At 65.1% G+C, this 53,558-nt stretch carries 59 protein-coding genes and 1 tRNA gene (1 of these 60 running past the window's edge); 28 read left to right on the forward strand and 32 right to left on the reverse strand.

All coding sequences use genetic code 11. From position 1 onward, the window contains the following. A partial coding sequence (locus tag CB0205_RS0105670) for a GTP-binding protein (protein ID WP_050778436.1) occupies positions 1 to 1,184 on the reverse strand: 1,184 nt, incomplete at its 3' end. Positions 1,185 to 1,210: 26 nt separating this feature from the next. On the opposite strand from CB0205_RS0105670, the gene CB0205_RS0105675 reads away from it, so the two are divergent. Continuing rightward, positions 1,211 to 2,533 carry an aminopeptidase P N-terminal domain-containing protein gene (locus CB0205_RS0105675; RefSeq protein WP_010315338.1) on the forward strand — a complete coding sequence of 441 codons (1,323 nt, stop codon included), beginning with the start codon at positions 1,211 to 1,213 and terminating at the stop codon, positions 2,531 to 2,533. Here the strand turns inward: CB0205_RS0105675 and CB0205_RS0105680 are convergent. Continuing rightward, complete coding sequence (locus tag CB0205_RS0105680) at positions 2,530 to 3,243, reverse strand: TIGR01548 family HAD-type hydrolase (protein WP_010315340.1); 714 nt, start codon at positions 3,241 to 3,243, stop codon at positions 2,530 to 2,532. The two genes, CB0205_RS0105675 and CB0205_RS0105680, sit on opposite strands and share 4 nt — an antisense overlap. 101 nt (positions 3,244 to 3,344) lie before the next feature. Between CB0205_RS0105680 and CB0205_RS0105685 the strand changes: the two genes are divergently transcribed. After that, the gene (locus CB0205_RS0105685) at positions 3,345 to 3,821 is read left to right on the forward strand and encodes a 30S ribosomal protein PSRP-3 (RefSeq protein ID WP_010315342.1); all 477 of its coding nucleotides are present in this window, start codon (positions 3,345 to 3,347) and stop codon (positions 3,819 to 3,821) included. 56 nt (positions 3,822 to 3,877) lie between these two features. Here CB0205_RS0105685 and CB0205_RS0105690 read toward each other — a convergent pair whose 3' ends face one another. Genes CB0205_RS0105690 through CB0205_RS0105715 form a run of 6 tightly spaced genes read right to left on the reverse strand, consistent with a single transcriptional unit; the run spans position 3,878 to position 8,943 of the window. Beyond that, positions 3,878 to 4,792, reverse strand: a complete 915-nt coding sequence (locus CB0205_RS0105690; protein ID WP_010315344.1) for a hypothetical protein — start codon at positions 4,790 to 4,792, stop codon at positions 3,878 to 3,880. Then, entirely contained in the window at positions 4,789 to 5,943 is a 1,155-nt protein-coding gene (locus CB0205_RS0105695; RefSeq protein ID WP_198001905.1) for a PP2C family serine/threonine-protein phosphatase, read from the reverse strand. The genes CB0205_RS0105690 and CB0205_RS0105695 overlap by 4 nt, the downstream gene beginning before the upstream one ends. After that, positions 5,940 to 6,671, reverse strand: a complete 732-nt coding sequence (locus CB0205_RS0105700) for a VWA domain-containing protein (RefSeq protein ID WP_010315348.1) — start codon at positions 6,669 to 6,671, stop codon at positions 5,940 to 5,942. Before CB0205_RS0105700 ends, CB0205_RS0105695 begins: the two co-directional genes overlap by 4 nt. A gap of 3 nt (positions 6,672 to 6,674) precedes the next feature. Beyond that, positions 6,675 to 7,997 carry a hypothetical protein gene (locus CB0205_RS0105705; protein WP_010315350.1) on the reverse strand — a complete coding sequence of 441 codons (1,323 nt, stop codon included), beginning with the start codon at positions 7,995 to 7,997 and terminating at the stop codon, positions 6,675 to 6,677. After that, complete coding sequence (locus CB0205_RS0105710; RefSeq protein ID WP_010315352.1) at positions 7,994 to 8,671, reverse strand: FHA domain-containing protein; 678 nt, start codon at positions 8,669 to 8,671, stop codon at positions 7,994 to 7,996. Before CB0205_RS0105710 ends, CB0205_RS0105705 begins: the two co-directional genes overlap by 4 nt. Next, entirely contained in the window at positions 8,668 to 8,943 is a 276-nt protein-coding gene (locus CB0205_RS0105715; protein WP_010315354.1) for a hypothetical protein, read from the reverse strand. Before CB0205_RS0105715 ends, CB0205_RS0105710 begins: the two co-directional genes overlap by 4 nt. A 73-nt stretch (positions 8,944 to 9,016) precedes the next feature. Between CB0205_RS0105715 and CB0205_RS0105720 the strand changes: the two genes are divergently transcribed. After that, positions 9,017 to 11,266: a transglycosylase domain-containing protein gene (locus CB0205_RS0105720; protein WP_010315356.1), complete on the forward strand. Its 2,250-nt coding sequence runs from the start codon at positions 9,017 to 9,019 to the stop codon at positions 11,264 to 11,266. Here the strand turns inward: CB0205_RS0105720 and CB0205_RS0105725 are convergent. The 3 genes from CB0205_RS0105725 to atpD form a co-directional block, all read right to left on the reverse strand. After that, complete coding sequence (locus tag CB0205_RS0105725; RefSeq protein WP_010315358.1) at positions 11,241 to 12,302, reverse strand: rhomboid family intramembrane serine protease; 1,062 nt, start codon at positions 12,300 to 12,302, stop codon at positions 11,241 to 11,243. The genes CB0205_RS0105720 and CB0205_RS0105725 overlap by 26 nt on opposite strands. 74 nt (positions 12,303 to 12,376) lie before the next feature. Beyond that, positions 12,377 to 12,787, reverse strand: a complete 411-nt coding sequence (gene atpC, locus CB0205_RS0105730; RefSeq protein WP_010315359.1) for an ATP synthase F1 subunit epsilon — start codon at positions 12,785 to 12,787, stop codon at positions 12,377 to 12,379. A gap of 16 nt (positions 12,788 to 12,803) precedes the next feature. Beyond that, on the reverse strand, positions 12,804 to 14,264 hold the full coding sequence (gene atpD / locus CB0205_RS0105735) for a F0F1 ATP synthase subunit beta (protein ID WP_010315360.1): 1,461 nt from the start codon (positions 14,262 to 14,264) through the stop codon (positions 12,804 to 12,806). Positions 14,265 to 14,534: 270 nt separating this feature from the next. On the opposite strand from atpD, the gene groES reads away from it, so the two are divergent. The 5 genes from groES (at position 14,535) to CB0205_RS0105760 (ending at position 19,047) form a co-directional block, all read left to right on the forward strand. Next, on the forward strand, positions 14,535 to 14,846 hold the full coding sequence (gene groES, locus CB0205_RS0105740) for a co-chaperone GroES (protein ID WP_010315361.1): 312 nt from the start codon (positions 14,535 to 14,537) through the stop codon (positions 14,844 to 14,846). 47 nt (positions 14,847 to 14,893) lie between these two features. Next, a complete protein-coding gene (groL, locus tag CB0205_RS0105745; protein ID WP_010315362.1) occupies positions 14,894 to 16,528 on the forward strand; it encodes a chaperonin GroEL in 1,635 nt (544 codons plus the stop codon). Between the two features lie 284 nt (positions 16,529 to 16,812). Then, positions 16,813 to 17,172 (forward strand): hypothetical protein, encoded by a 360-nt coding sequence (locus CB0205_RS0105750; RefSeq protein WP_156797829.1) that lies wholly within the window; start codon positions 16,813 to 16,815, stop codon positions 17,170 to 17,172. Between the two features lie 59 nt (positions 17,173 to 17,231). Further along, entirely contained in the window at positions 17,232 to 17,513 is a 282-nt protein-coding gene (locus CB0205_RS14310) for an MscL family protein (RefSeq protein ID WP_232197249.1), read from the forward strand. A 208-nt stretch (positions 17,514 to 17,721) separates the two neighbouring features. Continuing rightward, positions 17,722 to 19,047, forward strand: coding sequence for an ammonium transporter (locus CB0205_RS0105760; RefSeq protein ID WP_010315365.1), 1,326 nt, complete (start codon positions 17,722 to 17,724; stop codon positions 19,045 to 19,047). Between the two features lie 32 nt (positions 19,048 to 19,079). Here CB0205_RS0105760 and msrB read toward each other — a convergent pair whose 3' ends face one another. From msrB to gpmI, 3 genes are read right to left on the reverse strand one after another with little or no spacing between them, the layout of a single operon-like run. Then, entirely contained in the window at positions 19,080 to 19,550 is a 471-nt protein-coding gene (msrB, locus tag CB0205_RS0105765) for a peptide-methionine (R)-S-oxide reductase MsrB (protein ID WP_010315366.1), read from the reverse strand. A gap of 4 nt (positions 19,551 to 19,554) precedes the next feature. Beyond that, the gene (gene secG / locus CB0205_RS0105770; RefSeq protein WP_010315367.1) at positions 19,555 to 19,791 is read right to left on the reverse strand and encodes a preprotein translocase subunit SecG; all 237 of its coding nucleotides are present in this window, start codon (positions 19,789 to 19,791) and stop codon (positions 19,555 to 19,557) included. 20 nt (positions 19,792 to 19,811) lie between these two features. Next, positions 19,812 to 21,383: a 2,3-bisphosphoglycerate-independent phosphoglycerate mutase gene (gene gpmI, locus CB0205_RS0105775; protein WP_010315368.1), complete on the reverse strand. Its 1,572-nt coding sequence runs from the start codon at positions 21,381 to 21,383 to the stop codon at positions 19,812 to 19,814. A 239-nt stretch (positions 21,384 to 21,622) separates the two neighbouring features. Between gpmI and pyrR the strand changes: the two genes are divergently transcribed. Then, a complete protein-coding gene (pyrR, locus tag CB0205_RS0105780; protein ID WP_010315369.1) occupies positions 21,623 to 22,165 on the forward strand; it encodes a bifunctional pyr operon transcriptional regulator/uracil phosphoribosyltransferase PyrR in 543 nt (180 codons plus the stop codon). Positions 22,166 to 22,174: 9 nt separating this feature from the next. Here the strand turns inward: pyrR and CB0205_RS0105785 are convergent, their stop codons facing one another. The 3 genes from CB0205_RS0105785 to CB0205_RS0105795 form a co-directional block, all read right to left on the reverse strand. Further along, positions 22,175 to 22,396 (reverse strand): ferredoxin-thioredoxin reductase variable chain, encoded by a 222-nt coding sequence (locus CB0205_RS0105785; RefSeq protein WP_010315371.1) that lies wholly within the window; start codon positions 22,394 to 22,396, stop codon positions 22,175 to 22,177. A 41-nt stretch (positions 22,397 to 22,437) separates the two neighbouring features. After that, positions 22,438 to 23,268, reverse strand: coding sequence for a hypothetical protein (locus CB0205_RS0105790; protein WP_010315373.1), 831 nt, complete (start codon positions 23,266 to 23,268; stop codon positions 22,438 to 22,440). A gap of 80 nt (positions 23,269 to 23,348) precedes the next feature. After that, complete coding sequence (locus tag CB0205_RS0105795; RefSeq protein ID WP_010315374.1) at positions 23,349 to 24,902, reverse strand: Hsp70 family protein; 1,554 nt, start codon at positions 24,900 to 24,902, stop codon at positions 23,349 to 23,351. A gap of 85 nt (positions 24,903 to 24,987) precedes the next feature. Between CB0205_RS0105795 and CB0205_RS0105800 the strand changes: the two genes are divergently transcribed. The 3 genes from CB0205_RS0105800 to CB0205_RS0105810 all read left to right on the forward strand — a co-directional run bounded on the left by CB0205_RS0105800 (position 24,988) and on the right by CB0205_RS0105810 (position 25,932). Continuing rightward, on the forward strand, positions 24,988 to 25,293 hold the full coding sequence (locus CB0205_RS0105800) for a hypothetical protein (RefSeq protein WP_010315376.1): 306 nt from the start codon (positions 24,988 to 24,990) through the stop codon (positions 25,291 to 25,293). A gap of 3 nt (positions 25,294 to 25,296) precedes the next feature. Beyond that, a complete protein-coding gene (locus CB0205_RS0105805; protein ID WP_010315379.1) occupies positions 25,297 to 25,527 on the forward strand; it encodes a DNA-directed RNA polymerase subunit omega in 231 nt (76 codons plus the stop codon). A 96-nt stretch (positions 25,528 to 25,623) separates the two neighbouring features. Further along, positions 25,624 to 25,932, forward strand: a complete 309-nt coding sequence (locus CB0205_RS0105810; RefSeq protein WP_232197250.1) for a DUF1818 family protein — start codon at positions 25,624 to 25,626, stop codon at positions 25,930 to 25,932. Here the strand turns inward: CB0205_RS0105810 and CB0205_RS0105815 are convergent. Next, positions 25,895 to 26,773 (reverse strand): NAD(P)-dependent oxidoreductase, encoded by an 879-nt coding sequence (locus CB0205_RS0105815; protein ID WP_029626150.1) that lies wholly within the window; start codon positions 26,771 to 26,773, stop codon positions 25,895 to 25,897. The two genes, CB0205_RS0105810 and CB0205_RS0105815, sit on opposite strands and share 38 nt — an antisense overlap. A 358-nt stretch (positions 26,774 to 27,131) precedes the next feature. Here CB0205_RS0105815 and CB0205_RS0105820 point away from each other — a divergent pair, with 358 nt between their 5' ends. Continuing rightward, positions 27,132 to 27,359, forward strand: coding sequence for a DUF2811 domain-containing protein (locus CB0205_RS0105820; RefSeq protein ID WP_010315385.1), 228 nt, complete (start codon positions 27,132 to 27,134; stop codon positions 27,357 to 27,359). On the opposite strand, the gene CB0205_RS0105825 is transcribed toward CB0205_RS0105820, so the two are convergent. The 6 genes from CB0205_RS0105825 to CB0205_RS0105850 form a co-directional block, all read right to left on the reverse strand. Further along, positions 27,340 to 28,101 (reverse strand): hypothetical protein, encoded by a 762-nt coding sequence (locus tag CB0205_RS0105825; protein WP_010315386.1) that lies wholly within the window; start codon positions 28,099 to 28,101, stop codon positions 27,340 to 27,342. The genes CB0205_RS0105820 and CB0205_RS0105825 overlap by 20 nt on opposite strands. Next, positions 28,098 to 28,556 (reverse strand): EVE domain-containing protein, encoded by a 459-nt coding sequence (locus tag CB0205_RS0105830; protein ID WP_010315388.1) that lies wholly within the window; start codon positions 28,554 to 28,556, stop codon positions 28,098 to 28,100. The genes CB0205_RS0105825 and CB0205_RS0105830 overlap by 4 nt, the downstream gene beginning before the upstream one ends. Before the next feature lie 47 nt (positions 28,557 to 28,603). Next, on the reverse strand, positions 28,604 to 29,983 hold the full coding sequence (gene murD, locus CB0205_RS0105835) for a UDP-N-acetylmuramoyl-L-alanine--D-glutamate ligase (protein WP_010315390.1): 1,380 nt from the start codon (positions 29,981 to 29,983) through the stop codon (positions 28,604 to 28,606). Between the two features lie 30 nt (positions 29,984 to 30,013). After that, positions 30,014 to 30,085, reverse strand: a tRNA-Val gene (locus tag CB0205_RS0105840). Positions 30,086 to 30,125: 40 nt separating this feature from the next. Then, positions 30,126 to 30,908, reverse strand: coding sequence for a photosystem II S4 domain protein (locus CB0205_RS0105845; protein WP_010315392.1), 783 nt, complete (start codon positions 30,906 to 30,908; stop codon positions 30,126 to 30,128). A gap of 10 nt (positions 30,909 to 30,918) precedes the next feature. After that, positions 30,919 to 31,422 (reverse strand): hypothetical protein, encoded by a 504-nt coding sequence (locus tag CB0205_RS0105850; protein ID WP_010315393.1) that lies wholly within the window; start codon positions 31,420 to 31,422, stop codon positions 30,919 to 30,921. Positions 31,423 to 31,529: 107 nt separating this feature from the next. On the opposite strand from CB0205_RS0105850, the gene serA reads away from it, so the two are divergent. From serA to CB0205_RS0105870, 4 genes are all read left to right on the forward strand, one after another. Continuing rightward, entirely contained in the window at positions 31,530 to 33,116 is a 1,587-nt protein-coding gene (gene serA / locus CB0205_RS0105855) for a phosphoglycerate dehydrogenase (protein WP_010315395.1), read from the forward strand. Positions 33,117 to 33,121: 5 nt separating this feature from the next. After that, complete coding sequence (gene prmA, locus CB0205_RS0105860) at positions 33,122 to 34,033, forward strand: 50S ribosomal protein L11 methyltransferase (protein WP_010315397.1); 912 nt, start codon at positions 33,122 to 33,124, stop codon at positions 34,031 to 34,033. Between the two features lie 179 nt (positions 34,034 to 34,212). Next, complete coding sequence (locus tag CB0205_RS0105865) at positions 34,213 to 34,512, forward strand: ferredoxin (RefSeq protein ID WP_010310832.1); 300 nt, start codon at positions 34,213 to 34,215, stop codon at positions 34,510 to 34,512. Positions 34,513 to 34,609: 97 nt separating this feature from the next. Beyond that, on the forward strand, positions 34,610 to 35,008 hold the full coding sequence (locus CB0205_RS0105870; protein ID WP_043705530.1) for a hypothetical protein: 399 nt from the start codon (positions 34,610 to 34,612) through the stop codon (positions 35,006 to 35,008). A gap of 65 nt (positions 35,009 to 35,073) precedes the next feature. On the opposite strand, the gene psbV is transcribed toward CB0205_RS0105870, so the two are convergent. Together psbV and rnz are read right to left on the reverse strand one after the other, a co-directional pair. Then, complete coding sequence (gene psbV / locus CB0205_RS0105875; RefSeq protein WP_010315401.1) at positions 35,074 to 35,583, reverse strand: photosystem II cytochrome c-550; 510 nt, start codon at positions 35,581 to 35,583, stop codon at positions 35,074 to 35,076. Between the two features lie 106 nt (positions 35,584 to 35,689). Next, positions 35,690 to 36,640 carry a ribonuclease Z gene (rnz, locus tag CB0205_RS0105880; RefSeq protein ID WP_029626151.1) on the reverse strand — a complete coding sequence of 317 codons (951 nt, stop codon included), beginning with the start codon at positions 36,638 to 36,640 and terminating at the stop codon, positions 35,690 to 35,692. 102 nt (positions 36,641 to 36,742) lie between these two features. On the opposite strand from rnz, the gene CB0205_RS0105885 reads away from it, so the two are divergent. Both CB0205_RS0105885 and CB0205_RS0105890 read left to right on the forward strand, forming a co-directional pair. Then, positions 36,743 to 38,050 carry a SpoIID/LytB domain-containing protein gene (locus tag CB0205_RS0105885; RefSeq protein WP_010315404.1) on the forward strand — a complete coding sequence of 436 codons (1,308 nt, stop codon included), beginning with the start codon at positions 36,743 to 36,745 and terminating at the stop codon, positions 38,048 to 38,050. Between the two features lie 11 nt (positions 38,051 to 38,061). Next, positions 38,062 to 38,802 carry a glucosamine-6-phosphate deaminase gene (locus tag CB0205_RS0105890; RefSeq protein WP_043705545.1) on the forward strand — a complete coding sequence of 247 codons (741 nt, stop codon included), beginning with the start codon at positions 38,062 to 38,064 and terminating at the stop codon, positions 38,800 to 38,802. Here the strand turns inward: CB0205_RS0105890 and CB0205_RS0105895 are convergent. Further along, a complete protein-coding gene (locus CB0205_RS0105895; protein ID WP_010315408.1) occupies positions 38,795 to 39,556 on the reverse strand; it encodes a YebC/PmpR family DNA-binding transcriptional regulator in 762 nt (253 codons plus the stop codon). The genes CB0205_RS0105890 and CB0205_RS0105895 overlap by 8 nt on opposite strands. A gap of 18 nt (positions 39,557 to 39,574) precedes the next feature. After that, positions 39,575 to 40,450 (reverse strand): tRNA pseudouridine(55) synthase TruB, encoded by an 876-nt coding sequence (truB, locus tag CB0205_RS0105900; RefSeq protein WP_029626153.1) that lies wholly within the window; start codon positions 40,448 to 40,450, stop codon positions 39,575 to 39,577. 61 nt (positions 40,451 to 40,511) lie between these two features. Here truB and CB0205_RS0105905 point away from each other — a divergent pair, with 61 nt between their 5' ends. Both CB0205_RS0105905 and CB0205_RS0105910 read left to right on the forward strand, forming a co-directional pair. Beyond that, positions 40,512 to 41,246 carry a queuosine precursor transporter gene (locus CB0205_RS0105905; protein ID WP_010315412.1) on the forward strand — a complete coding sequence of 245 codons (735 nt, stop codon included), beginning with the start codon at positions 40,512 to 40,514 and terminating at the stop codon, positions 41,244 to 41,246. 6 nt (positions 41,247 to 41,252) lie between these two features. Then, positions 41,253 to 41,999: a bifunctional 2-polyprenyl-6-hydroxyphenol methylase/3-demethylubiquinol 3-O-methyltransferase UbiG gene (locus CB0205_RS0105910; RefSeq protein WP_010315414.1), complete on the forward strand. Its 747-nt coding sequence runs from the start codon at positions 41,253 to 41,255 to the stop codon at positions 41,997 to 41,999. A gap of 60 nt (positions 42,000 to 42,059) precedes the next feature. On the opposite strand, the gene rpmA is transcribed toward CB0205_RS0105910, so the two are convergent. Beyond that, entirely contained in the window at positions 42,060 to 42,323 is a 264-nt protein-coding gene (gene rpmA / locus CB0205_RS0105915) for a 50S ribosomal protein L27 (RefSeq protein WP_010315415.1), read from the reverse strand. Positions 42,324 to 42,364: 41 nt separating this feature from the next. After that, positions 42,365 to 42,718 carry a 50S ribosomal protein L21 gene (rplU, locus tag CB0205_RS0105920; protein ID WP_010315416.1) on the reverse strand — a complete coding sequence of 118 codons (354 nt, stop codon included), beginning with the start codon at positions 42,716 to 42,718 and terminating at the stop codon, positions 42,365 to 42,367. A gap of 143 nt (positions 42,719 to 42,861) precedes the next feature. Here rplU and CB0205_RS0105925 point away from each other — a divergent pair, with 143 nt between their 5' ends. The 3 genes from CB0205_RS0105925 (at position 42,862) to kaiC (ending at position 45,712) form a co-directional block, all read left to right on the forward strand. Continuing rightward, positions 42,862 to 43,707, forward strand: coding sequence for a circadian clock protein KaiA (locus tag CB0205_RS0105925; protein WP_010315418.1), 846 nt, complete (start codon positions 42,862 to 42,864; stop codon positions 43,705 to 43,707). Positions 43,708 to 43,745: 38 nt separating this feature from the next. Continuing rightward, positions 43,746 to 44,093, forward strand: coding sequence for a circadian clock protein KaiB (gene kaiB, locus CB0205_RS0105930; RefSeq protein ID WP_010315420.1), 348 nt, complete (start codon positions 43,746 to 43,748; stop codon positions 44,091 to 44,093). Between the two features lie 77 nt (positions 44,094 to 44,170). Further along, on the forward strand, positions 44,171 to 45,712 hold the full coding sequence (gene kaiC / locus CB0205_RS0105935; RefSeq protein ID WP_010315422.1) for a circadian clock protein KaiC: 1,542 nt from the start codon (positions 44,171 to 44,173) through the stop codon (positions 45,710 to 45,712). A gap of 7 nt (positions 45,713 to 45,719) precedes the next feature. On the opposite strand, the gene nblS is transcribed toward kaiC, so the two are convergent. Both nblS and purD read right to left on the reverse strand, forming a co-directional pair. Further along, positions 45,720 to 47,732 (reverse strand): two-component system sensor histidine kinase NblS, encoded by a 2,013-nt coding sequence (nblS, locus tag CB0205_RS0105940; protein WP_010315425.1) that lies wholly within the window; start codon positions 47,730 to 47,732, stop codon positions 45,720 to 45,722. A gap of 24 nt (positions 47,733 to 47,756) precedes the next feature. Next, entirely contained in the window at positions 47,757 to 49,049 is a 1,293-nt protein-coding gene (gene purD, locus CB0205_RS0105945) for a phosphoribosylamine--glycine ligase (protein WP_029626154.1), read from the reverse strand. A 79-nt stretch (positions 49,050 to 49,128) separates the two neighbouring features. Here purD and CB0205_RS0105950 point away from each other — a divergent pair, with 79 nt between their 5' ends. The 4 genes in view from CB0205_RS0105950 to lpxC are tightly spaced (at most 50 nt apart) and all read left to right on the forward strand, a layout consistent with a single transcriptional unit that may run on beyond the window. Beyond that, entirely contained in the window at positions 49,129 to 50,175 is a 1,047-nt protein-coding gene (locus CB0205_RS0105950) for a hypothetical protein (RefSeq protein WP_232197251.1), read from the forward strand. Continuing rightward, positions 50,172 to 50,921, forward strand: coding sequence for a phosphoribosylaminoimidazolesuccinocarboxamide synthase (purC, locus tag CB0205_RS0105955; protein ID WP_010315429.1), 750 nt, complete (start codon positions 50,172 to 50,174; stop codon positions 50,919 to 50,921). The genes CB0205_RS0105950 and purC overlap by 4 nt, the downstream gene beginning before the upstream one ends. 50 nt (positions 50,922 to 50,971) lie before the next feature. Continuing rightward, entirely contained in the window at positions 50,972 to 53,233 is a 2,262-nt protein-coding gene (locus CB0205_RS0105960) for a BamA/TamA family outer membrane protein (protein WP_010315431.1), read from the forward strand. 10 nt (positions 53,234 to 53,243) lie between these two features. Beyond that, positions 53,244 to 53,558, forward strand: the 5' portion of a protein-coding gene (lpxC, locus tag CB0205_RS0105965; protein ID WP_029626155.1) for a UDP-3-O-acyl-N-acetylglucosamine deacetylase. It continues 528 nt past the right edge of the window; the window shows 315 of its 843 coding nt (coding positions 1–315); its start codon is at positions 53,244 to 53,246; its stop codon lies off the right edge, out of view.

Raw genomic sequence — 53,558 nt, forward strand, 5'->3', positions numbered from 1 at the left:
CGGGTGCTGTAGACGGCCAGGGCCGCCTGGGCCATGGCCACCGGAGCCGCCGGCGCCAGGCTCAAGCCGCCACTCAGGGGGGCGGCCAGCAGCAACACCTGCCGCAGTCCCCCCAGCAGCAGTTGGATGCCCAGTTGGGTTCCCCCCAGCAGGGCGTTTTGCGCCGAGAGCCGCGTCAACAGGGCCCGGGCGCCGCTGCTGCTCATCTCCAGGTCGTAGAGCTTGCAGAGCTGCAGCACCAGGGCGGTGTCGATCGCAAAGCCGCCGGCGAGATCCAGCAGCAGCAGCGGATTGGCGGCGACGCCGGTGGCTTTCATCGCTGCATAGCGGCCGATCAGACCTTGGGCGGCGGCCTTGCCGCGCTTCAGGCGCCAGGCATGCAGGCTCTGGCTGAAACGATCCGCCGCCCGCAGTCCATTGAGGCCCAGCAGCAGGGAACCCTGGTCCTGGAGCAGCTCCAGCAGGGCCCTGCGCAGCGGTGCGATCTGCGCTGGCTGGGGTTCGCTGCGCACGCGGCCCCCCTCCAGCAGCACCGCCCGCCGCGGGGCGGCGGCCACCGGCAGGATCTCCAGGTGCTGCGCCTGGCGGGGGAGGCGCGAGCGGATGCTCTCGATCAGCGCCGAGCGCTCGCCGCTCGGCCAGTTGTCGATGCGATTGAGCACCAGCAGCAGCGGTTTGCCGGCGCCCAGTAGCTGCTCGATCGCCTCGGCCTCCGGGGTGGTCAGGTCGCTGTCGAGCACCAGCAGGACCAGGTCGGCCCCCAGGGCGACCCTGGCCGCCAGGCGATGGCGGGCCCGGGCGGCAATCTCATCAATGCCCGGGGTGTCCACCAGCTCGATCTGGCTGAGATCGGGCACCTGGACCCCCCAGGTCTCGCGCTGCTGCTTGCGGGTGCAGCCGTGGGCCACGTCCGTGGCGAAGGCCGGCTTCTCCAGCAGGGCATTCAGCAGGCTGGATTTGCCCACGCCCACCCGGCCAAAGACCGCCACCCGCAGCCGCCGCTGCTTCAGCGCCAGCAACTGTTGATCCAGGGTGCGCAGCTCCGGCTCCAGCACCGAGCGCTCCCGATCGCTCAGGCGCAGGTCTCCCCGCCATTGCGAGAGCAACAGGGCGCAGCGTTCAGCGGTGGAGGGCTGAGGCAAGGGCAGGGGCCTGGTCGCCACGTATTGAAGCGGTTGTGCCATCGTCGCGCTCAGCACCGCTCGCTTCCATGTCGCTCGCTCCGGACGTCTTTGCCCAGCGCCGTGCTCGTTTCTTTCAGGCCCTTGGCGGCGCTGCTGCGGTGATTCCCGCGGCTCCGCTGGTGACGCATCACGCCGACTGCGAGTGGCCTTTTCGCCAGAACAGTGACTTCTGGTACCTGACGGGTTTCGATGAGCCCGACGCGGTTGCGCTGTTTCTGCCCCATCGGCCCGAGGGGGAGCGCTTTGTTCTCTTTGTGCAGCCCAAGGAGCCCAGTGCCGAGGTCTGGATGGGCTTCCGATGGGGCTGTGAAGGGGCCGTGGAGCGCTTTGGCGCAGACCTGGCCCACCCCCGCGAGGAGCTGGCGGAACGGTTGGCCGATTATTTGCGCGGTGCCGAAGGCATCGCCTTCCGGGTGGGGAAGCACCCCGAGGTGGAGCCCCACGTGCTGCAGGCCTGGGCTGGTCAGCTCGACCGTGCCCCCCGCAGCGGTACGGCGGCCCTGGGCCTGGTGGCGCCCTGTCCGCTCCTGCATGCCCTGCGGCTGCGCAAGAGCCCCGAAGAAATCGCGCGGATGCGCGAAGCGGCCCGCATCTCCGCCGAGGCCCATGAACTGGCCCGCCAGGTGGCCCGCCCAGGGCTGAACGAGCGCCAGGTGCAGGGGGTGATCGAGCAGCACTTCCTCGAGCAGGGGGCCCGCGGCCCGGCCTACGGCTCGATCGTCGCCGGTGGGGACAACGCCTGCGTGCTGCACTACACGGCGAACAATGCGGTGCTGAAGGACGGCGATCTGCTCTTGATCGACGCCGGTTGTTCTCTGAACGACTACTACAACGGAGACATCACCCGCACCTTCCCAATCAACGGCCGCTTCAGCGCCGAGCAGCGCGCCCTCTATGACCTCGTGCTCGCCGCCCAGGAGGCGGCCGTGGCCTTCGTTGCTCCGGGGCAGACCGCTGAAGGCGTCCATGACACCGCCGTGCGCGTGCTGGTGGAGGGCTTAGTGGACCTGGGTCTGCTGCGGGGCGAGGTGGACGGGATCATCGAGCAGGGGGCCTACCGGCACCTCTACATGCACCGCACCGGCCATTGGTTGGGCCTGGACGTCCATGACGTCGGTGCCTATCGCCTGGGTGAGCACCATGTGGCCCTGGAGACCGGCATGGTGCTGACGGTTGAGCCGGGCCTCTACGTCAGCGATCGGCTGCCGGTTCCCGAGGGGCAGCCCGAGATCGAGGCGCGCTGGAAGGGGATTGGCATTCGCATTGAGGACGACGTGGCGGTGACTGATCACGGCCATGAGAACCTCACCGCTGCCGCCCTCAAGGCTCCGGCGGCCTTGGAGCGCTAGGCGATCGCCTGCTCCAGAGCCGCCAACACAGCGCTCGTGTTGGCGATGACCGCATCAGCACCGGCGGCCCGCAGCTGCTCCTCATAGGCCCCGCGGCGCGGGCTGTTCTGGAGGTGCGGCGGGGCCACCGCCAGGCTGATGAAGCGTTGAGCGGGACGCTCTTGGCGTGCCCGCACCACAGTGGTGACGTCAGCCACGGTGTCCCCCAGGTAGGCCACCGGCACGGTTGCCGCTGCCAGAGCGTCCGCCAGCCGCAGGAAGCCGCTGGGGTCCGGTTTGTCGGGGGCCTCCCCCATGGCGATGAGCGGCGGCTGCCTCAGGCCAAGGCGGGTCTCCAGCACGAAGCGGGCCGAGGGGGGCTCGGCGCCACTGACAAACCCCCAGGCCACGTCCGCCGCCGAGAGAGAGGCAAAGAACGCGGGATCCACCAGCAGGGGCTCGTTGCGGATGAAGCCCGCCCAAGCCGCTGGGTCACCCTCTGGATCACCACCGAAATAGAAGCTGTTGAAGACCTCTACCAGTGCCTCAAAGGCCGGGAGGTCTTGCTGACCCTGCCGGCGCAGCAACTCCAGGGAGGCCTCCCAGTCGTTGTTCCAGCACCCCTCGGCCTTCAGGGCATCGATGCTCTCGGGGCTGGGCCGCTGGCCGCTGTAGTGATGCACCGTCTCCACGATGGCCTTGCGGTAGCTGCCTCCCACATCGCGGATCACGCCGTCGATGTCGAACAGGAGAACAGCGCGCGGGCTCAGGGGAGTGGAGAACAGCGGCTGGTAGGTTAGTTGTTTGTCATTAAGCCTTGAGCGCGGACACCATGAGCACCGAGAGCGCTGAGAGCGCCGCGGCGACTGCTGCTACGACTGCCTCGACAGAAGCTCCGGCAACGGAGACCACTGAGGCTCGTCCGGTGCTGAGTGGTGCCAGCGCTGCCCTGGCGACCGCCACCATCGACGAGAACGGCGTTCCCTCCGGCCGTACCCCGAAGGCCGATGAGGGCCGCTTCCTGGTGAAGATCCTCTGGCTGCCGGACAACGTGGCCCTGGCCGTCGATCAGATCGTCGGTGGCGGCCCCAGCCCCCTGACCTCCTACTTCTTCTGGCCCCGTGAGGACGCCTGGGAAACCCTGAGGACCGAGCTGGAAGGCAAGAGCTGGATCACCGATAACGAGCGCGTTGAAGTCCTCAACAAGGCCACCGAGGTGATCAACTACTGGCAAGAGGAAGGCAAGGGCAAGAGCCTGGAAGAGGCCAAGCTCAAGTTCCCCGACGTCACCTTCTGCGGTACCGCCTGATTTGCGGTTCCCCCGTTTCCTTGGCCCCCGCAGAGCGGGGGCTTTTTTGTGCCTGCTCAGCGGCGCGGGCTGACCACTTGATCAAAGCTGCTGGCGGTGATCAGTCCCGGTTGGCTGGCGGTGTCCACGGTGAAGGAACGTGATTCCGCCTGGCTGGTGCCATCCGGATAGACGAAGGTCACGACCCCCTGCAGGGTGACCTTGCTGCCATCGCGGCTGACTTCCTGGAGGTTGTCGACGGCCACCCGTTGGAACTGGCTGAAGAAGGCGGGATCGAACTGATCGGCGGCTTGGGGGCTGAAGAGTTGCTTGGCGGCAGCGGTGTTCCCCAGGGAGATGTCGTCGTACAGCTGGCGGACGGTCTCAATGGCCTGGTTTAACTGCAGTTGGGCTGGATCCAACTTGGGTTCACTGGTGGCCTGCTCCGGTTCGGTTTGGGTGGGTTCGGGCTCGCTCACCAGGGCCGGTGCCGTGGCCGTGGAGGGCGTCATGGAGCGGTTGAGCAGCACCAGCCAGGTGAGGGCGCCAACAACGCCCACCACCAGCACGCCAGCGATGAAGCTCAGCACTGCGACGACACCGCTGTTGGAGCGAACGGGGGTCTCCACCCCGGCGGTGGGCTCGTCCTGGAGGTCGCTGGGGATGGCCTGCCCATCGGGGGCCAGGCCCAGCAGGCCCCGCAGGACTTCGGCCATCCGCAGGCATAGGGCCGGGGCGAAGAGGGCGTCGAGCTCTTGCTGCAGCCGCAGGTTGAGTTGGGTTTCGCTGGGTAGGGGCGGCCGCTCGGCCACGGCCTCCTGGAAGGCGGCGGTTTGTACCAGGTGCTTCAGGGCCGGCAGCAGCAGCAGTTCGTTGTCTCCGCAAAAATCGCTGAGCAGCGCCTGGTAGCGGCGCACATCACTGCTGATCCCCCGCTCAAAGTCCGCCAGGATTTGGCGCCGCAGCTTCACGCCGAGCTGGTAGTCGTTCATGGTCGCGCCGGGGCGCGGGATGGCCCTTGAGTCTCGCTCGCCGCCTCCCATTGCGCCCGCAGGGCTTGCTCCAGGGCTGGGCAGACCTTTGGCTCCGCCTTGGCCCCAGGTGCGCTGCTGGCAATCAGGGCGCCCAGGGGATCTCGCTCGGGCTGATCAAGCAGCGCTTGGGCTTGGGCGGGACTGCTCTTGAGGGCCAGGAATTGCTGGCGCCGTTGCTTGAGGCTGGCCTCAATCCGCTCGGGGTGCTGGCAGAGCTGTTGGATCTCGAGTGCCATCGGATCAGGGGCCTTGGGCCACCACCAGAGGCCCCCTGCGATCAGGGCTGCGGCAGCACCCAGGGCGGTGAGGACCCCCGCCTTCCCGCGCCGGGCTGGTTCGCTGCGCTGGGCGATGGCAACGGAGACATCGTCACCGCTGCCTTGGGCCGTGATTTCCTCCAATCCCTGGACCAAGGCCTCCCCCTGGATCTCCAGCATCTGCTGGCAGAGCTGCAGGAAGTCCCCATCGGTGGCGCAGGACTTGCGCACCCCATCGGTGCAGAGCACCAGGGCGGTTGTGGGGAGGGCGGACTGGAGTTGGACCCGCGTGGACCAGGCACCGAGGGCTTCGGTTTGGCAGAGGCTCAAGGTGGCCTCACCTGTGGCGTTGTTCAGTCGCTCCTGGTTCACCAGACGGGCGTCTCCATCGGCGTGGATCTCCACGAGGTCCCAATCGCCGACGCCGGTGCAGCCCCACCAATCGGGGCTCAGCAGGACCAATCCCAGGGTGCAGCCGTAGAGCGCGCTGGAGAAGGCTTCGTCTGCTGAAGCGGGCTGGCTACTCCAGTGCTCCTCGATCGCCTGGAGCCAGCGCTGCTGAATCGCGGCCGGCAGCTCCTGCGCGAGCTGCCGGCGCCAGCCGTCTTGATCCTGAAGGGAGAGTGTCCTGGCCAGCGCCGCGACCGACTCCTCTGCCGCCGCGCAGGCCAGTTGGCTGCCCACATCGCTGAGGCGATAGCGGCTGCCGCCATGGCCATCGGAGACCAGCAGCAGTTGCAGCTCAGGGCCGACTTGGCAGACCCGGGAGGCGTCTTGGCAGGGTTTGCCCTGCCGCCGGTGGGCGGCGCCGATCACGCTGCAATGGCGTGCGCCAGTCCAGGCGGGTCTCACCACACCAGTGGACCGACATCATCGACGGGGTCCAGCAGGGTCGGCGGCAGATCCGGCAGGGGAATGTTGCCCGCGTCCTGCGGCGTGTCATCCAGCCGGCTGGCGGGCATGGAGGCCGCTCCGACCACGGCGGTCGAGGCCCATTGGATGTACTGCGCCAGGGTTGTGGCATTGCTGGCCTGCAGCGGTCGCCGCGGCGACTTGCCGCCACCGCTGGGCTCAGGACCAATGAACTGCTGCAGCACCTCGAGGTCGGCGTCATGGCCCATGGCAATCGCCAGTCGCACGGCCTTCTGGGCCCAGGGCTGACGCATCAGCTGGCTCAGCCCCGCATCGAAGTCGTCGGTGGGTTGGCCATCGGAGATCAGCACCAAGACCGGGGGCAGAGCCCGCTCCTCCATCGGCGGGGACTGCAGCACGCCGGCCACCAGCTCCAGCGCTTCCCCCATGGCGGTGATGCCACCGGCCTCGAGATCACGCCACTGCAGCTCCTGCACGGGTGTGGGCTCGGCCAGATGCCAGGCGGCGCCATCGGCAAAGCGCACCGCTCGCACCAGCACCCGGGCTTCAGGGTTTTGCTCGGCCACCTCCGCCATCCCCGGCAGGGACTGCCGGATCGCCTGATTCAGGGCCTGCATCTTGCCCTGGGCGGCCATGGAGCCGGAGCAATCGCAGAGGTAGATGAAGTGCAGCGGGCGGTTGCTGAGGCGAACGTTGGGGAAGGGCATGGCTTATCTGCGGATCGGGGTGATCGGCCCGGCCTGGGTGCTGAGCTGCTGCAGGGCCGCGACATTACAGGTTTTGCCCGGCTCCACCTCCAGCATCTGGCCGTTGCTCAACTGGCCTTGCCAGGCCGTTGCTCCGAGGTTCCTGAGACCGACAACGCTTGGGTCCGTGGGGTGGCCGACCAGCTGAGCCAGGGGCTGATCGAGCCGCTCGCTGTCGCGTCCATCGAAGTGATGGGGGTAGAGGTCATTGTCTGGGCAGGCCGCCACCTGTCCTCGGGGGAGCTGCAGTTGCAGGACCGCCGGGTTGGTGTGACCGCAGCTCCAGCAGGGTCCGCTGTGGAAGAGCTCCTCGCCGCAGTGCTGACAGAGGCGGCGTTGGTCCAGGCAGCGCGCGAGTACCTGTTTCCACTGCCCGGTCAGGGGACGCATGCCGGGTTGGCGAAGCCCCGCGCCAAAGCTCGTCTCAAACAGCTGCTGCAGGCTCCGCGGGTAGATCGGCCAGGTCAGCAAGGCCGCGGCGTGTTCCTCCGGATCAGGCCGGTTCGCGGGGTTCTCTGGATCAAAGATGAACAGGGCCTCCTCGCCGTAGAGCCGGCGCCGGGCCGGTTCATCGAGGCAGCGGATCGCCAGTTCCTGTCGCCCGCGGAAGGGGTCGTGGCGGGTGAGCAGCCGAAAGAGCAGCACGGCCAGGCTGAATTGATCCGTGCTGGCACTGGGCTTGGCTGCCCCCAGCAGCACCTCCGGGGCCATGAATCCTGGGGTCCCGAGCACGCTGCCGGCGCCCTGGCCGTCGATCGCGACGTTGTCGTTGTCGCAGATCAGGATTGCGCCATCGCCTGGCCTGAGGAAGAGGTTCCCCAGGGAGATGTCCTTGTAACAGAGCCCCTTGAGGTGGAGTTCGTGGAAGGCATCGGCCAGATGAAAGCAGGCCCGCAGGATGTTCTGCAGGCTGATCTCCATCCGCCCGCCGGCATGGAGATGGGCCCCCTGAAAACCACTGGGACGCAGGGGCATCAAGTAGCCAAAGCCGGGCTCTTGGCAGCGGATCAGGGGCCGACTCTCGCCGCTGGGCTCCAGCAGTGCCATGGGCCAGAGAAAGTCGCCGTTGGGAGCCCCCAGGCGAATGCTTTGCTGCAGGCGCTGCCGCAGTAGTGGGTCGCGGGCGATGCAACTGGGGAAATACCACTTCAGGGCGAGCTCCTCCGCACCGCAGCGCACGGCGTAGACCTGCCCCTGGGTTCCGCCCCCCAGGAGGCGCGTGAGTTCAAGGGGTTGATCGAGGCCGTCGAACGGCAGACGCGTCCCCAGCGGCAGCAGGCTGTTCATCGGCCCTGGCTGGCGAGGACCTTGCGGATGCCGTTGCGATGGGCCAGGGCCGTGCGGCGGTTGGCAAAGCCATGGCGTAGGGCACGGCCATCCCGCAGCACCACCACCAGGCTGTGGTCCTTGCGGGAACCCAGCACGATCCAGCCCCCCAGGGCGCCGAGTTCTAAAGGCCAGAAGATCAGCGGGAAGGGCAGCAACAGCAGCCCCCCGAGGCAGAACAGCAGCCACCAGCTGAAAACATGGGGGTGGCGGGGCAGGCTCTGCACTCCCGCCGAGAGGATCTCGGCCAGCTCCACCGCTTCCCCATCCACATCGATTCGGCGGGATGCGGCTGGTTTGGGCGCTGGCTTGGTCGCAGTGGTGGTGATCAGCTCGAACTGCAGCACGGGGCCCTGGAGTCCCAGGCGAATCTCATCGCCGTCCTCGAGCTGGCGGCACTGTTGAATCCGTTGCCCTTCGAGGAAGGTGCCGTCGTTGCTCTGCCACTCGCAGATCAACCAGCCCTGGGTTTGCGAGAACCGGACGACGGCGTGGTGATCGGAAACCCCGGTTTGGCTGGCGAGGCAGAGCCGATTGCTCGGAGCCTTGCCGATCGTCAGGGGCTGTTTGGGATCGAGGGGCGCGGCTTTGCTGGGATCGCTGGCGAGTAGCAAGCGGGCTTTGGGGGCGCTCATCGCTCTCCTCGCCGGCGGGCCCACCAGAGTCTCCAGTCATCGCGCAGGTCGTTCCAGAGGCCGCCATCCCCCTCGCGATAGGGCACGACACGCCCGGGGAAGAGGACCGCTTTGCTGGCCAGCGCCAGCGCCACGAGCACCATCAACAGCAGGATCCAGCCCGGGATCGCACCCACCCAGGTGAAGGCAAAGAAGGCCCGCAGGGCATAGAGCCCGATCGTGATCGCCAACCAGAGACGGAAGGGCTCCCAGGGGTCCCGTTGACGCTGCACCGAAGGGGGGCGGAGGTGGGCTGGTCTTAGCCTATGGCTGGACTGCAACACCCGCCTGAGCACCTCCTCTCGCTTGGATCGTCTTGCCTCACCGGCCGTTCGGGAGGCTTGGAAAGACTTTGCCCGTGCAGCCCTTCGCGGACCTTGGCGAGAGCGGCCCGAGGCGGTGCGGAGCACCCTGCCTGCATTGCTGGAACACCAGGCGCGCCTGGAGCTCTGGGTGAAGGACGGGAAGATCCAGGAGCTCGAGCTTGAGCCCAGGCGTTATCGCCTGGGCCGTGATCCGGCCTGCGAGCTGCCGTTGAGCGATCCGAGTCTCAGCCGGGTGCACGCGATCCTCGAGAAGGAGCGTCCCAGCGACCGGGACTTTGCCTTGGAGGACTTTGGTTCCTCCAATGGCCTGTTCCATCGGGATCGTCGGATCCGCTGGATTCAGCTGCGGGATGGGGATGCGGTGCAGCTGGGCTCGCCCCTCAAGGGCCAGGCGCCTGAGCTGCGCTACTTCCACCCCCGCAGCCCCCTGGAGCAGGCGATTCGCCTGGTGGGCATCACGGCCTTGGCGGGCTCAGCCCTGTTGGTGAGTGGCATGCTGCTAGCCGCCAGCATTGGCGGCGGCTCCCGGATCCGCAGCATCGACGGTCCGGTCAAGATCTTTGCGGCCGATGGTCAGCAGGTGGATGCCAAGGAGGGGTCCTCCACGGCGCTGCCGTCCTTGCAGTCCTATCCGCTGCACCTGCGCCAGGCCCTGCTGGCTTCCGAGGAGGCCCGCTTTGGTTGGAACAGCGGCATCGACCTGTTCGGCACCCTGCGCTCCGCTGTCTTGGGGAGCGGCGGCGGCAGCGGCCTCACCCAACAGGTGGCGCGCATGGTCTACCCGGAGGTGGGGCGCGACCTAAGCCTGACCCGCAAGCTGCGCGAGCTATGGGTGGCCCTGCAGCTGGAGGTGGGCTTCAGCAAGAACCAGATCCTCAAGCTCTATCTCGATCGCGCCTACCTGGGCCTGGGGACTGAAGGCTTTGAGCAGGCGGCCCAGCTCTACTTCCGCAAGTCCGCCAGCGATCTGGACGTCGGCCAGTCGGCCTTTTTGGTGGGACTGCTTCCCAGCCCGAACGGCTACAGCCCCTGCAACCTCGAGGACCCAGGTGCGGGCCTGGAGCGCCGCAACCTGGTGCTGAAGCTGATGCACGAGCAGGGTTGGTTGAGCGATCAGGGCCTGATCGATGCCCAGCGACGGCCCCTGAACATCGATCCCTCGGCCTGCCGGGAGTCGAGCTTCAGCAGTTACCCCTTCTTCAGCGACTACGTCATTGGTGAGCTCGAGGGCACCCGCTTTGGTTTGAACCTCAGGGGCGGTGATGGGGCTGGCAATTACGCGGTGGAGAGCACGATCAACCCCAAGCTGCAGCAGTTGGCCCAGGAGCAGCTGAAGCGTTTTTTGGAGGGGCCCGCGGCCGCGGCGGGGCTTACCCAGGGGGCGCTGATCAGCCTGAATACCGAGACCGGCGACATCCTGGCCTACGTCGGCGGTGGCGATTACAGCCGCTCGAGTTTTGATCGGGTTCAGGCCCTGCGCCAGCCCGGCTCGACCTTCAAGTTGTTCCCCTTCCTGGCGGCCTTGGCCGCCGGCGTCTCACCGACCGAGTCCATCTCCTGTGCCCCACTGGACTATGTGGGGGGCTGTCGTCAGTCCGCCGGAGCGATCAGCGTGGCCGCGGGTCTGGCGGGTTCGGAGAACGTGGTTGCCTTGCGGCTGGCGGAGCGGGCGGGGTTCTCCCAGGTGCTCAAGCTCGCGCGACGGCTGGGCATTTCGACGCCGCTGGACGCGGACTACAACACCATGCTGGGCGGCCGGGAGACCTATCTCTACGAGATGGCCCGGGCCTATGCCGTGGTTTCGAACGGGGGGAGATCGGTGCCCGTGCACGGGGTCAGCCGCATCTATGACCTGGGCATCTGCCGATCGCTGAAAAGCCTGGACCGCTGTCCGGCCCGGGGTGTGACGACCCCGATTGGAGAGCGATCTCGCCAGTTGATCCGGCCGGAGGTGGCTGCGGCGATGGATCAGATGTTGGCTGGGGTGGTCCAGGGCGGAACGGGCAGAGCGGCGGCGGTGGTCCCGGATGCTCGCGGCAAGACCGGCACCACCAACAACGGCGTGGATGCCCTGTTCATCGGCTACTCCCCCTCGCTGAAGGTTCTGACGGCGATTTGGATGGGGAACGACGACAACCGTCCCGCCTCAGGAGCGAGCGGTGGCTTGGTGGCGCAGCTTTGGGGGCGCTACATGCAGCAGGCCGCTAGAGCCCTGCCTGCAGCCGGCTGATCAGGGCCCAGACCAGGCCGAGGATCAGTCCCCAACTGCAGCTGGAGGCCAGCAGGCGTTGCAGGGCCGTGCTGCGTTCCTCGGGTTGCTGGCGAGGGAGCTGCCAGCCCAGTTGCAGGGCCCCCACCAACAGCAGCAGTACCCAAGCCGGGATGCTCAGCCCCAGGGGACGAAAGACCAAGAGCTTCCAGTGCAGCAGGCTGGAGCCGGCCGCCAGGCCGATCAAGGCACAGACCGGCCCGGCGGATCCGCTCCAGGTTCGTTGGACGCTCCAGCGTTGGGCGCAGAGTGCGGCCAGGCTCAGGCAGGCCAGGGCCGTCAGGCTGTAGCGCAGGATCACCTGGCCGAGGGGCAGGGGCGAGTTCCCCAGGACGATCAGCAGCACGGCCAGATTCACCGCGGCTTCGAGATCGCTGCCATGGACCCAGGGGGAACTGATCCAGCGCCAGACCTGCCGCGGTTGTGAGGCCTGCTCGCTGCTCAGACTCCAGCGTCGCCTCAGGCTGCTGCGCCACGGTCCGACGGCCAGGCCGGCCAGGCTCAGCACCAGCACCAGACCCCCGCTCCAGCCCCAGCTATCAAAGATCAGCCGGTCCAGTTCCTGGCCGAACCAGCTCAGCACCAAGGCGCCGCAGGCTGAGAGGGCCAGCCCTGGGGCGAGTGGTTCCAGACCCTTGAGGGCCGTTGCGGCAGGAGCGGCCGCAACGCTCTGGCGCGGTGGGACGGCCGCAGGCTCGCTTGTCCCGCAGGCGGCGTCGAGCAGATCCTGAAGCTCGCTTTGGACCTCGGCGGAGTAGGTCTGTCGAATGTGTGCCCCCAGGCTGGCGCGGGCACTGGTTTGGCTGGCGCCGCTGCCATGGAGCAGCTGCAGCAGCAGGGGTTGGTTGGCAAGGTCTCGAATCGGACCCTTGAGCGCGTCCTCCGCGCCGAGGGCATCGATGAGGCGATTGGCGATCGCCCGTCCGCTTTGCAGCGCCTCAGGGTTCTGGATCTGCCATTGGCGCAGCTGCCTGCCGAGAGTCGTGCCGAGGCCCATGGCTTGGGATCTGTGGGCTGAGCATAAAAAAGCGCCCCATTTGGGGCGCTATTGCGTGCAACTGAAGGCAGCGCTCAGTTGTTCAGGGTTGCCGCTTGAACCCGAGCGCGGGCACGGGAGACGGCTTGTTGGGCCTTGAGCTTCTCGGTGCTGGCGGCCTGACCTTCGAACTGGTTGGCAGCAGCGGTGGCGGCTTCCAGTTCTTTGTTGGCTTCGTCGGCGTTGATAGCGCTACCGAGTTCAGCGGTGTTCACCAGGACGGTGACTTCATCCGCTTCGATCTCGGCAAAACCACCCTGGAGGGCGATGGCTTTCCAGTCGTTGTTCTCGCGCACACGCAGCACCCCGTAGTCGAGGGCGGTGAGCAGGGAGACGTGACCGGGAAGAATGCCCAGTTGGCCCGTGGTGGAGGGAAGGATCACTTCGTCGGCAGGGCCGTCGAAGACGCTCTGGTCTGGAGCCAGAACGCGGAGGGTGAGAGACATCAGCTAACGCTCCGGATCAACCTTTGGCGTCGGCTTGGATCTTGGCCGCCTTGGCCTTCACTTCGTCGACGTTGCCCACCAGATAGAAGGCAGCCTCGGGCAGGTGATCCAGTTCACCGGAGAGAACCATGTTGAAGCCCTTGATGGTGTCCTCGAGCTTCACGTACTTACCGGGCATGCCGGTGAAGATCTCAGCCACGAAGAAGGGCTGGGAGAGGAACTTCTCGATCTTGCGGGCGCGGTCCACGGTGCGACGGTCGTCTTCGGACAGTTCGTCCAGACCCAGAATCGCAATGATGTCCTGGAGCTCCTTGTAGCGCTGCAGGGTGGACTGCACAGCGCGGGCGGTGCGGTAGTGCTCGTCACCCACAACGGAGGGCTGGAGCATGGTGCTGGTGGAATCCAGGGGATCCACAGCGGGGTAGATGCCCTTGGAAGCCAGGCCGCGGCTCAGCACGGTGGTGGCGTCCAGGTGAGCAAAGGTGGTAGCCGGTGCGGGGTCGGTCAGGTCGTCCGCAGGCACGTACACAGCCTGAATCGAGGTGATGGAACCCTCGAGGGTGGAGGTGATGCGCTCCTGCAGCTCACCGACGTCGGTGCCGAGGGTGGGCTGGTAGCCCACAGCGGAAGGCATGCGGCCCAGCAGTGCGGAGACTTCGGAGCCGGCCTGAACGAAGCGGAAGATGTTGTCGACGAACAGCAGCACGTCCTGCTTGTTCACGTCGCGGAAGTGCTCAGCCATGGTCAGAGCCGAGAGACCGACGCGCATGCGGGCGCCGGGGGGCTCGTTCATCTGGCCGTAGCAGAGGGCCACCTTCGACTTGGAGAGGTCCTCGGCGTTGATCACGCCGGATTCCTTGAATTCCTCGTAGAGGTCGTTGCCCTCGCGGGTGCGCTCACCCACGCCACCGAACACGGACACACCGCCGTGCTCTTTAGCGATGTTGTTGATCAGCTCCTGGATCAACACGGTCTTGCCCACGCCGGCACCGCCGAAGAGGCCGATTTTTCCGCCCTGGCGGTAGGGAGCCAGCAGGTCGATCACCTTGATGCCGGTCTCGAACACCTTGGGCTTGGTCTCGAGGTCGGTCAGCTTGGGAGCTTCGCGGTGGATGGGGGCGGTGGTGGTGGTGTTCACCGGGCCCTGCTCATCAACGGGCTCACCGAGCACGTTGAAGATGCGGCCGAGGGTGGCCTCACCCACGGGAACGGAAATCGGAGCACCGGTGTCCAGAGCGCCCATGCCGCGGACCAGGCCGTCGGTGCCGCTCATGGCGACGGCGCGGACGCGGTGGTCGCCGAGCAGCTGTTGAACCTCAGCGGTCAGAGCAACGTCTTGACCAGCCGAGTTTTTGCCCTCGATGCGGAGAGCGTTATAGATCTTTGGCAGCTTGCCGGCCGGGAATTCAACGTCGATCACCGGTCCGATCACCTGCCGGACGATGCCTTTGGTGCCGGTGGCAGTAGCAGCAGCCATTTAAAGGAGAAGTCGCAGGACGCACAGCGGGACGCAGCCCGCCTGAAGCGGCGCAAACATACCACCGCGCCCCTGCACCCCGTCACCCCTCCCCTGCCCTGTTCGGTCACCCGCCCCGCGGGGTGGTTGTGGACTCGGGAAGCGCGCCCATAACTTGGCACTCAGGGGATGTGAGTGCTAACTCGCGTTCCTAGGCGTTTTTACGCCGCGACCCTGGCAGCGTCTCTGGCGCCATGCCAATGGTTTCGCCAACCAACCCGAATTCCATCCATGGCTGCTGTTTCCCTAAGCGTTTCCACCGTCAAGCCCCTGGGCGATCGCATCTTCATCAAGGTCTCTGAGTCCGAAGAGAAGACTGCCGGTGGCATCCTTCTGCCCGACACCGCCAAAGAAAAGCCCCAGGTGGGCGAGGTGGTTCAGGTGGGCCCCGGCAAGCGCAACGACGACGGTTCTCGTCAGGCTCCTGAAGTGAGCGTTGGCGACAAGGTGCTCTACAGCAAGTACGCCGGCACCGACATCAAGCTCGGCAGCGACGAGTACGTGCTCCTCTCCGAGAAGGACATCCTGGCTGTCGTCAACTGAGCCTCAACACCGTCTTCTAACCACCCCTACCGCGAGATTCGCCTCCCATGGCTAAGCGCATTATTTACAACGAGCAGGCCCGCCGCGCCCTCGAAAAAGGCATCGACATCCTGGCTGAGTCCGTTGCCGTGACCCTTGGTCCTAAGGGCCGCAACGTCGTTCTCGAGAAGAAGTTCGGCGCTCCTCAGATCATCAACGACGGCGTTACCATCGCCAAGGAGATCGAGCTCGAGGATCACATCGAGAACACCGGTGTCGCCCTGATCCGTCAGGCCGCCTCCAAGACCAATGACGCCGCCGGTGACGGCACCACCACCGCGACCGTCCTGGCCCACGCCATGGTCAAGTCCGGTCTGCGCAACGTTGCTGCTGGCGCCAACGCCATCACCCTGAAGAAGGGCATCGATAAGGCAGCTGAATTCCTGGTCGAGAAGATCAAGGAGAACGCCAAGCCCATCAGCGACTCCAACGCCATCGCCCAGGTCGGCACCATCTCCGCCGGCAACGACGAGGAAGTCGGCCGCATGATTGCCGACGCCATGGACAAGGTCGGCAAAGAGGGTGTGATCTCCCTCGAGGAAGGCAAGTCGATGACCACCGAGCTGGAGGTCACCGAAGGCATGCGCTTCGACAAGGGCTACATCTCCCCTTACTTCGCCACCGACACCGAGCGGATGGAAGCGGTTCTGGAGGAGCCCTACATCCTGCTGACCGACAAGAAGATCGGTCTGGTCCAGGACCTGGTGCCCGTGCTCGAGCAGATCGCTCGCACCGGCAAGCCTCTGCTGATCATCGCTGAGGACATCGAGAAGGAAGCCCTGGCCACCCTGGTGGTCAACCGTCTGCGTGGCGTCCTGAACGTGGCGGCTGTGAAGGCCCCTGGCTTCGGCGATCGCCGTAAGGCCATGCTCGAGGACATTGCTGTTCTGACCAACGGTCAGCTGATCACCGAGGACGCCGGCCTCAAGCTGGAGAACGCCAAGCTGGAGATGCTGGGTACCGCCCGCCGCATCACCATCAACAAGGACACCACCACCATCGTGGCCGAAGGCAACGAGGTGGCTGTGAAGGCCCGCTGCGAGCAGATCCGCAAGCAGATGGATGAGACCGACTCCACCTACGACAAGGAAAAGCTGCAGGAGCGTCTGGCCAAGCTGAGCGGCGGTGTGGCCGTGGTCAAGGTGGGTGCCGCCACCGAGACCGAAATGAAGGACAAGAAGCTGCGCCTGGAAGACGCCATCAACGCCACCAAGGCGGCCGTTGAAGAGGGCATCGTTCCTGGCGGTGGCACCACCCTGGCTCACCTGGCTCCCGCCCTCGAGGATTGGGCCAAGGCCAACCTGTCCGGCGAAGAGCTGATCGGCGCCACCATCGTGGCTTCCGCCCTGACCGCTCCCCTCAAGCGCATCGCTGAGAACGCCGGTGTGAACGGCTCCGTCGTGGCCGAGCACGTCAAGAACAAGCCCTTCAACGAGGGCTATAACGCCGCCGTTGGTGAGTACGTCGACATGCTGGCTGCCGGCATCGTGGACCCCGCCAAGGTGACCCGCTCCGGTCTGCAGAACGCTGCCTCGATTGCAGGCATGGTCCTGACCACCGAGTGCATCGTGGCTGACATGCCCGAGAAGAAGGAAGCAGCTCCTGCCGGCGGCGGCATGGGCGGCGGCGACTTCGACTACTGAGGCCGGTCGGGGAGAGGGTGACCCCTCCCCGATGAACCTTCAGTCATTGCAATGCATCTGGGGCACATCCGTGCCCCTTTTTTGTGCCTATCGCTCGGCGTGGATCAGGGCGATCCCAGTCCTGCCAGGACTATTTGTCTAGGCGCTGCAATGCAGAGCTATGCCACAGGGCCGCTTTTGTCTTGCCGCGAGGGCGAGCTGGTGCGGGTGCAAATGCTCGCCATTGAGCAGGGGAATGGTCGTGAAGAGGCGGACGTATTGTTTCGGCTATGTGAGTCTTGGCTGTGCCGCGTCCTGGTGCTTTTGCTGCGAACTTCAGGCCTGAGGTTCTCGATCGCTTTCGGGAGCTCTGCCGGCGGCAGGGCAGGCAGTACACCAAGGTTCTTGAGCGCCTTGCGGAGGTGTATCTAGAGACGGAGGGTGCTGTTCTAGATGGAGCGGTCTCCCCTGGACCGGCGGACCCCGATCGGAAGAAGCGGCTGGTCCAGGTGGAGTCACTTCAGAACAAGCTGCTGGAGGACCTCTTGAAGCGAGTGGAGCTTCTCGAGAAGCAGAAGGTGAAGACGGACTATGAGATCGAGCGTGTTCAGAAGAGCGTTGCTTTTCTGCGCTCCGGTCTTCAAGAGCCCGACTCCAAGGGCTGAAGACTTAGGGGCTTTGAGTCACCCGTGTTCGAATGAAGGCCTGCTTTCCCAGGTCTTTCATGCTCGCTTTTCGTCGCTGGTTGAAGGAATTCACGGAGTTCTTCTTTCAGAAGGGCAATGCCCTGAACCTGGCCATTGCGGTGGTGGTGGGCACCCAGTTTCAGCAGATCGTCGATGCGCTCACGAAAGACCTGTTGATGCCATTGGTGAATCCCCTGATTCGCAATGGCGGCTGGGAAAAGTGGGAGATTCCCTATGCCGGTGGGCAGCTCCTGATTGGACAGGCTGAATGTGCTGCTCAATTCCCTGATTGTGGGCTGGGTGCTGTTCTTCATTGTTAAGGCGATCAACCGGTCCCAGCGCATGGCCTCGGCGGGGATGGATCGCCTGCGTGCTGCCCAGGGTGGGGAAGCCGAGGTCTGAGCGGACACGGATCGTCCAGGACCCATGAAAGTGTTCGCTGCGAACAGTCCATCTCCTGCGCTGTCTGAAACGGTAGCCGTCATCACCAAATGAATTCGCGTGCCGTTTCTTTCGCGACAGCGCCGATTGCTGATCGCTCTCCTCACCGTTCCTGCGCTGCAGTTCCTGCTGGGTGCGTTCTTGCCAGCCCAGGCGGCAGAATCCTCGCTGGATAGCTCCGACAACACCCTGCTGCTGATCTCAGCGGCGATGGTGCTCTTGATGACCCCTGGTCTGGCCTTCTTTTACGGCGGCTTTGTTCAGGGGCGCAACGTGCTCAACACGATGGCGATGAGCTTCGTGATGATGGGCATCGCCACCTTGGTCTGGGCCAGCTTTGGTTTCAGCTTGGCCTTCGCCGATGGCGGTGCGGCCCAGGCGGTGGTGGGGAACCCCTTCACCTTTGCCCTGCTCGAGCGTCTGCCTGAGGTTTGGGATGGTCTGGCGGTTCCCGGCCTGACCTTTGCCCTGTTCCAGGGCATGTTCGCGATCATCACGCCGGCCCTGATCTCCGGTGCCCTGGTGGAGCGCATCAGCTTCCGCTTCTGGTGCCTGTTCACGCCGATCTGGCTGCTGCTGGTCTATTCCCCGCTGGCCCACATGGTCTGGGGCGGCGGCTTCCTGGGCAAAGACCTCGATTTCGCCGGTGGCACCGTGGTGCACATCAGCTCAGGTGTGACCGCATTGGTGCTGGCCGGTCTGATCGGTGCGCGCCGTCAGTGGCCCAAGGCGATCCGTCCTCCCCATGACGTGACCCAGATCCTGCTGGGTACTGGGTTGCTCTGGTTCGGTTGGTTCGGCTTCAACGGCGGCAGCCAGCTGGCTGTTGGCGGCGCCGAGATTCCCTTCACCACCACCCACGTCGCTGCCGCTGCGGGTCTGGTGGCCTGGTCGGTGGTGGAGACCTGGCGCGACGGCAAGCCCACCGCCGTGGGCATGGCCACCGGGGCTGTGGCTGGCTTGGTGGGCGTGACCCCCGCCGCTGGTTTTGTGACCATCGGCTCGGGCATGGCCATCGGTGCGATCACCGCCGTCCTCTGCTACGTCTCGGTCCAGGTCAAGGTGAAGCTGCGCTTTGACGATTCCCTCGACACCTATGCCGTCCATGGCGTCGGCGGCACCGCGGGCGCCATGCTCACCGGCGTCTTTGCCAACGCTGAGTTGATCGCCTCCCACCCCGCCGGTCAGGTTCTGGCGGAAGAGGGCCGTGGAGCCCTGGTGCTGGGTCAGCTGCAGGCGGTTCTGGTGGCTTACGGTCTGGCTGCCCTTGGCACCCTCTTAATTGCCGGTGTCCTGCGGGGCCTAGGTGTTCAGTTCCGTGTCGGCGAAAACGCTGAAAACCTCGGCGTTGATGTGGCTGAACACGGCGAAGAGGCCTACGCCGAGCGTGTCGGTTCGCCTCAGCTGTTCTGAGCACAGCATCCCTGGCTTTTTGCTGTCTGCCCTCAGGCGTTGGGGGTAAAGGTCAGTGCCACCCCGTTGTTGCAGTAGCGCTTGCCGGTGGGGCGAGGTCCGTCACCGAAGACGTGGCCCTGATGGCCGCCGCAGCGGCGGCAGTGGTATTCGGTCCGGGGGACGATCAATTTGAAGTCCACCTTGGTCTCGATCGCATTGGCCAGGGGCTCCCAGAAGCTGGGCCAGCCGGTGCCGCTGTCGTACTTCGCCTTGGAGCTGAACAGCGGTAGATCACAACCGGCGCAGTGGAAGATGCCGGCGCGTTTTTCGTTGTTCAGGGGGCTTGAGAAAGGACGCTCGGTCCCCTCCTGACGCAGGACCTGGTACGCCGCTGGAGACAGGCGTGCCTTCCACTGGGCATCCGTGAGTTGCCACTGAGGATCAGCTGCCTTGCTGGCAGCATCCGCCGATTTACCGCCCACCAGCAGGGCCAAGGAGGCGAGCAATCCCCGTCGTGTCATCGCGTTAGAGACCTTTGAACCAGCCGGCGCTGAGTGCCGTGGCCAGTCCCATGAAGATGGCGAGCAGGGTCCAGGTGATGCGGTTCAGGGTCGCTTCAGCGCTGCGGGCGCTGCTGAACATCGAGCTGCCGCTGGAGGCGATGCCACCCATGCCATCCCCCTTGGGGCTGTGCAGGAGAACGGTGATCACCAGCAGTGCACCACTGCTGAGCCAGATCCAGGTGAGGGTGGTTTGAATCATCGATGCAGCCTAGGCAGTGACTAGACGCCGAGGGTCTGAGGGATGCGGCTCGGTTGGCTTGGGCTGCCCAGGGGCGTGATCAGGGAGGCGCCAGTCATGCGGCTCGGCTGCTCCAGGCCCAGGATCTCCAGCAGGGTCGGGGCCACATCCGCCAGGCCACCACCACTGCGCAGTTCGACGGCGGTGCCGTGGCCGGGGATCTTGCGCTTTTCGCCCTCCACCAGGATCAGGGGGACGGGGTTGGTGGTGTGGGCGGTCCAGGGCAGGCCATCGGGGCCTTCCATCAGCTCGGCGTTGCCGTGGTCGGCGGTCACGATCAGGGTGCCGCCCATACGGTTGGTGGCCTCGAGCAGGCGGCCCACGCTCCGGTCGACTGCGCCGATGGCTTCAACGGTGGCTTCCATCGCCCCGGTGTGGCCCACCATGTCGGGGTTGGCGTAGTTGATCACCACCAGGGAATAGATCCCCTTGTTGACCGCGGAGATGCAGTTGTCGGTCAGCTGCTCGGCGGACATCGCTGGAGCCTGGTCGTAGGTGGCGACGCGAGGGGAGGGGACCAGGTGACGGTCCTCGCCGGGGTAGGGCTGCTCGATGCCCCCGTTCATGAAGTAGGTGACGTGGGGATACTTCTCGGTTTCTGCCGTGCGGAACTGCCGCAGTCCGGCTTCGGAGACCACCTGGCCCAGCAGACCATCGAGGGACTCAGGGGGGAAGGCCACGCTCACCGGCAGGCCGGCTTCGTATTGGGTGAAGGTAACGACGTTCAGGTGGGGGATTAACGTCCGCTCAAAGCCGTCAAAGCCTTCCACCACAAGCGCTTTGACCAGCTGGCGGACGCGGTCAGGGCGGAAGTTGAAGAGCACCACACCGTCCCCGGATTCGATCGCGCCGGGAGCCAGTCGGGTGGGCTCGAGGAATTCGTCGTAGATCTCCTCGCCGTAGGACGCCTTCAGGACCTCCTGGGGCGAGAGTTCGCTGATCGTTCCCTCTTCGGTGAGCAGGCGGTAGGCCTTTTCGGTGCGCTCCCAGCGGTTGTCACGATCCATCGCCCAGTAGCGCCCGCAGAGGGTGCTGATTCGGCCGATTCCTGCTTTCTCGATCTGGGCTTCGATCGTGCTGAGGAAAGGCTCGGCGCTTTGTGGCGGAGTGTCACGGCCATCGGTGATGGCGTGGATGCAGACCTCCTTGAGGCCGCGGGCCTTGGCCCACTGCAGCAGGCCCCCTAGGTGGTCGATGTGGCTATGGACGCCACCGTCGGAGCAGAGGCCGATCAGATGCAGCGTCTTGCCACTGCCGCGGAGTTGATCGGCCAGGGCGTTGAGTTCTGCGTTCTCAGCGATGCTGCCGTCGCGCACGGCCTGGCTGATGCGCACCAGTTCTTGGCGAATGATGCGGCCGGCGCCGATGGTCAGGTGACCGACTTCCGAGTTACCCATCTGATCGTCCGGGAGGCCCACATCGGCGCCGCTGGCTTCGATCAGGGTGTGGGGATAGGCGTGCCAAAGGGCATCCATCACCGGGGTTTGGGCCGCCCGGATGGCGTTATGGCTGTCGTCGTGGCGGTAGCCCCATCCATCCAGGATGCAGAGCACAACAGGCGCAATCGCTCCGTTCTGGGAGGACTGCGAAGGACCTGCTGCGGTCCCCGCGTTGTGCGAGCTCGATTCGGTGGACGGTATGGCTGTCACCCGATAAAACCCCGCCTTTCCCTGCACGACCAGATGAGTCCAACCTACCTCTTGCCTTGCGCTGAGCCAGTCCTCAGCATGGTTGCGTCAGCTTTTGGCTACACCATGGGTTCCCACGCCCATCGCGCTCCCTTCTGAGACCCATGGCCGTTGATCGCGTTGAAATCCTGTCAGCGGTTGAGTTGGGACGGACCCTGAACCGCTTGGCCTCCCAGGTGCTGGAGAGCGTCGATGACAGCCGCGATCTGGTCTTGCTGGGTATCCCAACCCGAGGGGTTGCCTTGGCCGAGGTTTTGGCTCAGTTGCTGGAGCAGCTCTCGGGGCATCCGGTGGATTGCGGCAGTGTCGATCCCACCTTTCACCGCGATGACCTGGACCGCGTCGGTACACGCCTGGTGACGCCGACCTCCTTGCCGTCGAGCCTCGATGGCAAGGAGGTGGTGCTGGTGGATGACGTGATCTTCACGGGGCGCACCGTGCGCGCGGCCCTTGAGGCGCTGCAGGCCTGGGGCCGTCCCAAGCGGGTTTCGCTGCTGGCGATGGTGGACCGCGGCCACCGGGAGCTGCCGATTCAGCCGGACTTCTGTGGTCGCGTGGTCCCGACGAACCGCCAGGAGCTGATCGCCCTCTGCCTCAAGGGGATCGACGGCGAAGAGGGGGTGTTCCTCTTAAAAGGTGAGCCCTAGGGCTGGCCCTCAGGCCACCGCCTCGAGTTCATCGGCGCGGAAGTGGGCGCGGAACTTTCCGAAGGCCACGATCACCGGCATGGTCGGGCTGATGGTGCGGCCCTTGTAGTCGTTCAGGACCTGGAAGACCTCCCCCTGCTGGCCCTTGAGATCGAAGGCCTGGCCGCGGTGCTGCGGGTGGTGGAAGACCACAACGCTCTGGCTGACCGTGACTTGATCTCCCGCCTGCATGAAGGATCGCCCTGAAGTGGTGGCCATCCTGTCACGCGTGATTAACGCCTGCAGGCTGTCTCGGGCCCATCCTCGATGACCTGTCCCCCCAGTTCGGCGCAGGCTTGGCTGAAGGCTTGCCAGTCATCCAGCCCTTGGCTGAGCTTCTGGCTGACGAGTCGGCTGAGCTGGGCCTCGGGGACGTTGGAGCCCAGGCCTCCATGGGAGTCGTGCTCGCCGTGGTCGCGCTTGCGCAGCCCCTCGATTCCCCCCTCGACCTGTTGGCGTAGGGCTTGGGTGTGTTGTTTCCACCAGGGATGTTCGATGCGATTGAGGGCATCGAGGGCTTCCCACCAGCGCTCTTGGGGGATCAGCCGGGCGGCGCGCTCCTTTTGAAACCGGTTTCGGCTCCAGTCCTCACGGAGTTGATCGCCCAGGGCAGTGCCTTGGGGGTTTTGGTCGGCATTCAGGCTCTTGAGCACCGCCAAGGCCCGATCCAGTTGTCCACGGCGGTAGAGGGACAGGGCTTCGGTCTCCAGTTGCTGTTGCCAAGTCAGCAGGCGCTGTTGGTCCTCCGGGGTGCTGTTGCCGGAGTTGACGAGCAGACGCTGCAGTTGCAGAGCCTGGGCTGGTTCTTGGGCCAGCCAGAGCTGTTCGGCTTTCAGCCGGCGGCAGCGGCTGAGTTCCAAGGGGGCTTGGCCCCCGAGCCAGCGCAGGGCTGAGAGCTGTTCGCCAAAGAGCAGGCAGTCATCCAGTCGCCCGGCTTTGGCCGCTTGATCGAGCCGAGTGGGAAGTTGTTTCTCCCACCAGTAGGCCGCGCCAACCCCCGATGCCACCAAGCCCAAGGTGAGCACCAGCCAAAAACGCGGAAGCCGGTGTCGGCGGATGGCCAAGTGGCGGGTCTGGAGTCCAGCTCCGTTCTATGCAGCGACCTTCCAGTGATCACGCGGCCAGGGGCAGAGTTCGAGCCGGCCTAGCGGACCGCCCCCAAATCGATCGTGCTTTGGCGGATTTGGGTCTGTAGATCCAAAGGCTCAACCTGCAGGTGGCAGGCCGAATCGATCCAAAACCGCAGCTCGATGCGGTCCTCGCCGGGACTGCCGCAGGGGCTCAGGGGAATCTGGACAGGAGCCTGCGGCCAGGCCTGGACCCGGGCGGATCCAGCGCTGTTGCGGCGCAGGACCGGCAGGCCATCGACAAAGACGACTTCGCTGCGCTCCTCGGCTTGGGGTTCGCCCAGCACCAGTTCCAGGGCGCTCTGCTCGGCCTGGCTGCAGGACAGGCGGATGGTCAGGGGTTGCTCGATCGGCCAGCTCTGGCCCGCCATGAACAGCGGATGCCAGCGATGTTCAGCGCTGCGCTGATCCCAGCAACGCAGGGAGACCCCATGGCTGAGCACATCTTTGATGCGAACACCGGGGGTCAGGCTCAAGGCGCCCAGGGCCACGGCTTCCACGGGACGGCTCCCCCGCAGGGGGATGCCAGGGAGCCGTTGCTGGATCCAGTCGCGAATCAAGGGGATCTGGGCGCTTCCCCCCACGGGCAGAACCGCATCAATGTCCTCGGCTTGCACGCCCGCGGCCCGCGCTGCCGCCAGGACGCTCTCCAGCAAGTCGTCCAACAGGCTCAGCAGCCCCCGCTCCTCGAGCAGTTGCTGGAGCTCCGCCCGCTGCAGCCGCAGCGGGATGGCGCCGGCGTCCTGGGGCGTCCAGAGCGCCAGCGCCTCCTCCGCTTCGCTCAATTCGCACTTGAGCCTTTCGCAGACCTCGAGCAGTCCCCGCGGCGGGCTGGTCCAATCCGGGCAGAGATGGGCCGCAATCCAGCGGTCGAGATCGCGGCCGCCGATGGCCAGTCCGGCCTTCCCCAGGACCTCGGCGGTCCGCAGGGTTTGCTGGCTGTTGTTGAGGGTCCGGCCGCCAAAGCGCAGCAGTTGGGCGATGGGTGCTGCCCGGCCCTCGCCGCCCGGCAGCGCCACCAGCGACAGGTCGGTGGTGCCCCCCCCCACGTCGACCACCAGCACACGGCTGCCCGGGGGGAGGCCTGCACCGATGGCCGCAGCGGTGGGCTCATCCACCAGGGCCACATCAGGGACGTCCATGGCCTCGACGGCCTCCAGCAGCCACTGGCGGTAGCCCCGGTAGCCATCGATCGGTGCGGTCAGCACTAGGCGATCCGGTGCGAGGGCCTCCGGTAGATGGGACCAGATCTGCTCCAGCAGCAGGCGCCCGCTTTGTTCTGGGCTCAGCCAGCTGGCACTGGTCCCGCTGCTGGGTTGACCGATCAGGCGTTTGAAGTCCCGCTGCAGCTGGGGCCCGTCCTGCTCCAGGAGTCCCCCTTCGACGACCTGCCGTCCAATCAGCGGTTGGCGGGTTTCCCGATCCGCCAACCAGATCAGGCTGGGGATGACGACCGGATCGCTGCTGCTGAAGGGCGGCAGCGGCAGCAGGCAGGCGCTCTGATCGCCGGCGCCTTGATGGGCCACCACCGTGGTGGTGCTGCCGAGGTCAATGGCAAGGGTGCCGGCCATTGGCCAAAGCTGAAGGGAAACTGCCGTCTAGAGGGTGACGCAAAACCAGACTTCATGGTGAGACAAGCGGGACTTGTCTTGGGTCATGGAGCGGGTTGCTGTTGCCCTGTGGTCGTTCTATCGGGAGGACCCCGAGCAGGCGCGTCGCCTGGATCCTCTCCTCGCCGCGCGGCTGTCCCGCGGTTGGGGCTCCTTGCGGATCGAGTGCAGGGATCTCGCCCACCGCGCCATGGTCTGTGGCGTGATCGATCTACTTAGGCCACCGCTGGAGGCGCTTCAGCTGGCCCGCGAGATTCGTCTGGTGGTGGCTGGGGAGGAGCCGATGGTCTTCCCCGTCAGCGTTCCCTTATCCAGCAGTCTGCTGACCTACGATGAGTCGATCGGCGAATAGTGCATGTATCTCGGCGTCAACGTCAGCCCCAAAGAGCTCGCGCAGCGCGCTGAGAATCTCGTTCGGCAGTCCAGCAACCGCTACCTGACCACCGTCCGCATCGCCTTCCGCGCCAAGCAGCGTCGTTTCGATGACTTCGACGGTCTGCTGGAGGATTCGATGGTGAAGCCCGTGCAGCGCGCCATCATCGAGCTGAGCGACGAGCAGGACCAGCCCGATCTGCTTCCTGGTTGAGCCTCAACGGATGCGGTTCGCTCCCGGGTGACCGTGATTGAACGCGAAGGAGAAGGGTGGCGGTTGGCATGGGATGCCGGCCGTCACCCTTTTTCCGTGTTGATCGGAGGAGATGGCTGGGCGGTGGAGCTCAGTGAGGCCGAAGCCTGCAGTCTCCGCGATGGCCTGGGCGCGCTCATCGACCAGCACCGTCAGCTGATTGATCAACTGATGGCCGAAGAAGCGATCGAGCTTGAGCTCGAACGGGAGGGCTGGTGGATGGCCCTCGATGGCGATCGCCAGGGCTGGGCGTTGCGGGTGATGCTCACCCCTGGGCCGGGGCAGCGGGCGATCGAGGGCAGCTGGAGCCGGGAGGCAGCCGCTGGCTTTACCGCGGCGCTCTCTCAGCTCCATGGCCAGCTGTGAGGGCGTGCAGGGCGCAGTAATCCAGCCCATCGAGGCCTGCTGCAGTGGAGCCTTGCAGCAGGTGCAGGAGTCCTTCGAGCCCGTCGCCATTCAGTCCTGCGGCTTGCGTGGCCTGGAGGAAGAGGGCGAGGTCCTTGCGCAGGTGGGCCGTGGGGAAGTTGGGGTTGCCGTAGTCGCCCGCGAGTTCCCGCTCCAGTTTTTTGTCGAAGGTGGGGGCGTAGAGGGCACTTCCGCGCAGGATCTCCATGAAGGCCTCCACCTCCACCCCGCTGCGCTGCACCAGATGCAGCGAGAGGCTGAAGGCATGGGTGAGGCTGGCGATGAGCTGGTTGAGGGCCAGCTTGCAGGCCATGGCGCTGCCCACGGCTCCAAGCCGCCTGGGGGCTTCGCTGAGTTGGGTCAGGATCGGTTGGGCCGCGGCAAAGACCGCAGGCTCGCCTCCCGCCATCAGTTGCAGCCGGCCGAGGAGTGCTTCCGGTTTGCTGCCCAGGACTGGAGCTTCCAGGTAGCGCCCGCCGCGCGCTGCCACGCCATCGGCCAGGGCCTGGCTTTCCTCGGGGCCGATCGTGGCGATTTGGATCACGGTGCGGCCGTCGAGCTGCTGATCCAGGTCCCCGAGAAGCAGTGCCGAGGTGCTGGGTCCATCGCTCAGCACGGTGATCAGCCAGTCCGCCTGCTCGGCCACCTCCTGGGCCGTGGCGGCGCTGCGGGCTCCCGCCTGGATCAAGTCTTGGCAGCGCTCCGGCGAGCGGTTCCAGACCCAGAGTTCCTGCTCACCCTCGAGGAGCCGCCGGGCGATCGCACCCCCTAGCAGGCCGGTTCCAAACAGGGCGATGGCCATGGCGGCAGGGGTGAGATTGCTGATGAGATCATCGCTCTGATCAGGACTGCTGATCTCCGTTTTTCTCCCAGCCGAGCGCGCCTCTTCCCCAGGGTTTTGCACTGGTTTTCCACAGCCTGAGGGCGCCAGTGGGCAGCCGCCGCGGTCGCCTGGGGAGAACGGCCATCAATTCGGCAAGCCCTGTTGACAAGCCCTGGGGGCCTGACAGGGGTGCTGGCGCGCTCCCCGCTGTAGGGCGCAAACCCGCTCGGGCTGCTGTGATCTAGCCCTGAGATCCCCTGGGAATGGCTCGATCAGGGCGGTGTTGACGGTTCCCTCGCGTTGTGGGGAACTAGTGCTCATCGACCGCAGGAACGGCATGGAAGCAACTGGCACGGTGAGCATGTGCGCTGAGGTTCCCGAGCCCCTGCTTCAGTCCATGCAGGGCTTCATTGAGGCCCACCCCAACTGGGACCAATACCGCCTCTTCCAGGCGGCCCTGGCCGGCTTTCTGGTCCAGAACGGCGTGCAGACCCGTGAGATCACCCGTTGCTATCTGGCGAACCTCTTCCCGCAGCAATCGCGCTTCAGCGAGCCCCTCGCCTGATCCGGCGCCATTGGACATAGCTGTTGGTCACGGTCGTGGCCATCAGGCAGAGGGATGGCACCACCACCGCGCAGGTGATCAGCAGGCCCGAGCCATCCCAGAGCAGTTCACTCAGGAGGCCCAGGATGAAGGGCAGGCCTGTGATGGCCAGCAGCACCGCCGAGAGAGCCAGCAGGCCCGGCCCTTGCTGCTCCAGCAGCACAAAGCCTGCCCGGAAGGCTTGGGTCGCTCCAAGGCCTTCCGCCACCACTAGGCAGGCATTGAAGAGCTGACTGAGGGCGAGTCCCCCCCCGAGGATGACGCCAACCACCAGGGGCAGGGGCGCCAGAGGCTCAGCAATCAGCAGCAGCAGGGACCAGCTCAGAAAGCTCGTCAACACGATCAGGCTGAGGGCGGCGGTGAGGCGCAGGACCCCTCGGGTGAGGTGCCAGCTGCAGGCACCGTGCCAGCGGTAGAGGGCGTCGGCCTTGGGGGCCAGGCCGCGACTGAGATCCAATCCCGCTCGGGTGAGGCCATCGATCAACCAGATCAGGCTGATGGCATAGAGCGCAATCCCGATCAGCCGGGTCAGCAGGGAGAGTCCAGCGTTGCTGATGGCTTCCCCCAGGCCGAACAAGACCCAACCCAACAGATGCAGGCCAAACAGGCTGGCCGTAAATCCAAGAACAATCCGCGGGTGGGCCCTCAGTTGGCTGAGGCTGTCGAGCAAGGCTCGCCCCGGCTTGATCTGGGTTTGCTTCAAAGGGGTCCGAGGAGGGCAAGGAGCCGCTCAGCGCTGGCATCCGGGACCGGCAGGATCGAAAGACGATTGCCGTTGCGCACCACCGGCAGCTCCTCGACGCTGAATTGCTCCCGCAGGGCATCAAGGCTCAGCATGGCGCCAAAGGTGCCGACGTACTTCAGGCGAACACAGTCCCAGCGGGGTGCTTCCGGTTTGGACTTGGGGTCGAAGTATTTGTTCTCTGAATCGAATTGAGAGGGGTCAGTGATCCCGGTCTCGATCACTTCCATCATCCCGACAATGCCCGGTGGTTTGGCGTTGGAGTGATAGAAGAAAGCGCGATCGCCGATCGACATTGAGCGCATGAAATTGCGCGCTTGATAGTTGCGAATGCCATCCCACAGCGTTGTGCCCTCGCGCTGGAGATGCTGGATGCCATAGACATCCGGCTCACTCTTCATCAGCCAGTAGGCCAAGGCTGCTCGTCCCGTTGGCCGCGAGTGTAAGGCGGTTGTTCAGGCCCCTAGAGGCCCTCGGTCAGGGAGCGAAAATGCTCGCCTCGCGCTTCAAAGTCGCGGTATTGATCGAAGCTGGCGCAGGCCGGTGAGAGCAGGACAGCTCGGCAGTGTTCCCGTTGGCTGAGCTGTCGTGCCGCAGCCACCGCTTCAGGGAGGGCGTCGCAGCACTGGATCACGCCGGTGTACCCGCCGGAGAGCAGCAGCTCTTGAAAGTGGGATTGGGCGGCACCGAAGAGCACTACGGCCTTGGCGCTGCGTTGAAGCGCCGCGATCCAGGCGCTGGCATCGCCCTGCTTGGCCTCCCCGCCGGCCAGGGCCACAAGGGGACCTTCGACGGCCCGCAGGGCCACCTCGGCGGCGTCGTAGTTGGTGGCTTTGCTGTCGTTGATCCAGTCGACCCCATCGAGGCTGCGGATCAGCTCGAGTCGGTGGGGGACGCCGGGGAAGGCCCGTAGGGCCGCTTCCATCGCCGGGCCGCTGAGGCCCAGCTCCAATCCCACGGCCAGGGCCATCAGCATGTTCTGGCGGTTATGGGCCCCCGGCATGGCCAGGGCGTTGGCTGGGAGTAGGGCGCCGCTGCGCTCCATGACCTGATTGCCCTCGATCCAAAGCCAGGGGTCGATTCCTTTGGCCAGGGCTGCCTCCCGGGATGACGCGGTGATCCAGCGGGCGTTCGGCCAGGTGGCGGCGTGCGCGCAGAGGTCAGGGTCATCCCCATTCAGCACTTGGATCGCAGAGCGCTCCAGCAGTCCCCGTTTGATCGCTCTGTAGTTCTCGAGCGTTCCGTGCCGCTCCAGATGATCCGGAGTCAGCGTGGTCCAGAGGCCGATGGCCGGAGCCAGCTCCGGGGCGGATTCGATTTGATAACTGCTCAGTTCCACCACCAGGGCCTGGGGGCGGGTCTGTCCGTCAGAGAAGCGTTCGAGGGCCAACTCCGCGGCGGAGTGGCCGACATTGCCGCACATCGGCGCGTCGATGCCCCCCTGCTTGAGCAGGTGAGCGACCAGATGGGTGACCGTGGTCTTGCCGTTGGTCCCGGTGATGCCAATCCAAGGGGTCGAACCGCTGGCTTCCCAGGCGGTGCTGATCTCACCGTTGGTGGGGATTCCTTGCTGCCGCAGCCAGATCAAGGTCGGGTGATCCCAACGGATGCCCGGGCTGACGATCACCCGCGCGCAGTCCGTCAGGAGCGGCTCAAAGCTCTCGGGTGCCAGGGGCTTGCCCAGCTCCACCGCGATCCCTTCGCCGCGGAGGTTCTCGGCCTTGCGCTGATGCTCAGCCCCCTGGCCGCTTTCCAGCACCAGAACGTTGGCTCCCCGCCGTGCCAGTAACCGTGCGGCCCCAAGACCCGACCGGCCCAGCCCGAGAACCACGGTCACTGGCATGGCCTTGATGCTCGGGAGCGAATTAAAAAGTGGGCGATACTGGAATCGAACCAGTGACTCCTACCGTGTCAAGGTAGTGCTCTACCTCTGAGCTAATCGCCCTCAGAAGCCTTTCGGCTTGAGGAACCTAGCAGTCGGTGGATCAGCGTCTTTGCATCACCAGGCGCCAGCGTTCCCGTTTGGTGGGCTGAATCTCGAGGATCTCCAGCTCCCCTCGGCCATCGAGGCGGACCCGGTCGCCCTGCTTGAGCTCTCGGCTGGGGCTGGTGATGACGGACCAATTCACCCGAACGGCCCCCGCCCGGATCCAGTCGGCCATCTTGCTGCGGGACACCCCAAGCCCCGCAGAGGCCACGGCATCCAGGCGCAGTGAGGCTTCGACGCTGCTGAGTTGCTTCGGGGTGCGGCTGGCGGGGAGTTGCAGGGCGCTGACGGCCACGGCCTCAGTGCTGATCTCAACGCTGCGCACCAGAGCGGTTCGTCCCCCCCAGGCCTCTGCGACTTCCTGCCGCAGGATCAGTTGGGCCCCGCGGTCACCCCGCATCCAGATGTCGCCGAGGTCCCCCGCTTGGGCTCCGGCCTGGATCAGGCCTTGGCGCACATCCAAAGGTTCGGCTGGATCAAAGAGGAAGTTCCCCGTGATCACGAGCCCCTGCAGGGGGGCTTCTGGCCTCTCGGCGTCGCTGATCTCCACGCGCCGCAGCAGCAACCTGCGGCGCTCCGCCTGGGGCCAGCCGCCGTCGCTGGAGAGGGTCAGCTCGGTCAGGCTGCCGAGCCGCTCTTGCGCCTCCTCGAGGAGGTCAGCGGCGAGGAAGTAACTCCAAACGGGTTCCCAGGTGCGTAGGGCCTGCTCCGCCAGGCTGATGAGCGCCCCCATGGCCTCGGGGTTGCGACAGCCCTGCAGCAGTTGATCACGGGGCAGCATCGGCGCGCTCCTAGTTGTCGCCGAGCCGCACCACGCTCTGGGGATTGGCCTCCTTGAGCCGGGTCCAGGGCACCTCGACGCCGGTGGCGGTTTCCAGCAGTAGCAGCCAGTTGCCCTCCTCGAGGCGATTGCGCAGGGCACGGATGCGGTCGTCGCTGTCGGAGCTCACGCTGGCCGCCGCGGCGTAGCTCCCCATCAGGCCTGAGCCCAAGCCCAGCAGGCCGCCGATCAGATGGGAGCCCACCTCGCCGGCAAAGGCAAAGGTGTCGAGGTCCGTCATGAAGGTGAAGGTCACGCCGGCGAAGAAACCAAAGGGCATCAGCCAGGTGGCCATCCCCTTTTGGCGTCGTTTGCGGGCGATCGAAGGGTTCAGCTCATCCACCTCGGCCATCGCGGTTTCTCCAGTCCCCACGGCGACAAGACGCACCGGGGCAGGGCTGAGGGAGGCCAACTGTTCCTTGAGTTGGTGCAGTCGCTTTCGCGACGAGAGCACCACCACCACGCTGCTGCCCACGGAGTCACGCTTCAGACCAGCCGATTCTCCATGCTGCGGCCGGCGGTTGTGGCGGCTTCAAGGTCCCTCTCTACACTTCACCTCCGGCCGCTCCACCCCGCCGGGTCATGACGAAGGTTCTGGTATCCGATCCCATCGATCAAACAGGGATCGACATCCTCTCTCAGGTGGCCCAGGTGGATGTGCGAACGGGCCTGCCGCCTGAAGAGTTGAAGTCGATCATTGGCGACTACGACGCCTTGATGATTCGTTCGGGCACCACGGTGACCGCGGACATCATTGAGGCCGCCTCCAAGCTGCGGATCATTGGCCGTGCCGGTGTGGGGGTCGACAACGTCGATGTCCCGGCGGCCACCAAGCGCGGCGTGATCGTCGTGAACTCGCCCGAGGGCAACACCATTGCGGCCGCCGAGCATGCCCTGGCGCTGATGCTCTCGCTCTCCCGGCACGTGCCCCACGCCCACGGCAGCACCATGGCCGGTGGCTGGGACCGCAAGAAGTACGTCGGAAACGAGCTCTATAAGAAAAAGCTGGGCGTGGTTGGCCTGGGCAAGATCGGCTCCCACGTTGCCCGGGTCGCGAAGGCGATGGGGATGGACGTGATGGCCTACGACCCCTTCGTCTCGGCGGAGCGGGCCCAGCAGATGCAGGTGCGTCTGCAGGAGCTTCCGGCCCTGTTCGCTGAAGCCGATTACGTCAGCCTCCACCTCCCCCGCACCCCGGACACCGAAAACCTGGTGAACGCGGAACTGCTGCGGACGATGAAGTCCACCGCGCGCATCGTGAACTGCGCCCGGGGCGGAATCATCGATGAAGCGGCCCTGGCTGAGGCGGTCGAGAACGGCGTCATCGCCGGTGCAGCACTGGACGTCTACGCCAAGGAGCCCCTGGCCGCTGATAGCCCCCTGCGCAAGGTGAGCGAGCGGCTGATCCTGACCCCCCACCTGGGGGCATCCACCGAAGAGGCCCAGGAGAACGTGGCGGTGGATGTGGCGGAGCAGATCCGCGATGTCCTGCTCGGTCTTCCCGCCCGCAGTGCCGTGAATATCCCCGGCTTGAACGCCGAGGTGATGGAGCGCCTGAAGCCCCACCTTCAGCTGGCCGAGATCCTGGGTCAGTTGGTGAGCCAGCTGGCCGGCGGCCAGATCAGTGAGTTGGAGGTGCGTCTCCAGGGCGAATTCGCCAACCACCCCGCCCAGCCCCTGGTGATTGCCTCCCAGAAGGGCCTGCTCTCCACCGCCCTGGGGGATTCGATCAACTTTGTGAATGCCGGCCTGGAGGCCAAGGAGCGCGGCATCCACGTGGTCGAGGTCAAAGATGACGCCGCCCGCGACTTCGCCGGTGGTTCGCTGCAGCTCACCGCCAAGGGCGCCAACGGCAGCCATGTCGTCACCGGTGCGGTCTTCGCCGATGGCGAGCTGCGGGTGACCACGATCGATGAGTTCCCGGTGAGCGTGACCCCGAGCAAGCACATGCTCTTCACCCGTCACCGCGACATGCCCGGAATCATTGGCCACATCGGCTCGGTCCTGGGCGAGCACAACGTCAACATCGCCTCGATGCAGGTGGGCCGCCGGATCGTGCGCGGTGATGCCGTGATGGTCCTGAGCCTGGATGACCCCCTGCCTGCCGATCTCCTGGCGGGGATCCATGCCATTGAGGGCATTCAGCAGGCGCACCCCGTCACCCTCTGACCCCGATGGCCTTGGCTTGGTGGCGGCTTGAGCTGCTCGCGCTTCCGGAACTCGAGGAATCGCTGACCTGGAAGCTCAACGCCCTGGGGATTCCCAGGGTGGCTCTGCGGCACAGCCCCGACCAGCCCCAGGACCGGAAGTTGGTGGCCTGGCTGCCCGCGTCCGATTGGCCGGAGAGTGAACGGCAGCAGCTGGAGCAGGCCCTGCAGCCCTTGGCTGAGACCTTTGGCTTGACCCTGCCGACCATCCACTGGTTTGAGCAGGACGACGAGGACTGGAGCCTGAGCTGGAAGCAGCACTGGGAACCCGATCCCGTCGGTGAGCGCCTGTTGATCCTTCCCGCCTGGCTGGAGCTGCCTCCCGAGCACGCCCACCGCCAGGTGATCCGGATGGACCCAGGTAGTGCCTTTGGCACCGGCAGCCATCCCACAACAAGGCTCTGCCTCGAGGCGATCGAGCAGCTGGCGGATGAGCGGGGCGGAAGCTTGGGGCCCATTCGTGTGGCTGACCTGGGCTGCGGCAGCGGGATCTTGGGCATTGCCTCCCTGCTCGAGGGCGCCGGCAGCGTGGCTGCAGCCGACACGGACTCCCTGGCGGTGCGCGCCACCCGAGACAACGCCGTGGTGAGTGGGTTCGCCGAGCAGTTCCAGGTGGACCTGGGCTCAATTGAACGCCTGGCGGAGCTCCTGGAGGGGCGTCCTGCTGACCTGCTGCTCTGCAACATCCTGGCCCCGGTGATCGAGGCCCTCTGTCCAGCCTTTGACACCGTTCTGGCCCCCGAGGGCCTGGGCCTGCTCAGTGGACTGCTGGTCAGTCAGGCCCCGCGCTTGCAGCAGGTTCTGGCGCAGCAGGGCTGGAGCGCTGAGCTCAGCGCCCAGCAGAGTCAGTGGGGACTGATGACCATCAGGCGCTCCTGACAAAAATCCGAAACCGTGGCTTGTTGCATAAGTCACGCTGATGTGTGCCCATGCTTCCCATTGGGCTTCGCCTTGAGATCCCCTCGAAACCCCAGGAACTGCCCTTGTCGGATGTAGGAAGGGTCCGTCCTACAGGGCCTGGGTGTTTTGTCCAGGAGCCTGTGAGCCCCATTCCTTTCATGGCTTCCTACAAGGTCACCCTCATCAGCGAGGCAGAGGGCCTCAACAAGACCATCGAGGTTCCCGACGACCAGTACATCCTCGACGCCGCTGAAGAGCAGGGCATCGATCTCCCCTACTCCTGCCGTGCTGGTGCTTGCAGCACCTGCGCCGGCAAGATCACCGCTGGCACCGTCGACCAGTCCGACCAGAGCTTCCTCGACGACGACCAGATCGAAGCTGGTTTCGTTCTGACCTGCGTGGCTTACCCCACCAGCGACTGCACCATCAAGACCCACGCCGAAGAAGAGCTGTACTGAGCTCGACCCGGGGCGTGCCCGTTCACGCCCCGTCTCTTTGTGCTTTCAGAACCACCCCCCGGGGTGGTTTTTTTGTCTTTAGTCCCCGCCTGCCGTTGTGACTGCCTCAGCCTCGGGTTCAACCCTTCCTCAGGTGCAAGAGGTGTATGCGCCAGGTAGCGAGCACACCAGTCCTGGTGCGCAGTACAGCTTTCGGGTGGTAGGCCCCTGCTGCCGGCTGTTTGACCGTGAGGAGCTGCCCTGGCCCTGCTGCCGGCTCTCCTGGCGCAGCAAGGAGCCCAGCTGGCGTCGTGTGGGCAAGCGCTTCGTCCCTGACCTGGCAGCCCGCCGGTGCCCCTCCTATGCGGTGGAGCTGTTGCAGCCGGGTTCCAGGCCCACCCAGACCGTGCTGACGCTCTTCTCCCAGCGCCTCAGTGCGCCCCTGCAGGAGTGGTGGTACAGCAAACAGCCCACCTCCTGCGATCCCAGCAACCTCACTCCGCCGGAGGCGGCCTGATCTGGGGCATAAAAAAAGCCCCGCCGTGATGGCGGGGCTTTGCAGTCGTTGAGGTTGATGCGAGATCAGAAGTAGATCTTGCCGCCGCCCCACTGGGGACCAAGCACTTTCGGAGCGGTCAGGATGAAGCCGGCCATCAGGCGCAGGTCTTCGTCGTTCATGTTTCGCATCTGCACGAAGACGTCGCTGCTGCGGATGCTGGGGTGCACGTCGGCAATGCTGTATTCGCCGTCGTAGCTGGTCGGATCCTTCATGTAGTCGACCAGGGCCTCAACGTTGTCACGGGCCGGGGTGGCCAGGGCCAGGGTCTCGGGGTCGAGGCCGACGTTGTGGTTGGTCTTGGTGATGCCGCCGGCGTGGCAGACGCCGCAGCTGTTGTTGAAGGTCTTGCGACCTGCGTTGACTTCCTGCTCGCTGAAGGTCACGGTTGTGCCTGCGGCATCAGCGGGCACGGTGAGCTGCTCAGCAGTCCACTGGGCGGCCTGGGCAGGGCCGGCAAGACCCACCAGCAGAGCCAGGGGCAGAAGCATCAGCCGGGCCAGGGACCGGAGTGCAGAGGAGAAAACAGAGGCCATCGAAAAAGCCGGCGACGTGGCGTTTAAAACGCGCCTGAGTTCTTGTATCACGCCTGACGGGCCCGCTGGTTGACCGCGGCCAAGGCACTCACGAACTGTTGCAGGCCTAGGGCTCCTGGGCGGCGACCTCCAGGGTCAGGAAATCCTTCGCCAGCAGCGTGTTGGGGAAGATCGCCTGGGCCTCCGCCAAGAGATCATCTGGGGTGACGGGATTGCCGGGCACGTAGCGCGGGCTGAGGTGGGTCAGGGCGAGCTGCTTGACCCCTGCCGCCAGGGCGGTTTGGGCGGCCATGGTGCTGGTGGAGTGCTGTTTGGCGAAGGCCATTTCGGCCTCGGCATGGGCGAAGGTGCTCTCGTGGATCAGCAGGTCGGCGCCGGCGGCCAGCTCCACGGCCGCTTCGCTGAAGACGGTGTCGGTGCAGTAGACGACGCTGCAACCCGGACGGTCGGGGCCGCACAGGGCTTCCCCGTTGATGATCCGGCCGTCCTCCAGGGTGACGCTGCGGCCGGCCTTGAGCTCGGCGTAGATCGGCCCAGGTGGGATTCCCAGGGCTTTGGCCTGTTCCACGTCAAAGCGCCCAGGGCGGGGCTTCTGCTCCACCCGGTAGGCGAAGGCCGGCACCCGGTGGATCAGCGCGGTGCAGCGCACGGTGATGTCGTCGTCATCCAGCAGCAGCGCTCCAGTGCGGGCTGCCTCTGTGACCCGATGGCTGCGCAGGGGATAGCCAATGCGCATGGAGGAGGTGCGCATCACCCCCTCGAGATAGTCCCGCAGGGGATCCGGTCCGTAGAGGTCGATGCCGCTGCAGGTCCCGGCCAGCCCGAGGCTGGCCAGCAGGCCCGGCAGGCCAAAGGTGTGGTCGCCGTGCATGTGGGTGATGAACACCCGACGCAGCTGGCTGACCCGCAGCTCACTGCGCAGGAACTGATGCTGGGTGCCCTCGCCGCAATCAAACAGCCAGATCTCTGCCCGCTGCGGCAGGCGCAGGGCCACCGCTGACACATTGCGGGCTCGCGTAGGGACTCCCGAGCTGGTGCCGAGGAAGGTGACCTGCACGGCCGGTGTTCTCCCCGGTCTCTCTGGATTGATCGTGGCACGGCGGGGCTGGCAGGGCTCGCCCGGGCTGGTCACAATGGCCTGCCTTTCCTATTGGGGTCGATGCCGCGGCGCACCCATCCCCAACTCGCCGCCCTGGTTGCGGGGATCTGCATGGCGATGGCCGTGGCACCATTGCGCGCGGCGGAGCCCTGGTTGCGGGTGTTGGTGCTGGAGGCCCCCAGCCTGCGCCTTAGGGCCGCTTCACCCTCGGGTGGCCTGCGGGTCCTGGATGAGCGCGGTCAGCAGCTGGGACTGGAGCCGTCCGGGGCTGAGCTGCGTTTTGAGGCGCAGCGCCAGCAGAAGGAGCTGTGGTTCGAGGCGGTGCCTGAAGCCCAGGGGCCTGATCGTGATCCAGGCCTCTGGCTTGGAGCGCGTCACTACCGCGGCCGCCTGCAGCTGCGGCGTCAGGGGGGGCAGCTGCAGGTGGTCAACCACGTGCCCGTGGAGACCTATCTCCCCAGCGTTGTCGGCAGCGAGATGCCGGCCAGCTGGCCCGAGGCGGCCCTGAAGGCCCAGGCGGTGGCAGCCCGCACCTACGCCCTGAAGGCGCGCAAGCCGGCAGCGGCCTTCGACCTCAAGGCCACCGTGTCCAGCCAGGTCTACAAGGGGGTGGAGGCGGAAACCGCCAGCACCTGGGGGGCGGTCAACCAGACCCGCGGTCTGGTCCTGACCTTTGGCGACGCCCTGATTGATGCGGTCTTCCACAGCAGCAGCGGTGGAGCAACCGAGAGCAGCGGGGACCTCTGGACGCGCCATCTGCCCTATCTGGTCAGTGTCCCCGACTTCGACCATGCCTCGCCGGTGCACCAGTGGAGCAAGCCCCTCGATGGGCCCCTGTTGCGCCGAGCGTTCCCCGAGCTCGATCAGGTCCTGGCGATTGAGGTCCTCTCCAGAACGCCCACCGGCCGGGTCAAGCAGGCGCGTGCGGTCGGTCGCGGCGGCCAGCAGGTGCTGCTGAGCGGTGCCCAACTCCGGAGCCGCCTGGGCCTGCGCAGCACCTGGGTTCGCTTTGAGTTGGCCCCGACCAAGACCTCCAGCGTTGAACCGTTCGGCTTGACGGCCAGTCATGCCCCCCTGGGTTGGCCGGCACCACCGCCGCCGCTGCCGGCCTTCTCCCTGCCCCAGGCCCGTCCACTGCCGGGGGCGGCTGTTCAGCTTGTGGCCGTCGGCCGCGGCTATGGCCACGGCATCGGCATGAGCCAGTGGGGGGCCCTCGCTTTGGCCCAGCGAGGCGAGAGTTTTGAGGCGATCCTGCGCCACTACTACCGCGGCGTTCAGCTGGAGTCCTATGGGGCCCTGGCGCAACGGGCCAGACCTCAGCCAGGCTTAAAGCCGGAGGCATGGCAGGCGATGGCCCCCCGTTTGTGAGCACTCAGCTGATGACCCTGACGCGGGCTGCCGATGGCGGCGCAGTGGCGGAGTTGGTGGCCCGTCGTCTGCTGGAAGCACTGCGCTCCGGGGACGCCCTGGGCCTGGCCACGGGCCGGACGATGCGGCCGGTCTACGGCGCCTTGGTGCGGCAGTGGCGGCAGTTGTCCGCCGAGGAGCGTCAGCGGCTCCTGGCGGGTTGGTGCAGCTTCAACCTCGATGAATACGTCGGCCTGGGTGCGCAGGACCCGCGCTCCTTTGCCGCGTTTATGCAGGCCCAGCTGGGGGCACCGCTGCAGCTCCCCCCTGGGGCCCTGCGGATTCCCAATGGTCTGGCGGCTGATCCGCAGCAGGAGGCCCGGCGATACCGCCAGGAGCTCCAGGGGTCTGGGGGCATTGGGCTGCAACTGCTGGGCCTCGGCAGCAATGGTCATGTGGGCTTCAACGAGCCCCCCTGCGGCCCAGAGCAGCCCTGCCGGGCCTTGGCCTTGAGCCAGGCCACCCGGGAGCAGAACGCCGCGGACTTCGGCGGAGACCCGGGATCCGTCCCCGATCAAGCCATCACCCTGGGGACGGCTGAGATCCTCGGGGCCCGTTCCCTGCTGTTGGTGGTGACCGGCGCGGCCAAGGCCGAGATCCTGCGGCGCTCCCTGCAGGAGCCGCCCTGCGAGCAGGTTCCCGCCAGTTGGTTGCAGCGCCATCCCCAGTTGGAGGTGGTGGCGGACCCGGAGGCGGCCTCTGCCCTCAGCTGAGGGCGGCGTCCATCAGGGCTTCGTCCGCCTCCAGGTTGGAGGTGACCGTCCGTACGTCGTCCAGCTCTTCGAGGGCATCGAGCAGCTTCAGACAGCCGGCGAGGGTCTCGGGATCCTCCAGCTGGCAGGGGGTTTGGGCAATCCAACGGTGTTCCCAGCTGCTCACGGGCAGGCCGGCACTGCGGAGACTGTCCTGCAGCGATTCCAGTTGTTCAAAGGCGCCGAGGATGTCTGCGCCGTCGCCATCGATCTCGTAGCTCAGCACGGGCTCCTCAAGGTTGAGCAGCTGCTCCAGCAGGACCTCGTCCTGCAGGCCGGCTTGGCTGAGGCGCACGACGCTGCGGTGCTCGAAGAGGTACCCGACGCAGCCGGTCTCCCCGAGGTTGCCGCCGTTTTTGTTGAAGGCCAGCCGAATCTCCGCGGCCGAGCGGTTGCGGTTGTCCGTGAGCGATTCGATCAGCACCGCCACGCCCCCGGGCCCATAGCCCTCGTAGCGCACCTCTTCAAATTGATCGGCCCCGCTTCCCCCCTGCCCGGAGCCCTTGGCGATGGCCCGCTCGATGTTGGCGTTCGGCACCCGCGCCGCCTTGGCCTTCTCAATGGCGGTGCGCAGTTGGAAATTGCCCGCGGGGTCTGCGCCGGCCCGGGCCGCCACCATGATTTCCCGTCCCAGCCGCGTGAAGACCGCTCCGCGCTTGGCATCCACCACGGCCTTGGTGCGTTTGATTTGGGCCCATCGGCTGTGGCCGGCCATGCGTGATTTCCGAGTGAACTAGCCCGCGGCGTCGAGCACGAGCTTGGGTTGGAGTTGCCCAGGGGAGGCGACCCGGGCCATGCCCGCCAGGTTGCCATCTGGATTCACGACCACAACGGCGTCCTCGAGTGCCCAACTGGGGTCACAGTCCTGCAGGCGCCCGCAGCGCCAGCCCGCGAGCCCCTCCTCGTCCAGCCGGTGTTGGGGGAGGTGGCGCAGGACCTCCAGGGGGTTGAGCAGTGCGGGAGGTTCCCCCTCCAGTTGCTCCAGGGTGACGCTTTGCGCCAGGTCAAAGCCCAGGGCTTGGGTTCGCCGCAGGCGCGCCAGGCTGCCACCGCAGCCCAGGGCCTCGCCGAGGTCTCGGGCCAGGGAGCGGATGTAGGTGCCAGAGCTGCAGTGCACCTCCAGGTCGATCTGCCCTTGGCTTGGATCCCAGCCCAGCAGCTCCAAGCGGTGAATCGTCACCGGGCGGGGGGGCAGCTCAGGGCACTGGCCGGCGCGGGCCAATTTGTAGGCGCGTTCTCCATTGACGTGGACCGCTGAGACCGCCGGAGGTCGCTGTTGAATCGCCCCGCGAAATGGCGCGAGAGCCTCGCCGATGGCCTCTGGGCTGAGGTTGGGCAGGGGGCGCTGCTCCAGGACCTGGCCCTCCAGGTCATCGCTGTCGGTTGTGACCCCCAGTTGGATGACCCCCCGATAGGTCTTGTCGCTCTCCAGATAGGGGAGCAGCCGGGTGGCGGGCCCCAGGGCAATGGGCAGCACGCCGGTGACCGCGGGATCCAGGGTCCCTCCATGCCCCACCCGTTTGAGTCCGTAGGCCCTGCGAATCCTTGAGACACAGCTGTGGGAGCTCATCCCTGCGGGCTTGTCCAGTACGAGAAATCCGCAGGTCAACGCTGGATTGAGGCGAGCACGCCGCAATGGTGCCACCGTGTGGCACAGCTGACGCCCCCCAATGCCCGTGGATGAGGCGCTGCAACAGCGCCGGGAGCTGGCCTTTCTCGTCCTCTCGGGTCTGTTCCTTGGAACGATGGGGATGTTGAACATCCTTGGCCTGACCCGCTTCCTGCAGCTCGGTCAGATCGGCTCATGGCCGGTGGTGGTGGCGGTGGGAGCCCTCCCCTATCCGGTGACCTTCCTCTGCACGGACCTGATCAGTGAGATCTGGGGCGAGCAGCGGGCCAATCAGTTGGTCTGGGTGGGTTTGCTGTTGAACGGTTGGATCGTCCTGGTGCTCTGGCTCGGCGGTGTGTTGCCGGGTCTGCCGGGAGCCCCGGAGGAGACGTTTTTTGCCGTTCAGGGCTTGGCCTTTGGCGCGATCGGAGCGTCAATGGCGGCCTACATGGCGGCCCAGTTCACCGATGTCCGCCTATTTCATTTCTGGAAGCGGCGCACCGGTGGTCGGGCGCTTTGGTTGCGCAACAACGGCTCGACCCTGGTCAGCCAGTTGGTGGATACGACGGCGGTGGTGCTGATCAGCCACTACGCCGCCCACGTCCTTCCGGTGCGCGCTGATCTTCCGGTGGCGCCTCAACTGCTGAGCTTCATTGCCAGTGGCTATCTGTTCAAGGCCCTGGCTGCCTTACTGGACACCCTGCCCTTCTATTGGCTGACGGCTTGGCTGCGCCGATGGTTGATGGTTCCCGGGGCTGGGGTGGAGTTGGGACCTGAGCAGCGACCTCTACGGTGATCAGCCATGACCGTCACCGCCGCTCTCTCCCTCGATCACTTTCTCTCCGGAGGATTTGATCTACGCCAGCATCTGGCGTCCCATCTCCAGCTCACGGCAGCGGAGCTGGAGCAGCAGTTGCCGATGGCGACCGAGGCCCTGGCCGCTGCCCACCCTGGGGCCTTTGATCCCGAGCAGGCGGGGAGCTTCTACGAGAACGAGGTGGGCCATGCCCATCTGCTGGAGCTCGCGGCTTGGCACCTGAGCAGTGCGGATTACATCGCGGACACCCTGCGCTTGCAGGCCATGTTTGCCAAGGGGCAGGTCCTGGACTTCGGCGGCGGGATTGGCACCCATGCCCTGGCGGCGGCGGCCCTGCCTGAGGTCGAGTCGGTCTGGTTCGTCGACCTCAACCCCGCCAATCGCGCTTTCGTGACGGAGCGGGCGGAGCGCTTTGGCTTGGCCCACAAGCTGCGTTGTTTCCGCGACCTCGGCGACGCCGCCCTGCCCGAGCGGTTTGACACGGTGGTGTGCCTGGACGTCCTTGAGCACCTCAACGACCCCTCGGCGCAGCTCGAGCAGTTTGCTCAGCGGATGGGGCCGGAGGCGATCGCCCTACTGAATTGGTATTTCTTCCAGGGCTTCAACGGCGAGTATCCCTTCCACTTCGATGATCCGGCCCTGGTGGAGCGCTTCTTCCGCACTCTCCAGGCTCGCTTCCTCGAGGTGTTCCATCCCTATCTGATCACCACCCGCGCCTACCGCCTGGCCTGAGGCCCGGCCACAAAAAAGCCGGCACCTGGGTGCCGGCTCAATCAACCGTGGTGCTGGGCTTCAGCCGAGGGCCACGTTGATGCGCTTGCGGGTACGCAGACCACGCTTGATGGTGTCGAAGCTGACCACACCGTCGACCAGGGCGAAGAGGGTGTCGTCAGCACCGCGACCGACGTTGTTGCCGGGGAGCACAGAAGTGCCGCGCTGGCGAATCAGGATCGAACCGGCGCTGACGGATTCACCGCCGTAGCGCTTCACGCCAAGACGCTTTGCGTTGGAGTCGCGGCCGTTACGGGTGGAGCCGGTGCCTTTCTTGTGGGCCATGGGGGAGGAAGCTCAGGAGTTCAGGAGAAGGATCTGGAGGTTCAGGCCAGTGCTTTGCCGCCGACGCTGATGGACTTGACCATCACGCGGGTGAGCTCCTGACGGTGACCGTTCTTACGGCGGGTCTTCTTCTTAGGGCGCATCTTGTAGACGATTACCTTCTGGCCGCGGCGGTGAGCCATCACCTGCAGCTCAACGGTGGCCCCTTTGACGTAGGGCTGACCCACGTTGGCGGCCTTGCCGTCGTTCACCAGCAGCACGTTCTCGAGGGTGAGGGTGCTGTCGACCTCGGCGTGGATCCGGTTGAGGTCGTAGTAGCGGTTGGGCTGAACCCAGACCTGGGTACCCGAGGTCTCAACGATGGCGTAGGGGCCGGTTTGCGAATCAGTACTCATGACAGAAGGGGCGTGGTCAGGCTGACGGGAGGACGCCGTCATTGCGGCCTGCCACGGCAATTGGAAGACAAACAACGAGTTTCACCGCTCGAGGGCACTCCCGTCAACACTGAGTTCACTTGCCAGGGCTCCAACTCAGGGCCATGACCCAGCCGGCGCTCACTATTGCTTCGCTGTTGTCGGACCCTCGTCTGGTCAAGGCTGCGACCAGCTGGCTGAAGGGTGAGCGCTACTGCCTGGAGGACCTGGGCTCCCTTTCCGATCCGATCGCTGAATTGCTGCAGCGGCGGGATGCCTTTGATGTGGTGCTGCTGCAGCAGGGTGTCACGCCCCCAGAGGCCCTCCAAGGGTTGCGTCAGCAAGGGGTGCTTCTGCCGGCGGTTGTGGTGGGGGAAGTCAACGGCCGCGTCGATTACCACGAGGCGGAGGTGCATCTGCCCCAGGACCAGCTTGAGCAGGTTGTCTACAGCCTGGATGCCGCGGTTTCGCGCTTCCTGCGCAAGGGACTGTCTGCCCAATCGGAGTCGGGCAGTGAGTCGGCCTCGACACCGCTGTCCTGGCGGCTACCCAATCGACTTCAGGGGCGCCTGGGCTACCTGGGGGTCTTCTACAAGCGGGATCCGTCCCTGTTTTTGCGCAATCTCCCGGAGCCTGACCACGGCGAGTTGCGCCAGTCGTTGCAGCGGGGCTACCGCGACATCCTGATCAGTTACTTCAAGGATCCTGCGGCGGCCAACCAGGCGATCGAGAGCTTTGTCCACAGCGCCTTCTTTTGCGATCTTCCGGTCAACAGCGTTGTTGAGATCCACGTGGATCTGATGGATTCCTTCTGGAAGCAACTGCGGCTTGAAGGCCATAAAAACGATTTTCTTCAGGATTACCGCCTTGCGCTTTTGGATGTGATGGCCCATTTGTGTGAGATGTACCGGCGTTCCATTCCTCCGGATCTCCCCTTGGCGGAACCACCGCCTGGTGAGTCCGTTGGTTAGTTCTTATTCGTTCCATTTGTCTTAAGGAGGTGATTCCGATGAGTCCACGCAAGACCTACATCCTGAAGCTCTATGTGGCGGGAAACACGCCCAACTCGATGCGCGCATTGAAGACCCTGCGGAATATCCTTGATACGGAATTTCAGGGTGTGTATGCCCTGAAAGTGATTGATGTTCTGAAAAACCCTCAGCTCGCTGAAGAAGACAAGATCCTGGCGACGCCCACCCTCGCCAAAATCCTCCCGCCACCTGTGCGTCGAATCATTGGTGATCTCTCAGACCGGGAGAGGGTTTTGATTGGTTTGGATCTCTTGTTTGAGGAGCTCAGTGATGAGGCCTTGTCCGAGTCGTTGTTGGACCAGGATGCCGTGGGTGATCTTGTGTGAAAACCAACGCTTCCTTCACAAGAGCGGCTGCCATAGCCGTGAAAACGAACTAGATTTCTGACAGGACCATCCTCCCCATGCAGGACCCCAGCCCACAGTCCAATCATCTCGCCTCGGTCCAGAAGCTGCCGACGGGGATTGAGGGGTTTGATGACGTTTGCCAGGGCGGTCTCCCCATTGGTCGCTCCACGCTGATCAGTGGGACATCGGGTACGGGTAAAACCGTGTTCTCGCTGAACTTTCTCTACAACGGCATTCGTCAGTTTGACGAGCCCGGGATTTTCGTCACCTTTGAAGAGTCCCCGCTCGATATTCTCCGCAATGCGGCCAGCTTTGGCTGGAATCTTCAGGAAATGGTGGAGCAGGACAAGCTGTTCCTGTTGGATGCCTCCCCTGATCCGGAAGGGCAAGATGTCGCTGGCAGCTTCGATCTGTCAGGTCTGATCGAGCGAATTAACTACGCGATCCGTAAATACAAGGCTCGGCGTGTTGCGATCGATTCGATCACGGCCGTTTTTCAGCAGTACGACGCGGTCTCGGTTGTGCGCCGGGAGATCTTCCGCTTGATTGCCCGCCTGAAGGAGATCGGCGTCACCACGGTGATGACCACCGAGCGGATTGATGAATACGGTCCCATCGCCCGCTACGGGGTGGAGGAGTTCGTCAGCGACAACGTGGTGATCCTCCGCAATGTCTTGGAGGGGGAGCGCCGGCGGCGGACGGTGGAAATCCTGAAGTTGCGCGGTACCACCCACATGAAGGGGGAGTTCCCCTTCACCATGGGCTCCCACGGCATCAGCATCTTCCCTCTCGGGGCCATGCGCCTGACCCAGCGCAGCTCCAATGTCCGCGTGAGCTCGGGTGTCCCCCGTCTCGATGAGATGTGCGGCGGCGGCTTCTTCAAGGATTCGATCATCCTGGCCACCGGTGCGACAGGGACGGGTAAGACCCTGCTGGTCAGCAAGTTTGTGGAGAACGCCTGCGCCAACAAGGAGCGGGCCATCCTCTTTGCCTATGAGGAATCCCGGGCCCAGCTGCTGCGCAATGCCACCAGTTGGGGGTTGGATTTCGAGGAGATGGAGCGCCAGGGGCTGCTCAAAATTATTTGTGCCTATCCCGAATCAACGGGCCTGGAGGATCACCTCCAAATCATCAAGACCGAAATCAGCCAGTTCAAGCCATCGCGGATGGCGATCGACTCCCTCTCGGCCCTGGCGCGGGGCGTGAGTCATAACGCCTTCCGTCAGTTTGTGATCGGCGTGACCGGTTACGCCAAGCAGGAAGAAATCGCGGGCTTCTTTACGAATACCTCCGAGGAATTCATGGGGAGTCACTCGATTACCGACTCCCATATCTCGACGATTACCGACACGATCCTGCTGCTTCAGTACGTTGAGATCCGTGGTGAGATGGCCCGCGCTCTGAACGTCTTCAAGATGCGTGGTTCCTGGCACGACAAGGGAATCCGTGAATACATCATTACGAGCAACGGCCCTGAAATTAAGGACTCCTTCTCGAACTTTGAGCGGATTATTAGTGGTGTGCCGCACCGCATTGACCACGATGAGCGCAGCGAGCTCTCGCGCATCGTGAAGGGGGTTGGCGAGGGCCAGTTCTAGATCCTGTTTAGATCCCGTCGCCCAAATTGCTGGTGCTTCGCCGTTCGGCCTGCAGGCGCAGTTCCGTGTCGTCAGCGTCTTCGAGGGGCAGGTCAAACCAGAAGGTGGTGCCCACATTGAGTTCGCTCACCATGCGAACGGTGGCCCCGTGCTTCTCCAGGATGCCCCGCACGATGGAAAGCCCCAGACCAGTTCCCACTTCGGTGTGAACAGCGTTCTCGACCCGGTAGAAGCGATCAAAGATCTTCTCCTGGTCTTCGCGGGAGATGCCTGAACCGGTATCGGAGATTTCCACCCGTAGCTTCGGCAGCGGCGCGGTCAGCTCGCAGGCGGGGTTATCCGGGTTGGCTGCGGTGCTGGGGTCAATCGTGCAGATGTCAGGCCAGGGGTAGGCCCGCAGGCTCAGGCGGCCCCCGGCGGCGGTGAACTTCAGGCCGTTGCCCACCAGGTTGTCGAGCACCTGCAGCAGCAGGTCCCAGTTGCCGCGAACCCGGGGCAGCTCGTCGGTGACATGAAGGTCGAGCTCGACGCCTTTTTCCTTGGCGTTCAGCTTGTAGTTGCGCAGGGTTTGCTCCATCGCCGGACCCAGCTCCACCGCTTCCATCGACCAGGCCCGATCGCTCTCCAGTCGGGAGAGATCGAGGACGTCATTGACGAGGCGGGTGAGGCGATCCGTCTCGGCGTTGGCAATCGCCAGAAAGTCCCGCCGGTCCTCCTCGCTGAGCTGCTCGCCCATGTCGTGGAGGGTCTCGACGTAGCTCTTGATGTTGAAGAGCGGCGTGCGCAGCTCATGGGAGACGTTGCTGATGAAACGGCTCTGGGCGGCGTTGAGTTCCACCTCGCGGGTGAGGTCTTGGACGGTGACGGCGATGCCCTTCAGGGTTTCGCCGCTGGCATCGCGCACGGACTGCAGAACGATGCGCAGGGTGCGCGGCGGTTCACCAAAGCTGCAGCGCACATCGCTGCTCTCCTTGTCGTTCTCCAGCAGGCTCTCAAGGGGGGTCTGCAACTCGAGGTTCAGTCCCTCGGGCAGTTCGTCCATCAGGCGCGTGCCCTCCAGATTGCGGCCCTCCCAGCGGAACAAGCGCCTGGCGGTGGGGTTAACCAGCACCACCCGCCCTTCGGAATCCAGCAGCAAGGCCCCATCGGCCATGGTCGCGATCAGCGATTGCTGCTTCACCTGGGCGGCGGTGAGCTCCTCGATGTTGGCTTCGTTGTAGGCCTCGAGCTGGGAGGCCATGTCGTTGAAGCCGTCCAGTAGCTCCCCCAGTTCACCGCCAACGGGCAGGGCTATGCGCGCCTCGAAGTCCCCCCCTGCGATGGAGCGCACCCCCCGCAACAGCTCCTTGACCGGCTGGGTGATGGTCAGGGCGTTGAAGACGGCCCCCAGGATCACCAAGATCCAGATCGAGATGAACACCGCCACCGTTACCTCGCGGCTCAGGGCGGCACTGGCCAGGGCGGCTTCGTTGGGGTTGATCCCCAGAGCCAGCACACCCATGTAGCGCCCATCGGCAACCAGGGGCACGAAGACATCGGTGACCTGACCATCGGGGGTCAGGTGTTGCCGGATCAGTGGGTTCTGCGGACGTTTGGAGAGTTCGGCAGGCAGCTCCAACTTGCGGCTGAGCAGCAGCTCACTGCTGCCGCTGGTGCCGCTGATGGGGATCCCCAGGTAGATGATCCCGTCGGGATCGGCGAAGAAGATGTAGCGCAGGCTGCGGCTGGATTTCCAGAAGCGTTCGGCGACGGCCGCCAGCTCCCGGTCGTTGCCCTGCGCCACTAGGGGAGTGACGTTGGCGGAGAGCAGCAGGCCCAGGTCGCGGGCAAAGCGGGTGTCGCTCATGCGCACATCCGCCTGGATGCCGTTGAGCGCAAAGAAGGTGATGGCTGTCATCACCAGGCTGACCACCAGGGTGGCGGCCGCCAGCAGCTTGGTTTGGAGGCTGAATTCCGCCCACCAGCGCACCAGGCTCTGCCACCAGCGGCGAAGGGCAAGCGGTGTGGAGCTGCTGGTCAAGGTGCTGGGATCGGCGGCGGAAGCTTAGTGGCTGCGGACCTGGTGGCCGATGTCTCGGCGATAGGTCATGCCCTCAAAGTGCACCTGCTGGAGGCCCTCGTAGGCCTTGGCGAAGGCGGCATCAAAGTCGCCTGCTTGGGCCACCATCGCCAGCACCCGGCCCCCGTTGGTGTGGCAGACCCCGGCTTCATCCCGGCGAGTTCCGGCATGGAACAGCTGCAGATCGGCGCCGTTCTCCACGGAGCTCGAGAAGGGGTCTCCCTTGCGGATCTCCCCGGGATAGCCCTGGGCTGCGGCAATCACGCAGGCACTGCACTGTTCGTGAATGGTCAGGGCCGGGGCGGTGTTGAGTTGGCCGGTGGCGCAGGCCAGAAGGACCGCCGCAAATTCCGGCCCCATCAGGGGCATCAGGGTCTCGCATTCGGGGTCCCCGAAGCGGCAGTTGAACTCGATCACGCTCGGACCGGTTTCGGTGAGCATGAGGCCCGCATAGATCACCCCCCGGTAGCTGATCCCCCGGGCCTGCAGGGCCGCCAGGGTGGGATCGAGCACCAGCCGTTTGACCTCCTCGAGACCGGCTTGATCCAGCAGTGGAGCCGGGGCATAGGCTCCCATGCCGCCGGTGTTGGGGCCCACATCCCCTTCGCCAATGCGTTTGTGGTCCTGGGCGGGGGGCAGCAGCACCATGCGCTCGCCGTCACTGAGGGCAAAGACCGAGACCTCGGGGCCGTGGGTGCGCTCCTCCAGCACCAGGGAGGCTTCGCCGCCAAACCGTCCAGCAAAGATCTCTTCAATGGCGGCGCGGGCTTCGTCCACGCTCTCGGCCACGGTCACCCCCTTGCCGGCGGCCAGTCCGTCAGCCTTCACCACCAGGGGCTTGCCCTGGGCGTCGAGGGCACGGAGGGCTTCCTCTCGGCTGTTGGCTTTCCAGTAGCCCGCCGTGGGGATGCCGGCCTCCACCATCAGCGCCTTGGCCCACTGTTTACTGGCCTCCAGCTGGGCGCCGTCCGCTCCAGGGCCGAAGACGGCAAAGCCAGCCTGGCGCAGGCGATCGCCGAGGCCCGCGGCCAGGGGGGCTTCGGGACCGACCACGACCAGGTCAATCCTTTTGTCTTGGCAGGTCTTCAGCAGGGCGTCCTGATCGCCCTCGCTGATGGCCAGCTGGATGCAGCCCTCGAGTTCAGCGGTGCCGCCGTTGCCTGGGGCCACCCAGACCTGCTGGACGCCAGCGCTGCGGGCCAGGGCCCAGGCCAGGGCGTTCTCCCGTCCGCCTCCTCCGACGACCAGCACGTGTTGCGGGGCAGCGGACGCGGTCATGGAGGGCAGGAGGCGGGGGGTTCGTTCGGTGATCACAGCGGTGAGCTCCCCTAGGTTGTCCCCCAGAAGACCGCTGTCGGTGCCTTTCCTTCTTTACTCGCCGGTGGGGGCGCGCCGGCGGCAGCCGTGGGCTTGGGGCTTGGCGCTGCTTCCCTTGGTGCTGGCTGCGGCCCTGCCCGCCGAGGCCAAGTTGCCCTTCATTGGCGATCTGTTTCGCGGTCAGCCGAAGCCCAAGGTCCAGGGACCCTCGGCCCCAGAACTCGAAGGGAGCACCCCGGAAGCGGAGTTTCAGGAGCTACTGAAAACCGGGGACCTACGGGCCCTCAACCTGGCCTGCCAGGAGGCCGCCAGCTTTGACTTTGTGACCCGTTTGCAGCTGCTCCAGCAGCGGTTGTTGACCGTGGCCCCACCGCCCCAGCCCTTCCCGGTGGTGTTGGTGAATGCCAATGCTCTGCTCAGCTGCCGGGCCCCCGATGCGGCCCTGGAGGTGCTGAACCGTTTTGGTCCAGCTCCCGGTCTCGAGCGCGAGCAGTGGTTGGTGCAGCGCTGGCGCGCCGCCATGGCTGGTCTGCATCACGACTTGGCGGCGCGCCTGTTGGAGCAGTTGACCGCGGCTGATCCCGAGCGCCTGGAGACCCTGGCCCTTCCTGTCCGGGTGAATGAGGACGGCACCGTGCTGACGCGGCCTGCCCTGGATCTCTACGTCGAACACCTGATCGTTCTGGAGCGCCCCCAGCAGGCAGCGGCGCTGCTCTTGGCCGGACGACGACCGGGTCAGGTGGCGGCGGAGCGCCTCAGCCAAGCGGTCGCTCTGCTTGCGCAACTTCCCTTGGCCGAACGCGATCAGCTGATGGAGCGCGCCCTGGATCAGGCGGCGGCGGCCCAGGCCTGGGGCCTGGCCATCGCCTTGCTGGAGCAGCAGCGCGTTTTGATCGAGTCCGAGTCCGGCACCGTGGCGGAGCGCTCCCGCGCCCGCCTGAGCCGTCTGAGCCAGCGCCTGGATGATGCCTACAGCGAGTGGGCGATCACCCGGCAAGATTCAGGACAAAGCGCCAGGGCCGACGCATTGCAGCAGCAGTTGCGTTCCCCCCGCGACCCCGGAGGCCACGCCGCACCGCAACCATGACCGCTTACACCCTCGGATCTCTCCTCTACGAAGGCAAGGCCAAGCGCGTCTTCCAGACCGATCAAACCGATTTGGTGGCGGTTGAGTACAAGGACGACGCCACCGCCTTCAACGCCCTCAAAAAGGCCCAGCTGGCGGGCAAGGGGTTGATGAACTGCCAGATCTCGGCGCGGCTGTTCGAGTTGCTCGAGCGGGAGGGGATCGCCACCCACTACCTCTCCCTGCAGGAACCCAACTGGATGTTGGTGAAGCCGGTTCAGATCGTTCCGGTGGAAGTGGTGGTGCGCAACATCGCCTTTGGCTCGCTGTGCAAACAGATGCCGATCGAGCCCGGCACCCCCTTGGATCCGCCGCTGCTGGATCTCTATTACAAGGACGACGCCTACGGCGATCCCCTGCTGACCGATGCGCGACTGGAGCGTCTGGGGGTGCTGACGGCACCCCAGCGCCAGGAATTGGAGCGTCTGGCCATGGCCGTCAACGCGGTGCTGCGTCGCTTTTTTGCCGAGATCGCCCTGGAGCTGGTGGACTTCAAGATCGAACTGGGTTTCACCACCGACGGCCAGCTGGTGGTGGCCGATGAAATTAGTCCAGATACCTGCCGTCTCTGGGACAGGAACGTCAGCGGCGATGCCCAGGAGCGGATCTTGGACAAAGATCGCTTCCGTCAAGATCTCGGCGGTGTGGTCGAGGCCTACGGGGAGGTTCTCAAACGGGTCCAAGCCGCCTGTCCAGAACCCCGCTGAGCCAAGTAGGTTCGGCGGCATTTGCGGTTCGCCGCTCCAGTCCCCGTTCCATGGCTGCAACCCGCAACGGCAAGAACCACGCATGGAGCCTGGGGCTGGCACTGACGTTGCCCCTGGTCGCTGGGGTTGGCCCGGTCTGGGCCCAGGACAAGAGTCCGGAACCAGAGGACCCTGCACCGGTAGATCAGCCTGCGTCTGAGACCCCCAGTTCCAGACCATCACTTGCCCCCAGCACCAGTGATTCCTTGGCGCCAGCGGCTCCCGCTGAGCCCCAGGTGCTGATCAGTGAGGTGGTGGTCCAGGGGGCTGAGGGCCATCCGGAGCAGGAGCGGATGGAGATCGCGGTGTACGACGCGATGGCCACCCGTCCCGGCAGTCGTGTCACCCGCGCTCAATTGCAGACGGATCTGTCCGCGATCTACGCCAGCGGTTGGTTCTCCGACGTCCGGATTCAGCCCGTCGACAGCCCCCTAGGCGTCCGGCTCGTGGTCACGGTCGTGCCGAACCCGGTGCTCACCAAGGTGGACCTTGAGGGCGTTAGCGAGACCACCAAGCTTCCTGACGACCTCATCCCCGACATCTTTGCCGCGGACTACGGCAAGACCCTGAATCTCAACGCCCTGCAGGCCCGCATCGCTGAGCTGCAGAAGTGGTACGCCGATCAGGGCTATTCCCTCGCTCGGGTCACCGGTCCAACCCGTGTCAGTCCCGCGGGTGTGGTGCAGCTGCTGGTGCGTGAGGGCACCGTGGCGGGCGTCGAAGTGCAGTTCCTCAATAAGGAGGGAGATAGCACCAACGACAAGGGTCAGCCGATCCGCGGCAAAACCAAGACCTGGGTGGTCACCCGAGAGATTTCGATCAAGGCCGGCGACACCTTCAACCGCCGCCAGCTGGAAGACGACATCAAGCGTCTCTATGGCACCGGTCTCTTCGGTGATGTGAAGGTGACCCTGCGCCCGGTCGCGGCTGAGCCCGGTGCCGTCACCATCGTCCTGGGTGTGGTGGAGCAGTCCACCGGCTCCCTCTCAGGTGGTCTTGGTTACAGCCAGAGCCAGGGCATTTTTGGTCAGATTCAGCTTCAGGACAGCAACCTCTTCGGGCGCGCCTGGGATCTGGCCCTGAACGTCACCTATGGCCAGTTCGGCGGATTAGCAGACCTGTCCTTCACTGACCCCTGGATCAAGGGTGACAAGTACCGCACCGCCTTCCGCACCAAGCTTTTCCTGAGCCGGGAAGTTCCCCAGGTATTCCAAAGCCAGCAAAACGGCAACTTCTACACCGTCTCGGATGTTTCTCAAGGCTTTTTCAGTGCCCCCAGTACTGCGATCGCTTATCAGAGCAACTCCACCGTCTTGACCGGTCCCTATGCCTCGGTGACAGCAGCTAAGGCTGCAAATCCTCAGCTCGGCGACAACAACAACTGGTTCCAGTTGGATGGCAATGCCGTCGCGATTCAGCGGATCGGCGGCACGGCGTCTTTGGCTCGACCATTGAACGGCGGTGATCCGTTCAAAAAAGCACCGTGGAGTGTGGTCGTTGGCCTGAATGCCCAGCAGGTGAAGCCAATCAACTTTGCAGGGGATGCCATGCCCTATGCCGTTGCCTCCAACAACTTCACTGCTAACGGAACAACCACCGTCAACAATGTGATTTGCGTTGCGTACAACTGCGAAAACGGCGCAACGACGAACCAATTGGTTGGTCTGAGGGTTGCCGCCTCGATGAACACGCTGAATGATCCTCGAAATCCAACCAGTGGCAATTTCTTGAGCGTTGGTTCTGAGCAGTTTTTCTCCGTTGGGCAGGATTCACCCACGTTCAACCGCCTCAGGGCCACTGGAACCCACTACATCCCGGTGAACTGGTTGAAGTTCTATAAAGGCTGCCGCCCCAAGCCCGGGCAGAAGGAAGATTGCAAACAGGCCCTCGCTTTTCAGGTTTCTGTAGGAACAAACCTGGGCAACATGCCCGTCTATGAGGCCTTCTGCTTGGGTGGCTCAAACTCCGTACGCGGTTACTACGACTGTGATCTCGGCGTCGGTAAGAGCTTTGGTGAAGCCACGATTGAATATCGATTCCCCATCTTCAGCATCATTAGCGGGGAGGTTTTCATCGACGCTGGCACCACCTTTGGCAGTCAGGCTGATGTTCCGGGCAACCCAGGATCTCTGTTGGAGAAGCCTGGACAAGGTGTTTCTCCTGGTCTTGGCGTAATCGTGACCACGCCCGTCGGTCCACTCCGTTTGGAGGTTGCCAGCCAGGACTTCACTGACGAATACCGCTTCAACCTCGGTGTGGGTTGGAAGTTCTGAGGCGGCTCCTGTGACCCTTTGGCCCAGCGATTACAGCCAGGCGTGGACCCTGGCTCAGCCCGTCGAGCGCTCCGGTGTGGGCCTCCACAGCGGTGCTCAAGCCAGGGTTCGGCTGGAGCCTGCGGAGCAGCCGGGTTTTTACGTGGGTTGGCTCAACGCCCCTGAGCGTTCCCACGTCCGCCTGCAGCCCTCCCAGGTCTGCGAAACCCAGCTCTGCACCGCCCTGCAGCTGGGTGAGCAGCGTCTCGCCACCGTGGAGCATCTGCTGGCTGCCCTGGCCGGTGTCGGGGTGACCTCAGCGCTGATCCTGGTGGATGGCGAGGAG

The organism is Synechococcus sp. CB0205, assembly GCF_000179255.1.
GTDB lineage: Bacteria > Cyanobacteriota > Cyanobacteriia > PCC-6307 > Cyanobiaceae > Vulcanococcus.

What these genes read in the sequence shown, in the direction of transcription:
- CB0205_RS0105675 (WP_010315338.1), top strand. Translation starts at nt 1,211, where the DNA reads ATGTCGCTCGCTCCGGACGTCTTTGCCCAGCGCCGTGCTCGTTTCTTT.
- CB0205_RS0105685 (WP_010315342.1), top strand. Translation starts at nt 3,345, where the DNA reads ATGAGCACCGAGAGCGCTGAGAGCGCCGCGGCGACTGCTGCTACGACT.
- CB0205_RS0105690 (WP_010315344.1), bottom strand. Translation starts at nt 4,792, where the DNA reads ATGAACGACTACCAGCTCGGCGTGAAGCTGCGGCGCCAAATCCTGGCG.
- CB0205_RS0105700 (WP_010315348.1), bottom strand. Translation starts at nt 6,671, where the DNA reads ATGCCCTTCCCCAACGTTCGCCTCAGCAACCGCCCGCTGCACTTCATC.
- CB0205_RS0105705 (WP_010315350.1), bottom strand. Translation starts at nt 7,997, where the DNA reads ATGAACAGCCTGCTGCCGCTGGGGACGCGTCTGCCGTTCGACGGCCTC.
- CB0205_RS0105710 (WP_010315352.1), bottom strand. Translation starts at nt 8,671, where the DNA reads ATGAGCGCCCCCAAAGCCCGCTTGCTACTCGCCAGCGATCCCAGCAAA.
- CB0205_RS0105725 (WP_010315358.1), bottom strand. Translation starts at nt 12,302, where the DNA reads ATGGGCCTCGGCACGACTCTCGGCAGGCAGCTGCGCCAATGGCAGATC.
- atpC (WP_010315359.1), bottom strand. Translation starts at nt 12,787, where the DNA reads ATGTCTCTCACCCTCCGCGTTCTGGCTCCAGACCAGAGCGTCTTCGAC.
- atpD (WP_010315360.1), bottom strand. Translation starts at nt 14,264, where the DNA reads ATGGCTGCTGCTACTGCCACCGGCACCAAAGGCATCGTCCGGCAGGTG.
- groES (WP_010315361.1), top strand. Translation starts at nt 14,535, where the DNA reads ATGGCTGCTGTTTCCCTAAGCGTTTCCACCGTCAAGCCCCTGGGCGAT.
- groL (WP_010315362.1), top strand. Translation starts at nt 14,894, where the DNA reads ATGGCTAAGCGCATTATTTACAACGAGCAGGCCCGCCGCGCCCTCGAA.
- CB0205_RS14310 (WP_232197249.1), top strand. Translation starts at nt 17,232, where the DNA reads ATGCTCGCTTTTCGTCGCTGGTTGAAGGAATTCACGGAGTTCTTCTTT.
- msrB (WP_010315366.1), bottom strand. Translation starts at nt 19,550, where the DNA reads ATGACACGACGGGGATTGCTCGCCTCCTTGGCCCTGCTGGTGGGCGGT.
- secG (WP_010315367.1), bottom strand. Translation starts at nt 19,791, where the DNA reads ATGATTCAAACCACCCTCACCTGGATCTGGCTCAGCAGTGGTGCACTG.
- pyrR (WP_010315369.1), top strand. Translation starts at nt 21,623, where the DNA reads ATGGCCGTTGATCGCGTTGAAATCCTGTCAGCGGTTGAGTTGGGACGG.
- CB0205_RS0105785 (WP_010315371.1), bottom strand. Translation starts at nt 22,396, where the DNA reads ATGCAGGCGGGAGATCAAGTCACGGTCAGCCAGAGCGTTGTGGTCTTC.
- CB0205_RS0105795 (WP_010315374.1), bottom strand. Translation starts at nt 24,902, where the DNA reads ATGGCCGGCACCCTTGCCATTGACCTCGGCAGCACCACCACGGTGGTG.
- CB0205_RS0105800 (WP_010315376.1), top strand. Translation starts at nt 24,988, where the DNA reads ATGGAGCGGGTTGCTGTTGCCCTGTGGTCGTTCTATCGGGAGGACCCC.
- CB0205_RS0105805 (WP_010315379.1), top strand. Translation starts at nt 25,297, where the DNA reads ATGTATCTCGGCGTCAACGTCAGCCCCAAAGAGCTCGCGCAGCGCGCT.
- CB0205_RS0105815 (WP_029626150.1), bottom strand. Translation starts at nt 26,773, where the DNA reads ATGGCCATCGCCCTGTTTGGAACCGGCCTGCTAGGGGGTGCGATCGCC.
- CB0205_RS0105820 (WP_010315385.1), top strand. Translation starts at nt 27,132, where the DNA reads ATGGAAGCAACTGGCACGGTGAGCATGTGCGCTGAGGTTCCCGAGCCC.
- murD (WP_010315390.1), bottom strand. Translation starts at nt 29,983, where the DNA reads ATGCCAGTGACCGTGGTTCTCGGGCTGGGCCGGTCGGGTCTTGGGGCC.
- CB0205_RS0105845 (WP_010315392.1), bottom strand. Translation starts at nt 30,908, where the DNA reads ATGCTGCCCCGTGATCAACTGCTGCAGGGCTGTCGCAACCCCGAGGCC.
- serA (WP_010315395.1), top strand. Translation starts at nt 31,530, where the DNA reads ATGACGAAGGTTCTGGTATCCGATCCCATCGATCAAACAGGGATCGAC.
- prmA (WP_010315397.1), top strand. Translation starts at nt 33,122, where the DNA reads ATGGCCTTGGCTTGGTGGCGGCTTGAGCTGCTCGCGCTTCCGGAACTC.
- CB0205_RS0105865 (WP_010310832.1), top strand. Translation starts at nt 34,213, where the DNA reads ATGGCTTCCTACAAGGTCACCCTCATCAGCGAGGCAGAGGGCCTCAAC.
- psbV (WP_010315401.1), bottom strand. Translation starts at nt 35,583, where the DNA reads ATGGCCTCTGTTTTCTCCTCTGCACTCCGGTCCCTGGCCCGGCTGATG.
- CB0205_RS0105885 (WP_010315404.1), top strand. Translation starts at nt 36,743, where the DNA reads ATGCCGCGGCGCACCCATCCCCAACTCGCCGCCCTGGTTGCGGGGATC.
- CB0205_RS0105890 (WP_043705545.1), top strand. Translation starts at nt 38,062, where the DNA reads ATGACCCTGACGCGGGCTGCCGATGGCGGCGCAGTGGCGGAGTTGGTG.
- CB0205_RS0105895 (WP_010315408.1), bottom strand. Translation starts at nt 39,556, where the DNA reads ATGGCCGGCCACAGCCGATGGGCCCAAATCAAACGCACCAAGGCCGTG.
- CB0205_RS0105905 (WP_010315412.1), top strand. Translation starts at nt 40,512, where the DNA reads ATGCCCGTGGATGAGGCGCTGCAACAGCGCCGGGAGCTGGCCTTTCTC.
- CB0205_RS0105910 (WP_010315414.1), top strand. Translation starts at nt 41,253, where the DNA reads ATGACCGTCACCGCCGCTCTCTCCCTCGATCACTTTCTCTCCGGAGGA.
- rpmA (WP_010315415.1), bottom strand. Translation starts at nt 42,323, where the DNA reads ATGGCCCACAAGAAAGGCACCGGCTCCACCCGTAACGGCCGCGACTCC.
- rplU (WP_010315416.1), bottom strand. Translation starts at nt 42,718, where the DNA reads ATGAGTACTGATTCGCAAACCGGCCCCTACGCCATCGTTGAGACCTCG.
- CB0205_RS0105925 (WP_010315418.1), top strand. Translation starts at nt 42,862, where the DNA reads ATGACCCAGCCGGCGCTCACTATTGCTTCGCTGTTGTCGGACCCTCGT.
- kaiB (WP_010315420.1), top strand. Translation starts at nt 43,746, where the DNA reads ATGAGTCCACGCAAGACCTACATCCTGAAGCTCTATGTGGCGGGAAAC.
- kaiC (WP_010315422.1), top strand. Translation starts at nt 44,171, where the DNA reads ATGCAGGACCCCAGCCCACAGTCCAATCATCTCGCCTCGGTCCAGAAG.
- purD (WP_029626154.1), bottom strand. Translation starts at nt 49,049, where the DNA reads ATGACCGCGTCCGCTGCCCCGCAACACGTGCTGGTCGTCGGAGGAGGC.
- purC (WP_010315429.1), top strand. Translation starts at nt 50,172, where the DNA reads ATGACCGCTTACACCCTCGGATCTCTCCTCTACGAAGGCAAGGCCAAG.
- CB0205_RS0105960 (WP_010315431.1), top strand. Translation starts at nt 50,972, where the DNA reads ATGGCTGCAACCCGCAACGGCAAGAACCACGCATGGAGCCTGGGGCTG.